This is a genomic window from Nocardia sp. NPDC058666 (genome assembly GCF_042714895.1).
In the GTDB taxonomy this organism is placed as follows: domain Bacteria; phylum Actinomycetota; class Actinomycetes; order Mycobacteriales; family Mycobacteriaceae; genus Nocardia.
The window spans coordinates 272,713-328,214 of record NZ_JBHXRY010000005.1 but is presented as its reverse complement, the minus strand read 5'-3'; the positions used below and the strand labels follow the sequence as shown (position 1 = coordinate 328,214).

General features: G+C 66.8%; 60 protein-coding genes (2 of these 60 only partly in view). 25 read left to right on the top strand and 35 right to left on the bottom strand.

The window, feature by feature from the left end; translation table 11 throughout:
• A protein-coding gene (locus tag ACFWVD_RS15415) for an RNA polymerase-binding protein RbpA (RefSeq protein WP_379243103.1) crosses the window boundary here: on the bottom strand, positions 1 to 236 show its 5' portion. Its footprint begins 100 nt before the window's first position; 236 of the gene's 336 nt are visible here — the first part of the coding sequence; its start codon is at positions 234 to 236; its stop codon lies beyond the left edge, outside the window.
• A gap of 276 nt (positions 237 to 512) precedes the next feature.
• On the opposite strand from ACFWVD_RS15415, the gene ACFWVD_RS15410 reads away from it, so the two are divergent.
• Complete coding sequence (locus ACFWVD_RS15410; RefSeq protein ID WP_379243101.1) at positions 513 to 839, top strand: hypothetical protein; 327 nt, start codon at positions 513 to 515, stop codon at positions 837 to 839.
• Positions 840 to 902: 63 nt separating this feature from the next.
• Here ACFWVD_RS15410 and ACFWVD_RS15405 read toward each other — a convergent pair whose 3' ends face one another.
• A complete protein-coding gene (locus ACFWVD_RS15405) occupies positions 903 to 1,913 on the bottom strand; it encodes a hypothetical protein (protein ID WP_379243099.1) in 1,011 nt (336 codons plus the stop codon).
• 147 nt (positions 1,914 to 2,060) lie between these two features.
• Entirely contained in the window at positions 2,061 to 3,488 is a 1,428-nt protein-coding gene (mqo, locus tag ACFWVD_RS15400) for a malate dehydrogenase (quinone) (RefSeq protein WP_379243097.1), read from the bottom strand.
• A gap of 90 nt (positions 3,489 to 3,578) precedes the next feature.
• On the opposite strand from mqo, the gene ACFWVD_RS15395 reads away from it, so the two are divergent.
• Positions 3,579 to 4,481, top strand: coding sequence for a LysR family transcriptional regulator (locus ACFWVD_RS15395; protein ID WP_379243095.1), 903 nt, complete (start codon positions 3,579 to 3,581; stop codon positions 4,479 to 4,481).
• 3 nt (positions 4,482 to 4,484) lie between these two features.
• Here ACFWVD_RS15395 and ACFWVD_RS15390 read toward each other — a convergent pair whose 3' ends face one another.
• Positions 4,485 to 5,234, bottom strand: a complete 750-nt coding sequence (locus tag ACFWVD_RS15390) for a M23 family metallopeptidase (RefSeq protein ID WP_379243093.1) — start codon at positions 5,232 to 5,234, stop codon at positions 4,485 to 4,487.
• Between the two features lie 183 nt (positions 5,235 to 5,417).
• Between ACFWVD_RS15390 and ACFWVD_RS15385 the strand changes: the two genes are divergently transcribed.
• Positions 5,418 to 5,756, top strand: coding sequence for an ArsR/SmtB family transcription factor (locus ACFWVD_RS15385; RefSeq protein ID WP_379243091.1), 339 nt, complete (start codon positions 5,418 to 5,420; stop codon positions 5,754 to 5,756).
• On the opposite strand, the gene ACFWVD_RS15380 is transcribed toward ACFWVD_RS15385, so the two are convergent.
• Positions 5,738 to 6,712, bottom strand: coding sequence for a glycosyltransferase family 9 protein (locus tag ACFWVD_RS15380; protein WP_379243089.1), 975 nt, complete (start codon positions 6,710 to 6,712; stop codon positions 5,738 to 5,740). The genes ACFWVD_RS15385 and ACFWVD_RS15380 overlap by 19 nt on opposite strands.
• 127 nt (positions 6,713 to 6,839) lie before the next feature.
• Between ACFWVD_RS15380 and ACFWVD_RS15375 the strand changes: the two genes are divergently transcribed.
• Both ACFWVD_RS15375 and ACFWVD_RS15370 read left to right on the top strand, forming a co-directional pair.
• Complete coding sequence (locus tag ACFWVD_RS15375; RefSeq protein WP_379243087.1) at positions 6,840 to 7,424, top strand: HdeD family acid-resistance protein; 585 nt, start codon at positions 6,840 to 6,842, stop codon at positions 7,422 to 7,424.
• Positions 7,425 to 7,505: 81 nt separating this feature from the next.
• On the top strand, positions 7,506 to 7,856 hold the full coding sequence (locus ACFWVD_RS15370) for a hypothetical protein (RefSeq protein WP_379243085.1): 351 nt from the start codon (positions 7,506 to 7,508) through the stop codon (positions 7,854 to 7,856).
• A gap of 13 nt (positions 7,857 to 7,869) precedes the next feature.
• Here ACFWVD_RS15370 and ACFWVD_RS15365 read toward each other — a convergent pair whose 3' ends face one another.
• Positions 7,870 to 8,670 (bottom strand): HugZ family protein, encoded by an 801-nt coding sequence (locus ACFWVD_RS15365; RefSeq protein ID WP_379243083.1) that lies wholly within the window; start codon positions 8,668 to 8,670, stop codon positions 7,870 to 7,872.
• Positions 8,667 to 9,923: a lipase family alpha/beta hydrolase gene (locus tag ACFWVD_RS15360; protein ID WP_379243081.1), complete on the bottom strand. Its 1,257-nt coding sequence runs from the start codon at positions 9,921 to 9,923 to the stop codon at positions 8,667 to 8,669. The genes ACFWVD_RS15365 and ACFWVD_RS15360 overlap by 4 nt, the downstream gene beginning before the upstream one ends.
• 126 nt (positions 9,924 to 10,049) lie before the next feature.
• Between ACFWVD_RS15360 and ACFWVD_RS15355 the strand changes: the two genes are divergently transcribed.
• Positions 10,050 to 10,337 (top strand): hypothetical protein, encoded by a 288-nt coding sequence (locus ACFWVD_RS15355; protein ID WP_379243079.1) that lies wholly within the window; start codon positions 10,050 to 10,052, stop codon positions 10,335 to 10,337.
• On the top strand, positions 10,334 to 11,734 hold the full coding sequence (locus ACFWVD_RS15350; RefSeq protein WP_379243077.1) for a hypothetical protein: 1,401 nt from the start codon (positions 10,334 to 10,336) through the stop codon (positions 11,732 to 11,734). Before ACFWVD_RS15355 ends, ACFWVD_RS15350 begins: the two co-directional genes overlap by 4 nt.
• 706 nt (positions 11,735 to 12,440) lie before the next feature.
• Here ACFWVD_RS15350 and ACFWVD_RS15345 read toward each other — a convergent pair.
• Positions 12,441 to 13,157 carry a metal-dependent hydrolase gene (locus tag ACFWVD_RS15345; RefSeq protein ID WP_379243075.1) on the bottom strand — a complete coding sequence of 239 codons (717 nt, stop codon included), beginning with the start codon at positions 13,155 to 13,157 and terminating at the stop codon, positions 12,441 to 12,443.
• Between the two features lie 56 nt (positions 13,158 to 13,213).
• Complete coding sequence (locus ACFWVD_RS15340) at positions 13,214 to 13,858, bottom strand: GNAT family N-acetyltransferase (RefSeq protein ID WP_379243073.1); 645 nt, start codon at positions 13,856 to 13,858, stop codon at positions 13,214 to 13,216.
• 50 nt (positions 13,859 to 13,908) lie between these two features.
• Here ACFWVD_RS15340 and ACFWVD_RS15335 point away from each other — a divergent pair, with 50 nt between their 5' ends.
• Both ACFWVD_RS15335 and ACFWVD_RS15330 read left to right on the top strand, forming a co-directional pair.
• Positions 13,909 to 14,349 carry a GNAT family N-acetyltransferase gene (locus ACFWVD_RS15335; RefSeq protein ID WP_379243072.1) on the top strand — a complete coding sequence of 147 codons (441 nt, stop codon included), beginning with the start codon at positions 13,909 to 13,911 and terminating at the stop codon, positions 14,347 to 14,349.
• Positions 14,350 to 14,437: 88 nt separating this feature from the next.
• On the top strand, positions 14,438 to 14,893 hold the full coding sequence (locus tag ACFWVD_RS15330) for an SRPBCC family protein (RefSeq protein ID WP_379243070.1): 456 nt from the start codon (positions 14,438 to 14,440) through the stop codon (positions 14,891 to 14,893).
• 57 nt (positions 14,894 to 14,950) lie between these two features.
• Here the strand turns inward: ACFWVD_RS15330 and katG are convergent, their stop codons facing one another.
• Entirely contained in the window at positions 14,951 to 17,176 is a 2,226-nt protein-coding gene (gene katG, locus ACFWVD_RS15325; protein ID WP_379243068.1) for a catalase/peroxidase HPI, read from the bottom strand.
• 11 nt (positions 17,177 to 17,187) lie between these two features.
• A complete protein-coding gene (locus ACFWVD_RS15320) occupies positions 17,188 to 17,622 on the bottom strand; it encodes a Fur family transcriptional regulator (RefSeq protein ID WP_379243066.1) in 435 nt (144 codons plus the stop codon).
• Between the two features lie 130 nt (positions 17,623 to 17,752).
• Here ACFWVD_RS15320 and ACFWVD_RS15315 point away from each other — a divergent pair, with 130 nt between their 5' ends.
• Together ACFWVD_RS15315 and ACFWVD_RS15310 are read left to right on the top strand one after the other, a co-directional pair.
• The gene (locus ACFWVD_RS15315; RefSeq protein ID WP_379243064.1) at positions 17,753 to 18,277 is read left to right on the top strand and encodes a hypothetical protein; all 525 of its coding nucleotides are present in this window, start codon (positions 17,753 to 17,755) and stop codon (positions 18,275 to 18,277) included.
• Between the two features lie 107 nt (positions 18,278 to 18,384).
• The gene (locus ACFWVD_RS15310) at positions 18,385 to 19,431 is read left to right on the top strand and encodes a fused (3R)-hydroxyacyl-ACP dehydratase subunits HadA/HadB (RefSeq protein WP_379243062.1); all 1,047 of its coding nucleotides are present in this window, start codon (positions 18,385 to 18,387) and stop codon (positions 19,429 to 19,431) included.
• Positions 19,432 to 19,480: 49 nt separating this feature from the next.
• On the opposite strand, the gene ACFWVD_RS15305 is transcribed toward ACFWVD_RS15310, so the two are convergent.
• From ACFWVD_RS15305 to ACFWVD_RS15250, 12 genes are all read right to left on the bottom strand, one after another.
• On the bottom strand, positions 19,481 to 20,116 hold the full coding sequence (locus ACFWVD_RS15305) for a LysE family translocator (protein ID WP_379243060.1): 636 nt from the start codon (positions 20,114 to 20,116) through the stop codon (positions 19,481 to 19,483).
• A gap of 141 nt (positions 20,117 to 20,257) precedes the next feature.
• The gene (locus ACFWVD_RS15300) at positions 20,258 to 20,860 is read right to left on the bottom strand and encodes an ATP/GTP-binding protein (RefSeq protein WP_379243058.1); all 603 of its coding nucleotides are present in this window, start codon (positions 20,858 to 20,860) and stop codon (positions 20,258 to 20,260) included.
• The gene (locus tag ACFWVD_RS15295) at positions 20,841 to 21,215 is read right to left on the bottom strand and encodes a DUF742 domain-containing protein (RefSeq protein WP_379243056.1); all 375 of its coding nucleotides are present in this window, start codon (positions 21,213 to 21,215) and stop codon (positions 20,841 to 20,843) included. The genes ACFWVD_RS15300 and ACFWVD_RS15295 overlap by 20 nt, the downstream gene beginning before the upstream one ends.
• A gap of 12 nt (positions 21,216 to 21,227) precedes the next feature.
• Entirely contained in the window at positions 21,228 to 21,632 is a 405-nt protein-coding gene (locus ACFWVD_RS15290) for a roadblock/LC7 domain-containing protein (protein WP_379243054.1), read from the bottom strand.
• A gap of 1 nt (position 21,633) precedes the next feature.
• On the bottom strand, positions 21,634 to 23,967 hold the full coding sequence (locus tag ACFWVD_RS15285; RefSeq protein WP_379243052.1) for a nitrate- and nitrite sensing domain-containing protein: 2,334 nt from the start codon (positions 23,965 to 23,967) through the stop codon (positions 21,634 to 21,636).
• A 218-nt stretch (positions 23,968 to 24,185) separates the two neighbouring features.
• Entirely contained in the window at positions 24,186 to 24,593 is a 408-nt protein-coding gene (locus tag ACFWVD_RS15280; RefSeq protein ID WP_379243050.1) for a DUF779 domain-containing protein, read from the bottom strand.
• Positions 24,593 to 26,080 carry an aldehyde dehydrogenase family protein gene (locus tag ACFWVD_RS15275; protein WP_379243048.1) on the bottom strand — a complete coding sequence of 496 codons (1,488 nt, stop codon included), beginning with the start codon at positions 26,078 to 26,080 and terminating at the stop codon, positions 24,593 to 24,595. Before ACFWVD_RS15275 ends, ACFWVD_RS15280 begins: the two co-directional genes overlap by 1 nt.
• Positions 26,081 to 26,167: 87 nt before the next feature.
• Positions 26,168 to 27,415: a transcriptional regulator gene (locus ACFWVD_RS15270; protein ID WP_379243046.1), complete on the bottom strand. Its 1,248-nt coding sequence runs from the start codon at positions 27,413 to 27,415 to the stop codon at positions 26,168 to 26,170.
• 168 nt (positions 27,416 to 27,583) lie between these two features.
• Positions 27,584 to 27,898, bottom strand: a complete 315-nt coding sequence (locus ACFWVD_RS15265) for a hypothetical protein (protein ID WP_379243044.1) — start codon at positions 27,896 to 27,898, stop codon at positions 27,584 to 27,586.
• Between the two features lie 62 nt (positions 27,899 to 27,960).
• Positions 27,961 to 29,100, bottom strand: a complete 1,140-nt coding sequence (locus ACFWVD_RS15260) for an alkaline phosphatase family protein (RefSeq protein WP_379243042.1) — start codon at positions 29,098 to 29,100, stop codon at positions 27,961 to 27,963.
• Positions 29,097 to 29,417, bottom strand: a complete 321-nt coding sequence (locus ACFWVD_RS15255; RefSeq protein WP_379243040.1) for a nuclear transport factor 2 family protein — start codon at positions 29,415 to 29,417, stop codon at positions 29,097 to 29,099. The genes ACFWVD_RS15260 and ACFWVD_RS15255 overlap by 4 nt, the downstream gene beginning before the upstream one ends.
• A gap of 94 nt (positions 29,418 to 29,511) precedes the next feature.
• The gene (locus ACFWVD_RS15250; protein WP_379243038.1) at positions 29,512 to 30,135 is read right to left on the bottom strand and encodes a TetR/AcrR family transcriptional regulator; all 624 of its coding nucleotides are present in this window, start codon (positions 30,133 to 30,135) and stop codon (positions 29,512 to 29,514) included.
• Between the two features lie 122 nt (positions 30,136 to 30,257).
• On the opposite strand from ACFWVD_RS15250, the gene ACFWVD_RS15245 reads away from it, so the two are divergent.
• A complete protein-coding gene (locus ACFWVD_RS15245; RefSeq protein WP_379243036.1) occupies positions 30,258 to 31,307 on the top strand; it encodes an SDR family oxidoreductase in 1,050 nt (349 codons plus the stop codon).
• Between the two features lie 5 nt (positions 31,308 to 31,312).
• On the opposite strand, the gene ACFWVD_RS15240 is transcribed toward ACFWVD_RS15245, so the two are convergent.
• The 5 genes from ACFWVD_RS15240 to ACFWVD_RS15220 form a co-directional block, all read right to left on the bottom strand.
• Complete coding sequence (locus ACFWVD_RS15240) at positions 31,313 to 32,839, bottom strand: polyamine aminopropyltransferase (protein WP_379243034.1); 1,527 nt, start codon at positions 32,837 to 32,839, stop codon at positions 31,313 to 31,315.
• Entirely contained in the window at positions 32,839 to 33,264 is a 426-nt protein-coding gene (locus tag ACFWVD_RS15235; RefSeq protein WP_379243032.1) for a DUF350 domain-containing protein, read from the bottom strand. The genes ACFWVD_RS15240 and ACFWVD_RS15235 overlap by 1 nt, the downstream gene beginning before the upstream one ends.
• Positions 33,265 to 33,305: 41 nt before the next feature.
• Positions 33,306 to 33,743: a DUF4247 domain-containing protein gene (locus tag ACFWVD_RS15230; RefSeq protein WP_379243030.1), complete on the bottom strand. Its 438-nt coding sequence runs from the start codon at positions 33,741 to 33,743 to the stop codon at positions 33,306 to 33,308.
• Positions 33,744 to 33,862: 119 nt separating this feature from the next.
• Positions 33,863 to 34,444 carry a class I SAM-dependent methyltransferase gene (locus ACFWVD_RS15225; protein WP_379243028.1) on the bottom strand — a complete coding sequence of 194 codons (582 nt, stop codon included), beginning with the start codon at positions 34,442 to 34,444 and terminating at the stop codon, positions 33,863 to 33,865.
• A gap of 67 nt (positions 34,445 to 34,511) precedes the next feature.
• Positions 34,512 to 35,120 (bottom strand): HAD family hydrolase, encoded by a 609-nt coding sequence (locus tag ACFWVD_RS15220; RefSeq protein ID WP_379243026.1) that lies wholly within the window; start codon positions 35,118 to 35,120, stop codon positions 34,512 to 34,514.
• 476 nt (positions 35,121 to 35,596) lie between these two features.
• Between ACFWVD_RS15220 and ACFWVD_RS15215 the strand changes: the two genes are divergently transcribed.
• The gene (locus tag ACFWVD_RS15215) at positions 35,597 to 36,181 is read left to right on the top strand and encodes a DUF3558 domain-containing protein (protein WP_379243024.1); all 585 of its coding nucleotides are present in this window, start codon (positions 35,597 to 35,599) and stop codon (positions 36,179 to 36,181) included.
• Positions 36,182 to 36,505: 324 nt separating this feature from the next.
• On the opposite strand, the gene ACFWVD_RS15210 is transcribed toward ACFWVD_RS15215, so the two are convergent.
• Positions 36,506 to 37,660 carry an LLM class flavin-dependent oxidoreductase gene (locus ACFWVD_RS15210; RefSeq protein WP_379243022.1) on the bottom strand — a complete coding sequence of 385 codons (1,155 nt, stop codon included), beginning with the start codon at positions 37,658 to 37,660 and terminating at the stop codon, positions 36,506 to 36,508.
• A gap of 181 nt (positions 37,661 to 37,841) precedes the next feature.
• Here ACFWVD_RS15210 and ACFWVD_RS15205 point away from each other — a divergent pair, with 181 nt between their 5' ends.
• The 9 genes from ACFWVD_RS15205 (at position 37,842) to ACFWVD_RS15165 (ending at position 49,205) form a co-directional block, all read left to right on the top strand.
• Positions 37,842 to 39,341 (top strand): flavin-containing monooxygenase, encoded by a 1,500-nt coding sequence (locus ACFWVD_RS15205; protein ID WP_379243020.1) that lies wholly within the window; start codon positions 37,842 to 37,844, stop codon positions 39,339 to 39,341.
• A gap of 147 nt (positions 39,342 to 39,488) precedes the next feature.
• A complete protein-coding gene (locus ACFWVD_RS15200) occupies positions 39,489 to 40,760 on the top strand; it encodes a hypothetical protein (RefSeq protein WP_379243018.1) in 1,272 nt (423 codons plus the stop codon).
• Entirely contained in the window at positions 40,757 to 41,719 is a 963-nt protein-coding gene (locus tag ACFWVD_RS15195; RefSeq protein ID WP_379243016.1) for a transporter substrate-binding domain-containing protein, read from the top strand. The genes ACFWVD_RS15200 and ACFWVD_RS15195 overlap by 4 nt, the downstream gene beginning before the upstream one ends.
• Positions 41,716 to 42,885, top strand: coding sequence for a hypothetical protein (locus ACFWVD_RS15190; RefSeq protein ID WP_379243014.1), 1,170 nt, complete (start codon positions 41,716 to 41,718; stop codon positions 42,883 to 42,885). The genes ACFWVD_RS15195 and ACFWVD_RS15190 overlap by 4 nt, the downstream gene beginning before the upstream one ends.
• A gap of 182 nt (positions 42,886 to 43,067) precedes the next feature.
• Complete coding sequence (locus ACFWVD_RS15185) at positions 43,068 to 45,368, top strand: tetratricopeptide repeat protein (RefSeq protein WP_379243012.1); 2,301 nt, start codon at positions 43,068 to 43,070, stop codon at positions 45,366 to 45,368.
• Positions 45,365 to 46,369 (top strand): PP2C family protein-serine/threonine phosphatase, encoded by a 1,005-nt coding sequence (locus tag ACFWVD_RS15180; RefSeq protein WP_379243011.1) that lies wholly within the window; start codon positions 45,365 to 45,367, stop codon positions 46,367 to 46,369. The genes ACFWVD_RS15185 and ACFWVD_RS15180 overlap by 4 nt, the downstream gene beginning before the upstream one ends.
• Complete coding sequence (locus tag ACFWVD_RS15175) at positions 46,366 to 47,652, top strand: VWA domain-containing protein (RefSeq protein WP_379243009.1); 1,287 nt, start codon at positions 46,366 to 46,368, stop codon at positions 47,650 to 47,652. Before ACFWVD_RS15180 ends, ACFWVD_RS15175 begins: the two co-directional genes overlap by 4 nt.
• Before the next feature lies 1 nt (position 47,653).
• A complete protein-coding gene (locus ACFWVD_RS15170; protein WP_379243007.1) occupies positions 47,654 to 48,340 on the top strand; it encodes an FHA domain-containing protein in 687 nt (228 codons plus the stop codon).
• 10 nt (positions 48,341 to 48,350) lie between these two features.
• Positions 48,351 to 49,205: an SDR family oxidoreductase gene (locus ACFWVD_RS15165; RefSeq protein ID WP_379243005.1), complete on the top strand. Its 855-nt coding sequence runs from the start codon at positions 48,351 to 48,353 to the stop codon at positions 49,203 to 49,205.
• A gap of 22 nt (positions 49,206 to 49,227) precedes the next feature.
• On the opposite strand, the gene ACFWVD_RS15160 is transcribed toward ACFWVD_RS15165, so the two are convergent.
• The 6 genes from ACFWVD_RS15160 to ACFWVD_RS15135 all read right to left on the bottom strand — a co-directional run bounded on the left by ACFWVD_RS15160 (position 49,228) and on the right by ACFWVD_RS15135 (position 53,080).
• Positions 49,228 to 49,620 carry a DUF6188 family protein gene (locus tag ACFWVD_RS15160; protein ID WP_379243003.1) on the bottom strand — a complete coding sequence of 131 codons (393 nt, stop codon included), beginning with the start codon at positions 49,618 to 49,620 and terminating at the stop codon, positions 49,228 to 49,230.
• 6 nt (positions 49,621 to 49,626) lie between these two features.
• The gene (locus ACFWVD_RS15155) at positions 49,627 to 49,857 is read right to left on the bottom strand and encodes a hypothetical protein (RefSeq protein ID WP_379243001.1); all 231 of its coding nucleotides are present in this window, start codon (positions 49,855 to 49,857) and stop codon (positions 49,627 to 49,629) included.
• A gap of 71 nt (positions 49,858 to 49,928) precedes the next feature.
• Complete coding sequence (locus ACFWVD_RS15150; protein WP_379242999.1) at positions 49,929 to 50,306, bottom strand: hypothetical protein; 378 nt, start codon at positions 50,304 to 50,306, stop codon at positions 49,929 to 49,931.
• A 225-nt stretch (positions 50,307 to 50,531) separates the two neighbouring features.
• A complete protein-coding gene (locus ACFWVD_RS15145) occupies positions 50,532 to 51,599 on the bottom strand; it encodes a WXG100 family type VII secretion target (RefSeq protein WP_379242997.1) in 1,068 nt (355 codons plus the stop codon).
• A 4-nt stretch (positions 51,600 to 51,603) separates the two neighbouring features.
• Positions 51,604 to 51,924, bottom strand: coding sequence for a hypothetical protein (locus ACFWVD_RS15140; RefSeq protein WP_379242995.1), 321 nt, complete (start codon positions 51,922 to 51,924; stop codon positions 51,604 to 51,606).
• Positions 51,925 to 52,135: 211 nt separating this feature from the next.
• Positions 52,136 to 53,080, bottom strand: coding sequence for a threonine/serine dehydratase (locus ACFWVD_RS15135; protein ID WP_379242994.1), 945 nt, complete (start codon positions 53,078 to 53,080; stop codon positions 52,136 to 52,138).
• A gap of 202 nt (positions 53,081 to 53,282) precedes the next feature.
• On the opposite strand from ACFWVD_RS15135, the gene ACFWVD_RS15130 reads away from it, so the two are divergent.
• The 3 genes from ACFWVD_RS15130 to ectB all read left to right on the top strand — a co-directional run.
• Positions 53,283 to 53,996, top strand: coding sequence for a response regulator transcription factor (locus ACFWVD_RS15130; protein ID WP_379242992.1), 714 nt, complete (start codon positions 53,283 to 53,285; stop codon positions 53,994 to 53,996).
• 68 nt (positions 53,997 to 54,064) lie between these two features.
• Positions 54,065 to 54,616: a diaminobutyrate acetyltransferase gene (gene ectA, locus ACFWVD_RS15125; RefSeq protein WP_379242990.1), complete on the top strand. Its 552-nt coding sequence runs from the start codon at positions 54,065 to 54,067 to the stop codon at positions 54,614 to 54,616.
• On the top strand, positions 54,616 to 55,502 hold the 5' portion of the coding sequence (ectB, locus tag ACFWVD_RS15120) for a diaminobutyrate--2-oxoglutarate transaminase (RefSeq protein WP_379243323.1). Its footprint extends 382 nt past the window's final position; only the first 887 of its 1,269 coding nucleotides appear in the window; the start codon lies at positions 54,616 to 54,618; its stop codon lies beyond the right edge, outside the window. Before ectA ends, ectB begins: the two co-directional genes overlap by 1 nt.

Below are 55,502 nucleotides of genomic sequence, written 5' to 3'. Positions count from 1 at the left end.
CGCGGCGGCTTGACCTTCTTCACCTCGACCGAGGTGCCCTCCATGAGCTGACCCTCCTGGCCGTTACGGCACGCCCAAGTGGGGGGGATCTCCGCGTCGTCGGCGAACGGGACGTCGAACTCCTCACCGTTATCGGTGCGGTAGCGGGCGATCCGGCGCGGGGCCAGGTCGTGGTCGCGATCGGTCTCGTAGCTCACCGCTCCGAGCCGACTGCCCCGGAGAACGCGATCTGCCATGTGTGCTCCTGTGTATATGGCGGCTGGTGCCGCGGTTTTCGGCGCTTGACTCCGCCTCTTCCCTCCCTACGGGTACTCCTTCGTCGCACCCTTCGGTCAGTCCATCGGCGGAGGCGCGCCGAAAACAGGACTGGGTACTACTCCAACGCGCGGGAGGGATGAACTGTTCCATTGTAGTCGTATGGTCGTGCCGACCGTGCCAGGCCCAGATCTGGATGCCCGCTCAGCGAGACCTGAACCGGCGAAATGTTTCGCGGGCCGATAGGGTTTCGCATCATGTCGCGCAGTCGCCTGCTGTCCTGCCTGTGGTGCGGGCGGGAGATCGTGGATTCGGAGTCGGGTCGGCGTCGCCGCTATTGCCGCCAATCGTGCCGTCAACGTGCCTATGAACACCGCAGCAGTCTCAAGGGGACCGGGATTCCCGAGGACGCCGTGGTGCTCACTGCGCAGGAGGCGGCCGATCTGGCTGATCGGTGGTTCGCGGCGCGGTGTGCTGCCGAGGATGTGGCTACGGCGGTGGGGGAGGGAGCCTCGGCGGCCGAGTTGGCGGAGTTGAGTGCGACGTTGGTGCAATTGGCTCGGGAAGCGGAACGGCTTCGCTGAACGCGCGAAACTCCGTGTGTCCCAGTGGAATTCGGTGGGGCACACGGAGTATTGCGGCCAGTTCTAGGTCATCAGTGACTCGCGGGCGCGCAAGTAGACAACTGTGACGCCGCCGACGACGAACAGGGCCAGCGCGGTTGCCGCGCCTGCGGTGGCGAGGTCGGGGTTGGTGAGGGCCTGGCCGCGCAGGGCTTGCCAGCACACCAGCGTGAGCAGGCCGAAGTAGCCCAGTGTCGCTACCACCAGCAGGGCGGTGCGGGTGGTTTCGGTGCGCAACCAGGGATAACGGGGTGCCAGGGCGATCAGCGCGACGGTGAGCAGTAGCAGCAACTGGATGCCGTGCAGGCCGACGAAATGCGGGATGCGCAGGTCACCGCCGACCGTGCTCCACCCGGTGATCGGCATCCCACCTGCGCTGTCACGCGCGGTGTCCCCGGCACGCACGGTGTGACCCGCCACCAACCCGACCACGGTGCCGTCGGCCTGGCGCACCAGCTGCGGCCCGGTGAACCCCATCAGATACCCGAGCATCATCGCGGCCACGGCCAACCACAGCCCCGCCTTCAACGCCACCCTGGTCGGCCGATCCGCCAGCTTCTGCCACGAAATGATCACCGCCAGAACCAGATTGGCCACGAACAACCCGGGCACCCCGGCGGCGAACACCTGCTGTCCGATCGCATTGACCGGATCGACGGAATCATTGAAATGGCTGAACGTCCCCCGCGCGGCCTGCACCGCGATGAACCCCACATCGGCCACACCGGTCACCGCGAACACGGTCCCCAACCACCAGGTAGCCCGCCGCCCCCGATGCGGCAACCGCAAAATCCACGCCAACGTCACCCCATACAACGCGAACGCGAACCCGAACTTCGCCGGCTTGAGCCACACCGACTCCCCGAGCAACACCCGATCGTCCACCACCATCCCCACCACCGACACCACCACCAGCGCCGCCATCAACGCGGAATTCACCATCAACGGCCCATGCCATGGCGCACGCTCGGAACGCGGTGCCACAACACGGAACCGAATGCGGGACAGGGTCTGAGTGAAGTCGATCGTCGCCATGAACCCAAAGTAGAAATCCGCTGTACCCCACCAAATCCCACTGAGGAACGGTTCAGCCCTCATACCCGAGTACTGCCCGAGGCCAACCCCTGGCCCGGTCGTGGCAGAACCCTGAGATCGCCAGCGCGAACTCAGGGTTCCAGGGTCCTAAGTCGAGGACACCGGGGTTTCGGGGAGCAGTTCGGTCAGCAGCGGTGACCACTCGTGGCGGCGGGCAGGGAAGCAGCGGTCGAGCAGATCGCGCATGATCGCGGGCGCGATCGACGCACCGGGGGAGGCGCCGAGCAGGCCGGCGCAGGTTCCGTCGGCGCCGGTCACCAGTTCGGTGCCGAATTCGAGCACGCCGCCGTGTTTCGGGTCGGGTTTGACCAGTTGGGCGCGTTGGCCTGCCTGGATCAGGGTCCAGTCGGCGGGGTCGGCGGTGGGGAAGAAGCGTTGGAGTTGGGCGAATTTCTGGCGGCGGGTGGCGAGCAGTTCGGTGATCAGAAACTTGACCAGGCCGAGGTTCTGTAGCCCGGCGGCGACCAACGGCACGATGTTGTGGGGGCGCAACGTGGTGAACAGGTCGGTGAGTTTTCCGTGGCGCAGGAGCCGGGTGCTGAAGGTGGCGTAGGGCCCGAACAGCAGGGCCGCGCTGCCGTCGACCTCGCGGCGGTCGAGGTGGGGGACCGACATCGGGGGTGCGCCCACTGCGGCTTGGCTGTAGACCTTGGCTTGATGCTCGGCGACGACCTCGGGATTGTCGGTGCGCAGGAACTGCGCGCCCAGCGGGAACACCCCGTACCCGCGCACTTCGGGCAGACCGGCACGCTGCAGCAGGCGCAAGGCGTATCCGCCCGCGCCGACGAACACGAACCTGGTGCGCACCTGGAACTTTCGTCCACTGTCGAGATCGCGACCGCGCACGGTCCACAGTCCGTCCTTGCCGCGCGCCAGCCCGGTGATCTCGCGACGCATCCGCACCGCATTGCCCGCCGCGCTCATCGTGGCCAGCAAAGACCTGGTCAGCGCGCCGAAGTCGATATCGGTGCCCGCACTGTGCCGGGTCGCCGCCATCGCGTCTCCGTCGGCCCGGCCGCGCACGAGCAGCGGCGCCCACTGCGCGATCACCGCGCGATCGGTGGTGAACTCCATGTCCGCGAACGCGGGCAGTTCCCGCAACGTCTCGTACCGCTGCCGCAGGTAGGCGATATCGCGTTCGCCGAACACGGCCGTGATATGCGGTGTCGGGGTGAGAAACGTGTCGGGCTCGAGCTCGCCGCGTCGCGCCAGCGCGGACCAGAACCGTCGCGACAGCGCGAACTGCTCCGCGATCCCCGCGGCCTTGGCACCGTCGGCAGGGTCGGGCATGTAGTTGAGCTCGCACATCCCGGAATGCCCGGTGCCTGCGTTGTTCCACGGATGGCTGCTCTCGGCCGCCGGTTCGCCCAGTCGCTCGAACAGTGCGATCGACCAATCCGGTGCAAGGGTGCTCAACAGTGCGCCGAGTGTGGCTGACATGATCCCGCCGCCGATCAGGACCGCGTCGAGAACGTCGTCGCCACTGCGGGTTTCGGGTCGTGTGGTGTCGTTCATGGTCGAACCTCCCGTGTGCTGTGTACGGCCATCGTCACGCGCCCACCAGCTATCCGTCCAACACGAAATCGCCGAAGATATGATCCGAATATGGATGAATACGGCGATGTCGGCGCGCAGGCCCTGGCCCCGCTGCTGGCCGCGTTCGACGCGGCCGCCGCCGAAGGCCATTTCACCAGGGCCGCCGCGCGACTGGGCGTGCCGCAATCGTCGCTGAGTCGCCGGATCAAAACCCTCGAACAGGAACTGGGTGTGGCCCTGTTCCAGCCGATCGGGCGCGGCGTGGCACTCACCCCGCAGGGACGTGAACTCTACGAACGCACGCGCGGGCTGGTCCGCGCCCTCGACGACGCGGTGCACCGGGTCCGCGCGGACGCCGACCCCGACACGGGCCTGGTCCGCTTCGGCTTCCCCTTGACACTGGGCCCCGTCAGCATTCCGTCGCTGCTGGCCCAATTCCACACCCGATCCCCCCGCATCCGCCTGCACCTGGTGCAAGCCCACGGCGAAGCACTGGCCGAACAGGTCCGCGACGGCCGCCTCGACCTCGCGGTGATGATCCCGCCCCCACCAGACCTGCCCACGGTCGACCTCGGCCGCCAACGCATAGACCTGCACGTGGCGAAAACCCACCCACTGGCGGCCCGCACCCGCATCGACCTGGCCGAACTGGCCGACGAAACCTTCATCGCGAATCCACCCAGCTACCAACTGCGCAGACTCCTTGACACCTGGTGCACCGCAGCGGGTTTCACCCCTCGCGTGGCTTTCGAGATCACCGAATTCGAAACGCTGCGCGCCCTGGTAGCCCTCGGTCAAGGCGTGGCACTGCTACCGGCCGCCGAAATCCCGAACCCGGACCTGGCGATCATCCCCATCGATGGCAAACGCGACCGCGAGGTCGGTCTGGTCTCGGGAGACCATGACTCGACGCTCGCGGTCGCGCGGCTTCGGGATTTTCTGATCGCGCGGCGGGCGGCGATCAGTGGGTAGGTATCAGTCCTGGGCGATGCCCGCGTCGACGCCACGCGCGGCAAGCCACGGGTGCGGGTCGATCGGGGCGCCGTACAGGGAGCCGTCGGGCACGTGCACCTCGTAGTGCAGGTGGGGGCCGGTGGAGTTGCCGCGGTTGCCGACGGTGGCGATGACGTCACCGGCGTTGACGTGCTGGCCGACCTGCACCAGGATGTCGTTCACGTGGCCGAACACGCCGATGGTGCCGTCGTCCTGCTGGACGCGGACCCACAGGCCGAAGCCCGTGGCCGGACCGGCTTCGATCACGGTGCCGTCGGTGACGGCGAAGATCGGGGCGCCGACCGGGTCACCGAAGTCGATGCCGTTGTGCGCGGTGCCCCAGCGGGCGCCGTAGTAGGAGGTCAGGCGGCCGGTGACCGGGCGAACGGTCTGCGGGCGCGGCGGTGCGGGCGGCGCGAGGGTCGGCAGCGCGGGCAGCTCGAGGGCTACCGCTTCGCGGTGCTCTTCCCACGGGATCGGGGCAGACGCGGGGGCCTGCGCGCTCTGGGCCTCGGCGGGGGTGTACGCGGTGAAGCGGTACTGGCCGGCATTGACAGCCTCAGTGGCATCCGCGGCGATAGTAGTAGTGGGGACATGGCTCTCAGGCTCACTGAAAGTGGCGACGGAGGTACCCACGAGTGCGGACAAAGCCACCGCACCCGCGACTACGCCTCCCCAACGACCTGCGAAGGCGTCGGAGACTCGAGCAGATAACGGGTTGGTCACGAACATGGTTATGAACGTAGCTAAACCGTAACCTTCGCGGCGAACTCTGTGGTTGCGATCACGAACCGCTATAACCGCAGTTGATCTATAACGATCCTCTAACGAAACTCTCCTTCATTGGACTCACCGGGTGAAATGCCGGTGTGCAAGATCGTTGCCGAAAACCCTCATCCCGGGGACACTGATTCAGTGGACGCTAACGGAGTTCGTGCGATCACCGCGTTATCGGACCCCACTCGGCGCGCGATCTTCGAATCGCTGCCGCAGGGCCCCCGCTCGGTGGCCGAACTGGCCACCGCCACCGGAATCACCAGCTCAGCGGCCTCCCAGCACCTACGCGTGCTGCGCGAAGCCCACCTGGTCCGCATGCGACGCGAGGGCAACAAGCACCTGTACTCCCTCGATCCGCGCGGTCTCAACGACGCTCGCGACTACCTGGAGAAGTTCTGGCCCAGCGCCCTGGCCGCGCACGCCGCCGCGCTGCGTGACGCGGCCGGTGTCGAACCTGCTCAGCCCACTCGGCGATAACGGGAACGCCCCGTGGCGGCCCATGCCTGCTTGTCCAGCTGCATGTCGACCGCGGAGATCACCTCGGGCACGCCGATTCGCAGCAACCCGGCATCGGGCGACAATCCCTCGGGGTCGCCCGTGTGCCCCGCCCACAGCACCGCGTGCCTGCCGATCAGGTGCGCGGGCGGTCCGCCCCGACGCGGCGGGGTCGGCCCGAACAGCAGCACCGTGCGGGTGCCGAACGCCGTGGCCAGATGTCCGATACCGGTATCGCCGCTGATCACCAGCGTCGCCTCGGCCACCGTGGCCGCCAGATCGGTGAGGTTCTGCCTGCCCGCCAGCACCCGATCGTCGGGCAGACCCGCCTGCGCGGCCACCTCCCTGGCGATATCGCGTTCGAAGGGGTCGCCGGTGAGCACGACATCGCGGCCCAGCACCAGCAGGTGGCGCACCACCGCGGCGAACCGCTCGGGCGGCCACCGACGTGCGGGCGCGCCCGCACCGATATGGACCACCACGCAATCGCGGCGACTGATCGAGGCCACCGGCGGCACCAAACCGAGGTTGCGGCGATCGGCGTCGATGCCTTCCCCCTCGAGCAGCCGACACCACCGATCCACCGCGTGCGCTTCGGGATCCCAGCGGGGACCGGCGAGCTTGGGCAGGGCGGGCGTGCGATGGCCGATGATCCGCGCGGCCCCGGTATCGGCCAGTGCCCGTGCGCTGGCGCCGTCGGGGCCGTGCAGGTTCACCGCCAATTCGGGTGCGGGACCGTCCCAGATCAAGGCGGCCGGGTCGGCGGTGGCGACCAGTTCGTCGACCGAGGAGATCAGGTCCACGATCTGCTCCAGCCGATGCGGGGCGGCCAGGACGATCCGGCTGCGCGGTTCGGCCCGGCGCAGGGCACGCAGAGCTGGGACCGCGGCGAGAAGATCACCGAGGCCCCGAGCTTGCAGCACGAGTACAACCGACACATTCTTCATCTACCCGGGACGGTTGCGGACCAAACGTTCGCCTGGGCAACGAGGCAGTGGTGCACGACACGATCACAACCCCAGCTACTTTCCGGAAAACCGGTGCGCGCGGGCATAACATCTCGTCATGACGACAAACACCGTGTTGGGGAGCCCGTTGACGGCTCTGGCCAAGAAGACCTGGCAAACAATTCTGGTCACCGGTTTGCTCGCGGTGGTGCTCGGCATCATCGTGCTCGTGTGGCCCGGTCCGTCTCTGCTCGTGGCGGGCGTTCTTTTCGGTATCTACATGGTTGTCAGCGGCATCTTCCAATTGGTGGCCGCCTTTACTCATCTGCCCAGCACCAGCTTTCGCGTGCTGTCGTTCATCAGTGGCGTGCTGTCGCTGATCATCGGCGTGTTCTGCTTCCGCGACGACCTGGCCTCGATCGTGCTGCTGGGTCTGTGGATCGGTATCAGCTGGCTGTTCCGTGGCATCGCGGTGCTGTTCGCGGCGATCTCCGACAGCGGTGTGCCCGGACGTGGTTGGCAGATCTTCTACGGCATCGTCAGCGCGCTGGCCGGTGTGGTGCTGATCGTGTGGCCGATCTCGTCCATCGCGACCCTGGTCTGGGTGGTGGGCATCTTCTTGATCGTCATCGGCGTCATGGAGATCATCACCGCGTTCGGTGTCCGCAAGGACTCGCACCTGCTGGACCAGCAGGCACACTGACCCCGACAACGGAGAAGTTCGTCTGAATCGGCCGGTGCCTTCGGGTGCCGGCCGTTCTCGTCTGAACTACGCTTCGCAGCTATGGAATTCGTATACAACCTGGTGGTTGTCGCACACTTGCTCGGCATGGCCGCGGTCGTCGGTGGCTTTGTCGCTTCGCGCCCGGTGGTCTCGGAGCTGATGGTCTGGGGTGCTCGCGCGCAGCTGATCACCGGCATCGCCCTGGCCGGGATGGCATCGGCCATCGACTCCCTCGGTAAAGACCCCGACACCACGAAACTGGCGGTGAAGTTGATCATCGCCGTCGCGGTAGCCGCCTTCGCGGAAATCGGTCGCGCGGATGCCAAGCGCGGCAAGCAGATCAACTGGATGACCGACGCCGCGGGCGGCCTGGCCATCGTGAACGTGTTGGTCGCCGCCCTCTGGAACTGACAAAAGACCTGTGTCAGGCGGTCGCGCGAGCCCGCTTGGCCAATTCGACTGTGGCCGAACGCAGTTCGCTGATATCTGACAGTGGTGCGGCGTAGCCGACGCGGGTGCGGGCTACGCCGCGGGGGGATTCCACACGCAGGTCCAGGCCGTAACGGTCGGCTCGTTCGCAGGTGGCGGCGATGGCATCGGGGAAGCCGCCCAGCTGCTGAGCCATCGCCAGGAGGGCTTCGGCGTGGTCGGCGTTGAGGTGAGCGATGCCGGGGGCGGACTGGGGCACGATCGGGTCCGGTTGCGCGGCAAGGTAATCCGCTGCCGAGGCCGAGTCCATTCGACCGTAGCCACCGACCCAGCGGACCCGTTCGATCCGCAACACCCACAGCGTGAAGTCGCTGTAATCGATGTAGTACTTCGCGGCGGGGATCGCGGACAGGTGGGCCGCGCGCGCGGCGTCGGCTTCGTCGCCGGTCGGCCGTTCCACGAAACCGGCCAGGGTGATCCGGGTGCCGGCCAGGGGATCGGCGGGGATGTCGGGGGTGACGATGGCGATGCTGGCGCGCGGGTCGGCGGCCAGGTTGCGGCCGTGTTCGGCCAGGCGCGACACGCTCAGCACCGGTGCGCCGTCGAGTAATCCGTAGGTGATGAACGACGCCCACGGCGCACCGTCGCCGGTGAGGCTGGCCAGTGTGCCGGTGTTGGTGCCCGCCGCGATCGTTCTGGCTTCCTCGGCCGGCGAGGGACGCGCCTCGTTGGCCAGGGGAGCGGTCGGCAGCGGAATGGCAGGTGCGTCGCCCGGATCGCCATGGTCGAGAGTCATGGCCCCAGCGTATCGACCTGGCGCGGTCGGCGGGGCGTGCTCGACAACCAGCTGTGCAGAGCGTCGTAGACGGCGTCGTGATTGAGCAGGCTGAAATGGTTCGCGGCGGGGATGTGTAGGCCGTTCACGGCGTCGAAATCCAGGCGTCGGGTGCGTCCGCGACCGGAACCGCTGCCCGACAGGACCATGCCGTCGCCGATGATCACGCCCAGCGGGTGGCGCGGGCTGTGCGTGATGGTCGTGGTGACGAAGTAGTGATCGACGTCGGGCAGCAGCGGCACTTCCTTGATCGCGCGGGCGCGCAGGTCGTCGACGTCGAGGTCGCGCCAGTCGTCGTCGACCAGCGAACCCTGGCGCAGATCACGGATGCCCGCGCTGCGTCGGCGCAACAGCTTGCTCAGCGGCCGGGTCTCGGGGAACCGATCCAGCGCGGCCGAGGCGTAGTGCACGAACTGTTCCAGCGGCGCGCCAAGATGCGGGGAGCCAAGGCACACCACCTGCCGCACCGACCGCACCCACGCTTGGCCCGATTCCTCGGCCTGATGGCAGGCGCTGCGCATGACCAGCCCGCCCATCGAGTGCCCGATCAGGCAGATCTCGTGCACGGGCATCGGCCAGCTGTCGACCAGGCGGGTCAGCAGGGCGTTGAGTTGGGCGGCGTTCTCGGAGATGTGCAGGCCGGTGTTGAAGCGGACGAACACCGGCGTGTAGCCCAGATCGGCCTCGAGGCGTTCGCCGTAGGTGGGGCGCCCGCCCAGGCGCCAGGCGTGTTCGCTTTCCACGAGCCCGTGCAGCAGCACGACCAGTTTGGTGGTCGGCACCGGCACGTGCGCGGCGAACTGTTCGGGCGGGACCGGCACGCCGTCGACGCGAAAAGTCATGGGGGAGGACAGGATCGGGGCCTCGTCCTCGAGAGTGTCGCCGATCAAACCCTGGATCGCGGCCAGCACACCGGCACCCCAGACCGTGCGCGACGGCGCGGTGACACCGGTCAGCTGAACCGCGCCCGCCACCTCGCCGACGATGAATCCGGTGCCACCCACCGCGGCGTACACCCCGTCGGTGATGGCGTCGTGCACGAGCTTCACCGGCGTCGCGGCCGGGCCGACACCCAGTCGCACCGCGGCGAAAACCCGGTCGGAGATGGCGCGATGCATGGCGGCGATCCCGTCGACCGCCCCCACGAACTCGTCACCGGCCAGCCGGGTGAGTGCCTGCACTTCGGCCTGAGATTGGGGGAGCTGCTCCGTCACGAGATCGAGAGTACAACTGTTCACTCAATGATGGCGGGAATGGGATCGGATCGAGGACCAGCCACTGTCGCGACATTCCACTACAGTGCTGGGTGACGAACCGAATCAAGGTGGGGGTCACAGACTGTGGGCGGTTTCGAAGTCGAGATTCGTCAGCTGCGCGAAGCGGCCGGCGCGGCAGGATCAGCGGCGACACAGGCCAGGGCGGTGCACCCGGGCACCGGCTTGGACGCGATCGCGACAGCGTTGCCGGGCGGGGACGCGGCGAAGAAGGCGCCCACGCTGTCGACGACCTTCGATGATCGCGCGAAGGACTGGGCCGACGAGATCGGCCGGTGGAACACCTCGATCACCTCGGCCGCGAAGTTGTACTCCGAAAACGAGGCCGCCGCGAAAGAGGCATTCCGCAGATGAGTATCGGCTACCACGACGTTCGCGCCTGGAACGCTACGGCGCTGGACACCGCGGCCACCAACCTGCACGGTCGCCGCGACAAACTCATCGGGTTACAGGACGAGCTCGACGACGCCAGGAAACTGCCCACCTGGCACGGTCCCGCGAGCGTGCGCGCCCGCGATTCGCTGGGCGATACGCGGAACAAGGCCGAGATCCTGACCGCGGAACTGTCGGCGGTCGAACGTGCCATGCAGAACGCGTCCGACGACGTGACCGCGCTGACGACCAGGGTCGCCAACAACGACGCCCTGGCCGACACCTACCAGTTCGGCATCGCCGACAACGGCGCGATCGTGGACAACAAACCCGCCGACCCGCCGCCGAAGTCGCGGTTCGAAGCCGAAGACCGCGCCGAGACCCGACGGCACCGCGAAACCATCCGGGTGCAGCTCGAGCGCGAAACCAAGGCGATCCTGGTCACCGCGACCAACATCGACACCGCGCTGGCCCGGGTGATGCAGCTCGCGCAGGACCGCAAGATCAGCGACCATGGCGCGACCACTCTTGACGGCGCGCGCAAGGGCGGAGAGATCGACGCCGAGGTGATCGAGATGGAGCAGGCGCTGCGCGACGCCGGGCTGCTGACCGGGCCGCCGGCGTCGGGCTACTACCGGCAGTGGCTGGAAAACGCTGTGCGCCGGGGTGTTTCGATCGACACGATCAAACAGATCATCACCGAACACCACATCACGCCCGAGGACTTCAAGGTCCTCGACGGCTTGGAAGAGATCCGCGAGGACGAGGACGGCGACGGGATCTTCAAGTCGTACTTCCTGTTGCCGACCGGCATCAGCGGAGACGACGCCGCCAAAGCGGTGCGCATGACCTACCTCCTCAACGCGGGCACCGACTACGGCACCGAAGGCGAAACCACCGACTTCGCGCCGACCCCGTACGGATCCGCGGAACTGCGGCGCATCGCCGAGCGGCAAAAGGAGAACTCCTGGAGCTACGACGACGACGTGGGCTTCGTGCACGGCAACGGCGGACGGCTCGTGACCACTCCGAACGGCATGATGATGGGCCTGGGCGGCAACGTTGTTCAGGACGTGTACAGCCAGAACGGGGGCACGGCCTGGGGTGACACGTTCATGCTGAACATCGATGACCCGAAGGATCCGGCGCAGCAGCTTCGCGAGGTGGCGTCGTCGGGTCACGCCTGGTACGCGGGCGATGCCGGGCCGTCCCGGGGGAGCCTGGACCTGGATCGGCTCCTGCATCACGAGGAGCGGCACTCCCAGCAATGGGCCGAGGAAGGGTATGCGGGGTTCCTCGCCTCCTATGTGTGGGAGCAGGCAACCGGCGGCAACGAGACCGAGGAAGAAGCGGGACTTTCCGATGGTGGCTATCACTAGGGTTGTCTGCGCTGCCTTGCTCGTGGCGATGACCGCAGCGTGTGACAACACAGCGCAATTCGCGCCGTCGCTGCCGCCGGCGGCCGGATTTCGCGTCGATGACGGTGTTTTGAAGGTGTGGACGGGGACTCCGTGTGCGGGGGTCACGGGGCTGCGGTTGACCTTCGACTCCGGTACGGGGGACAGCGCCGAGCAGGTGTGGAGTGCGCCGCGGCCGGGGGTGGTGGTGGAGCACATGGATCTGTTGCGGACGTCCGGGGGGTCTTCGTCGGATTCGGTTGGGCCACTGCAGGTTCAGAAAGCGTTGCCCGCCGGTTATGACTGGACGTCGGCGGGGTCGTTGTCCTTCGCCGTGGACGGTCCGACATCCAACGGTGCTCGGGTCGACGTCGCGGCTGTGCTGCGGGAGTCGGGGGAGCACCCGGCCGGAAGTTATCTGTTCGGGCAGCGGGGGTGGATGGATGCGTCGGAAGTTCAACGGGAGAACCGGAATTCGTTTCTGACGGTCTGTACGCCAGACCCGAACTGAGGTCGGCACGCTCTGAAATTCGCTACATAGTCTCAGCCCATTACGCTACTGCGATATGCGCATTAAACTATGTGTGCGGCTGGGTGCTGAACAAAGAGCAACCGGCTACGCCGGCCTGGCTGGGGAAGTGGTCCCGACAACCCTCGAGGCGGCGGGACCGACCCGCCGCCTCGACACTCACGGTCGATGCACGATCGCGTACCAGAGCGCACCCATCGCACCCAGCACGAAAAGCGGTGAGATAACCCAGGTTTCGACCCGATTCCCGGTCCGCTCGATCAACGGCACCCGCGTGCGCAACGGAAACGGCCACAGCAACCGGCAACCCCGATCGGTGAGACAGTCCCCGAGCAGATGCGCCAAACACCCCAGCCCGACGCACACCGGCAACCACACCGGCCGATCGACAATCCAATGATCGACAGCGAACGTGCCCGCCGAAGCCAACACGATCACGGTCCCGTACGTGCGCACACTCTTGCCCGGCGGACACAGATGCAACGACCGCACCGCCAGCGCCAACAGAAAGAACACCAGACTCAACGTGAACGGCCGGCCCCAATAATGCTCGCCCGCCCACGTGGCAGCCACCGCCGCGACCACGAACAACAACGAGTGCGTCCCGTGCCGATGCCCACCCGACACCCACGAGATCAACCGGCACAGGTGATGCGAAACCGGCCCCAGCACATGCGAAATCGTCCCACTGGGATGATCCGCGTCCGGCAACAACGCCGCCCCCGCGGTGAGAAAAGTCCCGATGATGAGCTCGGCGATCCCGAATTGCGTTGTCTCGCTGTCGACCAAGGGAAAAGCGGCCACCGTCAGCGGCAACGCCGCAGCGGTCCCCGCCCACGCCAGCGCCCCACTCGTCGCATGTGAATGTCCTAGCACCGCCGCAACGTTAGAGGAACTCACTACCCGAACGCATATGCCGTGGACAGCGCTGCTCAGCGACGCATGACCCAGGCGGGGATCGGGTCTTCCGTCTCACCGACCAGCGACCAGCCGGCCCGCTGATACATCCCGACATTGCGTGCGGTCGCGGTCTCGAGATAGGCAGGCAAGCCGGCCTTCTCGGCTTCGCCCAGCCCGGCCGCAATCGCCTTGCGCCCCCACCTATGACCGGCATACGACGGATGCGTGGCGACATTGCCCAGATACCAGTGGGGTGTGCTCGGAAACAGCGGATGCACCGCCCCGTCGAACTTCGCGATCCGACCGAGCACCTCGTCCGGCAGATCCGGCTTCGACGCGCCGGCGTCCACATCTGGACTGTCCCACATCGACACAGAAAGCCCACCCTCGACGATCCAGATGCGCCCCTGCGTAATCCGGCGGTCGAACAGGTACCCGGCATACATCTCAGATTGCTCGCGCAAACACGACGCATCGAAGAAGTACCGATAGGCCGGATCGTTCGCAAAGGCGGCCACCACCGTGTCGACGACGCGGGCCCGGTCGGCAGGCGTAGCCAGCGTGACCTCTGGTCCAGTCATGAATCCTCCGTCAGCCGTTGGATACTCGATCCTACTGACGTCGGGATTGCAGGCCTTCGCGACGTCGAGAGCTAGTAGTCCGGCGACCAACAGCAACTCTGGCCGCTAACCTTTCGGCCATGCAGGATTGGGAGGTGCGCCCTGCCGTGCTCGCGGATGTGGAGTTGATCGCGGAGTTGCGTGCGGTGACGATGCGGTCGGATCTGGAGCGACTGGGCCGCTACGACGAGCGGCGGGTGCGGCAGCGGCTGCGGGATAGGTTCATCGCAGAGCACACCTCGGTGATCGAGGTGGGTGGTGTCTTTGCCGGCTGCGTCGCGCTCAGGCCGGCCGACGAGGGGCACTGGCTCGAGCACTTCTACCTGGATCCAGGTCGGCAGGGCGCAGGAATCGGTTCGGCTGTGCTGAGCCGGATACTCGCACGCTGCGACCGAGAGCGGATCGTCGTCCGAGTGAACGTTCTGCGTGGCAGCCCGGCCCAGCGGCTCTACCTCCGAAATGGGTTCAGTGTCGACAGCGAGACGCCCATCGACATCTTCATGCTTCGTGCCCCGAAACGGCAGGACCAGCACCGCCTGAACGGATAGGACGTGACCGGGTTGGATCGGAACACAATTGGATACGAGCTCGAGCGGAACTGTTGTCGGGCATGGTGGGGGCTGGTTCTATCGGTCGGTGACCGAAACTACTGATCAGGCGCGCGTTGTTCGTGCCTCACGTGATGTTGCCGCGAGTCCCGGCGCGATTTTCGAGCTGATCGCTGATCCCGCGCAGCAGCCGCGGTGGGATGGCAATGACAATCTCGCGCAGGCGGAGGTGGGGCAGCGGGTTCGTGGGGTGGGGGACGTGTTCACCACGACGCTGACCACCGGTGCTGAGCGTGACAATCACATTGTCGAGTTCGAGGAGGGGCGGCGGATCGCGTGGAATCCGTCCGAGCGTGACAAGACTCCGCCCGGGCATCTGTGGCGGTGGGAGCTCGAGCCGATCGACGACACTCACACGCGGGTGACCCACACCTATGACTGGACCGAACTGCACGACGAGTTGCGTCAGGTGCGGGCCGAGGCCACCACCGCTGACAAGTTGCAGGCGTCGGTGGACCGGTTGGCCGCGCTGGCCGAATCCTGATCACAGCGAAATGCCCTGCGAATCACCAGGATTCGCAGGGCATTTCGGTGTGGTGGATCAGACCAGGTCGAACCGGTCCAGGTTGCTGACCTTGGTCCACGCGGCGACGAAGTCGTGGACGAACTTCTCCTTGGCGTCGTCGGTGGCGTAGACCTCGGCGACGGCTCGCAGTTGCGAGTTGGAGCCGAAGACCAGGTCGACGCGGCTGCCGGTCCAGGTGACGGCGCTGGAGGCGCGGTCACGGCCTTCGTAGACGTTCTCGTCGGCGGCGGACGGGGTCCATTCGATGCCCATGTCGAGCAGGTTGACGAAGAAGTCGTTCGTCAACGCGCCGGGGGTTTCGGTGAACACGCCCAGCGGCGAGGACTGGTAGTTCGCGCCGAGCACTCGCAGGCCACCGATGAGCACGGTCATTTCCGGGGCGCTCAGCGTGAGCAGGTTGGCCTTGTCGATGAGCAGGAATTCCGCGGGGATCTGCGCGTCCTTGGACACGTAGTTGCGGAAACCGTCGGCCGGGGTCTCGAGCGCGTCGAACGACTCGATGTCGGTCTGCGCCTGGGTGGCATCGGTGCGACCGGGCGAGAACGGCACCGTGACCGGGAAACCGGCGGCCTGCGCGGCCTGTTCGACACCGACCGCACCGCCGAGCACGACCAGGTCGGCGAACGACACCTGCGCGCCGCCACCCGCGTTGAACGACTCCTGGATGCCCTCGTAGACCCGCACCACCTGCGCGAGCTCGTCGGGCTGGTTCACCGCCCACCCGGCCTGCGGCTGCAGCCGGATGCGACCACCGTTGGCGCCGCCGCGCTTGTCACTGCCACGGAACGACGAGGCCGCCGCCCATGCCGTGGTGACCAGCTGGGCGATGGACAGCCCCGACGACTGGATCTGACCCTTGAGCGCCGCGATCTCGGCGTCGCCGATGAGCGGGCCGTTCTGGGCGGGCACCGGGTCCTGCCACAGCAGTTCCTCCGACGGCACCAGCGGGCCGAGGTACCGCACGATCGGCCCCATGTCGCGGTGGGTGAGCTTGTACCAGGCGCGCGCGAACGCGTCGGCGAACTCGGCCGGGTTGTCCAGCCAGCGGCGGGTGATCGGCCCGTAGATCGGGTCGAACCGCAGCGACAGGTCGGTGGTGAGCATGATCGGCGCGCGCTTCTTACCCGGAATGAACGGGTCGGGCACGGTGTCGGCGCCCGCGCCGTCCTTGGGAATCCACTGGTGCGCACCGGCCGGGCTCTTGGTCAGCTCCCACTCGTACCCGTAGAGGGTTTCGAGGAAGTTGTTGTCCCAGGTGATGGGCGTGCTGTTCCAAATGCCTTCCAGCCCACTGGTGATCGCGTCCTCACCGACACCGGTGCCGAACTCGCTCTTCCAGCCCAGCCCCTGCAGTTCCAGCGGCGCGGCTTCGGGTTCGACGCCGACCAGGTCGGCGGGGCCCGCACCGTGGGTCTTGCCGAAGGTGTGCCCGCCCGCGATCAGCGCGGCGGTTTCCTCGTCGTTCATCGCCATCCGGGCGAAGGTCTCGCGGATGTCGACGGCGGCGGCGATGGGGTCCGGATTGCCGTTGGGCCCTTCGGGATTGACGTAGATCAGACCCATTTGCACTGCGGCGAGCGGTCGTTCGAGGTTGCGGTCACCGGTGTAGCGTTCGTCGCCCAGCCAGGTGTTCTCCGGTCCCCAGAACACGTCCTCTTCGGGCTCCCACGCGTCTACGCGGCCGCCACCGAAACCGAAGGTTTCGAAGCCCATCGACTCGAGCGCGACGTTGCCGGTGAACACGATCAGGTCGGCCCAGGACAGCTTGCGGCCGTACTTCTTCTTCACCGGCCACAGCAGACGACGCGCCTTGTCCAGGCTGGCGTTGTCGGGCCAGCTGTTGAGCGGGGCGAACCGCTGCATGCCCGCGCCCGCGCCGCCGCGACCGTCACCGACCCGGTAGGTGCCGGCAGAGTGCCAGGCCATCCGGATGAAGAAGGGACCGTAGTGGCCGAAGTCGGCGGGCCACCAGGGCTGCGAGGTCGTCATGACCTGTTCGATATCGGCCTTCACCTGCGCCAGATCGAGGGTGGCGAACTCCGCGGCGTAGTCGAAATCGGTGCCCATCGGGTTGGCCACAGCCGGATTCTTCTGCAGCAGAGTCAGATTGAGCTGGTTGGGCCACCAGTCACGGTTGCTGCCACGGGCGTCGGTGGACGCGTAGGGCCGGTGCATGACCGGGCAACCACTGTCTCCGGGTTCCGTGTTGGCTTCCGCGATAGGTGGGTGTTCCTGGGGCACGGTGGATCCTTTCAGGAGGGTGATGATGATGTCGTGCATTCGGGGCACCGGCCCCAGTAGATGACCTCGGCTTCGTCGACGACGAAACCGAAGGCATCGGGGGCAGTCAGACAGGGCGCGTCGCCGACACTGCATTCGACATCGACGATCACCCCACAGGATCGGCACACCAGGTGATGATGGTTGTCGCGCACACGGGTCTCGTAGCGCGCGACGGTGCCCATCGGCTGGATCCGCCGGAGCAGTCCGGCGCTGGTCAGGGCCCGCAACACGTCGTAGACGGCCTGTTGGCTCACGGCGCCGAGGCTGGCTCTGACCTGGCCCAGGATGGTATCGGTGTCGGCGTGCGGATGCTGGTGCACGGCAGTCAGGACCGCCAGGCGTGGCGCGGTGACGCGCAGCGAGGCTGTGCGCAACATCCGTTCGAAGTCCGATGTGGTGGACACATTCCAGAGTATGACTCATTCCAGATGGGCGGGGGAGAGGTTTGCGCGATGAGTTGTGCTGACATTTCGGGCATTTCGCGCAATACTGACGCGGAGGCTGGGCTCGGGGAGTCCGGTCCATGAGCGTGGGGTGTCAACGTTGAAAAGTCAGTGGTATGCCGTGTCCGCGATCGCGGCGGCCCTTGTTGTCGGTGGTTGCGAGTCGGGTCAGTCGACCGGCGCCGCGTCGACCAGTTCGTCGACCGCGAGCACGCCCCAGAGTCTGGTCATCCCGGAGGTGCCGTCGCTGCTGGATCGTCGCGGCGAGAACGGCGAGGTGGTGCAGCAGAACGGGCTCAACGGTGCGGGCACGTTGAAGATCGAGAACGGCAACAGCAGCGATGTCGCGGTCGTGGTCACCAACGGCGACCCGAAGAACCCGCAGGCCACGATCTACGTGCAGGGCAATTCCAACGCCACGCTCAGCGGAATCGACGGCACGTACTACGTCTACATGAAGTCGGGCAAGGACTGGGATCAGGCCACGCTGGGGTTCACCCGCAACCGTGATTTCTCGAAGTTCGACGACTCGTTCGACGGTGATTCGGACTGGACGATCACGCTGCAGCCCTCGGTGGGTGGCAACGCGAGCACCAGCGACGTACCCTCCTTCTAGCCGCGTCGGGCGGGCATGGAACTGTGAACTGTGCCAACAAATACCCGGCCCGACTGCGCGTCGACTAGCCTCCCGGGTGTCCATCCCCCGAACGAAGGTGATTCATAGTGACTTCCGTAGTCGATGCCCGCGCTGTCGATGCCCCGGATACCGCGTCGAAGGTAGGGCATTACTACCGGGTCGACGGCGTGTACGAGGTCGGTCGCGAGAAGATTCGCGAGTACGCGCGTGCGGTGCAGGACTTCCATCCCGCCCACTGGGAGGACGAGGCGGCCGCAGCGCTGGGCTACCCGGGTGTGGTCGCGCCGCTGACGTTCGTGTCGATCCCGGCGATGGCGGCCAACAAGCTGCTGTTCGAGTCGGTGGTCGTGGGCTATGACATGTTCGTGCAGACCGAGCAGGTCTTCGAACAGCACAAGCCGATCGTGGCGGGCGACCGTCTGGTGGTCGATGTCGAGCTGACCTCGGTGCGCACGGTCGCGGGCAAGGACCTGATCACCGTCACCAACACGTTCGTCGACGAACTGGGCGAGACCGTGCACACCATGCACACCACGGTCGTGGGCATCACCGGTGAGGACGGCGCCGATCCCGAGATCACCGCCGCGGTGGAGAACATCATGCTGCACGGCGTGAAGGTGTTCAGTCAGGACCGCAGCGCGCAGGTGGAGACCACGCTGCGCCCCGAGGGCGAGGTGCGTTTGTCGGTCGAGGGTGCTGCGCGCGTCCCGAGCACCACGATGTCGTTCGACGAGCTGACCGTGGGCGACGAGCTGCCCCTGCGCGACGCCCGGATCTCCCGCGGTGACCTGGTCAACTACGCGGGGGTGTCCGGCGACAACAACCCGATCCACTGGGACGAGAAGATCGCGGGCCTGGCCGGTCTGCCCGACATCATCGCCCACGGCATGCTGACCATGGGTCTGGGCGCGGGCTTCGTGTCCAGCTGGTCGGGCGACCCGGGCGCGGTCACCCGCTACGGCGTGCGCCTGTCGAACTACGCGATCGTGGCCAGGGAAGGCGGCGAGGTCGAGTACGCGGGCCGCGTGAAGTCCCTCGATCCGGCCACCCGCACCGCCGTGATCGCCATCGTGGCCAAGTCCGGCGGCCGCAAGATCTTCGGCCTGGCCACCGCGAACCTGCGCTTCCGCTGAGTTCTCGCTGTCGCGGTGGACCCGGTCGCCGGGTTCGCCGCGACAGCTGTCAGTGGGTGCCCGCGAACGCCACGCTGGTGCCGAGGCCGATGATCATCGCGCCACCGGTGCTGCCCACGGCTTCCAGGCGGCGAGGGGAGCGGGCGAACCAGCCGCGCGCGGTGGCCGCCAGTACTGCCCATACGCTGTCCGACAGCATTTGAATGGCGAGGAAGATCGCGCCGAGGACCAGCAACTGGGTGGTCAGCGGACCCGCGGCCGGCTCGGCGAACTGCGGCAGCACCGCCCCGAAGAACACCACAGTTTTCGGGTTGGTCGCCCCGACGACGAAACCCTGACCGAGTAGTCGGCGACCCGACACCGCGGGCGCGGAAGCGTTCATCGCCGTCGCGAGTTTCTTGCGGTCACGAATCGCGGTGACACCCAGGTAGATCAAATACGCGGCACCGATCACTTTCACCACAGTGAACAGCACCGTCGACGCCATCAGGACCGCACCCAACCCCACCGCGACCACCACCAACGGCACCGTCGACCCGGCCACCGCGCCGGCGACCGTGAGAATCCCCGACCGCCGCCCCAACGTCAGCGCCCGCCCGATCGCGAACAGCACGTTCGGACCGGGGATCACGATGATGATGAACGCCGCGACGGCGAACGCGACCGCGTTGGACAGTGGCACCATCGACGGAACTTAACAGTTTCAGCCAGGGCGGTCGAGTGGATATCGCGGTGGCTACCAAAGGCATTGGTACGTCACATGTTTCAGCCGCGCAGTGCCGGGAGGGGGTCAGGCCGAGCCCCGCGCCGGGCTCGGCCCAGCCGCTCAGGTGGTGACGGGGGTGCGGGCGGCGCGGTCGATCAGGTACTCGACCAGGTGGGTCAGCACCGCCTTGGCCGAGGGTCGGTCGCGGGCGTCGCATAGGATGACCGGGGTGTTGGGGTCCAGGTCCAGTGCGTCGCGGACCTCGTCGACGGTGTAGCGCGGGGCGCCGTCGAAGCAGTTCACCGCGATCAGGAACGGCAGGCCGCGCCGTTCGAAGAAGTCCACTGCCGCAAAGGAATTGCTCAACCGGCGGGTGTCGGCGAGCACGATCGCACCCAGCGCGCCACGGCACAGCTCGTCCCACAGGAACCAGAAGCGGTCCTGTCCGGGCGTGCCGAACAGGTACAGCACCAGGTCCCGGTCGATGGTGATGCGGCCGAAGTCCAGTGCGACCGTGGTCGTGTGCTTCTGCTCCACCCCCGACAGGTCGTCGACGCCGGTGCTGACCTCGGTGATCAGCTCCTCGGTGCGCAGCGGCGCGATCTCGCTGATCGAGGCCACCATGGTGGTCTTGCCGACGCCGAAGCCACCGGCGATGAGAATCTTCACCGAGGCGGCCAGGTGCTGGTCGCCTGCGGTCGGGTCAAAGTTTTCGGATGCCATCCAGAACCGCTCGCAATATGTTGAGGTCACCGGCACCGGCCTGCGCCGTTACTGGAGCCCGGAAGATGAGGTGGCCCTCGGCGATGAGATCACCGACGAGGATCTTGGTCACCGCCAGAGGCAGTTTCAGCACGGCCGAGACCTCGGCCACCGACTGGGGACGCTTGCACAGCTGCGCGATCGTCCGGTACTCGGGTTCTGGCTTGCGCAGGGTGGGGGCGGGATGTACTGCCACCACCACCGTGAGCATGTCCAGGTCGTGCGCCGCACCCATGGTGCGACCGCGGGTCACCGCGTACGGCCGGACCAGGGGTCCGGCCGCGTCGTCGAACCACGGATCGCCGAGTCGAGTCATTGTCGAAACTTTCTATAGCTGCGCATGCCCGTGCCGCGGTTCCGCCGACAGATAATTGCCGACCCGCGTCACGGTGAGATTCATTTCGTAGGCGACCATGCCGAGATTCGCCGACTCGGTGGCTTGCAGTGCCAGACAAGCGTTTTCGCCCGCCGAGGTCACGAACAGCACCGCGCGATCGAGCTCGATCACGGCCTGGCGCACGCCACCACCGTCGAACCGGGCGCCCGCGCTGCGCGCGAGACCGTACAGGGTCGACGACATCGCGGCGAAGTGTTCGGCGTCTTCACGCTTCATCTGCGTGGAGCGACCCAGCAGCAGTCCGTCGGTGGACAGCACGACCGCGTAGCGGACCCCTGCCAGCCGGTCGACGAGATCGTCGAGTAGCCAGTTGAGATCACCGGGGGAAGAGTTCACCTCAGCCTTCCTGTTCGTCCTGTTTCGAGGTGGCCGCTTGGTTGCGACCCTGACGGGTGCCGTTCTCGATCGCGGACATGATGTCGCGCGCCTGTTCGGCGGTGCGGGGGCGTTCTGGTGCGCGCGGCGCCGGTTCGACGGCGGGCTCGGCCAGTTCGGGCGCCAGGTTGGACTGCCTGCTGCGCCGCGGCAGGGCGGGCCGGTCGTCGGAGTCGGGCTCGGTGTCGAAGCGCGGGGCCTGCACCGCGGGGATCTGCGGGGCGGGCGCCATCGGTCGCGGGGTCGGCGGGTCGGCGACCAACGTCGCCACGGGCGAGGGCGCGGATTCCAGGGCGGGCAGCGGTTCGGACGCCACGGGCAGACCGCGACGCAGCGGACCGGTCATCGCGGGCGGCACACTGGCCATCTCGGCCTCCCCGGCCAGCAGCTGCTGGGGGATGAGCACGATGGCGCGGATGCCGCCGTAATCGGATTCGCTCAGCCGCACCGAGACCCCGTGGGCCAGCGCCAGTCGCGCGACCACGAACAGACCCAGACGTGAGTCCGACGACAGCGTGCCGACGCCGAAGTCCGGCGGATCGGCCAGCATGGCGTTGTAGCGGACCAGTTCCTCGGAGCTCATGCCCATGCCCTGGTCGGTGATCTCCACGACCACACCCTTGCCCACGACGTTGCCGCCCGCTTCCACGCGCGACTGCGGCGGGGAGAACGCGGTGGCGTTGTCGACGAGTTCGGCGAGCAGATGCACGAGGTCGGCCACCACGGCGCCCACGACAGTGACCTCGGGCAGCTTGGTGACGCGCACCCGCGCGTAATCCAGGGTCTCGCCGATGGCGCTGCGCACCACGTCCATCACCGGCACCGGGTTGCGCCACTGACGGCCGGGGCGTCCGCCGCCGAGAATGATCAGGTTCTCGGCGTTGCGGCGTTCGCGGGTTGCCAGGTGGTCCAGTCGGAACAGCGTCTCGAGCAGGGCCGGATCCTCTTGTCGCCGTTCGGCTTCGTCGAGGATCTCGAGCTGCCGGTGCACCACGATCTGGCTGCGGTGCGCGATATTGAGGAACACCGCGCGCACGCCCTCGCGGGTGCGGGCTTCGTCGACGGCGGCACCGATCGCGGCGGCGGCGGCGTGCTCGAACGCGTCGGCGACCTGGCCGATCTCGTCGCTACCGAAGTCCAGCTTGGGCGAGGTGGCCGCGGCGTCGACCTCGCCACCCTCGCGCAGGGTGCGCATGGTGGCGGGCAGCTGCTCGTCGGCCAGCTGCAGCGTCTGGGTGCGCAGTCGACGCAGGCGGCGGATGATCCGGTTGGCCAGGATCACCGCGACCAGGAACACCAGCACACTGAGCGCGACCACGCCACCACCGGCCAGCAGCGAGGTGGTCTGCGCGTTGTTGGCGGAGTCCGCGGCCAGCGTCTGCACGATCTTGTTGTGTCCCACATACAGATCCAGCAGCGCGCTGTTGACGAAGCCGGTGGCGTGCTGCCATTCCGCGGGCGAGGCGGGCAGCGGGGTCAGGGTGCCCGGCTTGGCGCCGATCGCGGCGGGGTCGGAGTAGCGCACGATCAGCGCGGAGTTCATCGCGATGACCTGCTGCCACTCGGGGCTGGCCATCAGCGCGGTGATCTGTTCGCGTTCGCCCGGCTCGAGCTGCGGTGTCAGCGCGACCAGACCGGTCTGGAAGTGACCGCTCTGGCGCATGAACTCATCCAGCGGAATCGCGAGCGCGCCGTCGGCGGCCATCAGGGCGGTGCCCAACGTGTTGGCGCGCGACATCGATTCGATGACCGCGAGCAGTCGGTCGCCGTAGGTGGCCTTGACCGCGAGTTCCGCCGACGGCGCCTGCAGCGAGGCGACATTGGACCCGGCGGAGAACTTGTCGATGACAGTGTTGAAGAAGAAGTAGGCGTCGGGCGTGGGCAGCATCCGCGCGTCCACGGCGGCGCGGATCTGGGTCTGCGCCTGCAGGAACTGGTCGTAGGCGGCTTGGCTGTCGCCGATATCGACGCCGTTGACCGAGCGAAGCTTCTGCACCGCGACGTTCATCTTGGTGAACGAGTCGTCGGCGCGAGCGCGCGCGCCGGGCAGCGCGGGCGCGGCGGTCTCGTCACCGGCCAGCAGCGCCAGTGTCAGCGACCGTTCGGACTGGAAGGCTTCCAATTGCTCCTGGACCGGACTGACCATCGACTGCAGTTGGTTGGCCCACGCTTCGGCCTCGTTACTCTGCTTGACCAGGTATCCGGCCGCGCCGACGCCGACCACCACCAGAGTCAAACTGGGTATGAGGGCAATCGCCAGAATCCGGGTTCGCACACCGAGTCTCGCTAAGAACATCGCCACAACGTAACGGAATCGTTGCACATCTGTCGTGTGGGTCTCGTTGAGTGGGACGCGATTTGGCATGTGCGGAAACGCATTTGCTATATGGGTCGACTACGGAAGAACGGCGAGCTCACCCCGCCGGCTGAGTCGCGATGACCCAGTCGGCGGGGGCTCGCCGTGACCTGGCAGCGACGGGAAATGTTCCGCCAGGTCAGGTTTCGGTGGCGCCGCTACAGCGTGCGGTCGGCGCCGGTGCGTGGCGGCGGTGCCGCGGCCAGTGCCGCGTGCTCGGCCTCGGTGAGCTCGCGGGCGCGCAACACGAACCGCACCCCCTCGCCCGCCTCGAGTGAATCGCCCACGGCCTGACCGTGTGTCACGTCGACGGTGAGGTGGGTGTCTTTCCAGCATTCGAATTGTGCTGGGCTGATCCAGAATTCGGTGTGCCAGGCCAACCGGCCGAGCAGGATGTCGGCCTTCTCGATCGGAAACTGCTTGGTGGACAAGCACACCGGCGCGCTGTCGTCTTCGCAGCATTCCCCGGCCTGCCGGAACAGCACGGGTCCGTTGTCTTCGATGAGTCGGCGCAGCAGGTTCTGTGCGCGGTCGGTGATCTCCACACGGTGGATTCGGTTCTGCATCAGAACATCCCGAGTTTTGTCGTGGAATAGCTGACCAGCACGTTCTTGGTCTGCTGATAGTTCCCCAGTGTCATGGCGTGGTTCTCCCGGCCACCCTGGGCGGGGTAGGCGTGGTAGCAGTTGGTCCAGATCCGGTCGGCGGTGATCCCGCGGGCCAGTGCGCGGGCGGTATTCATGTCGCGGGTCCACACGCCGGCGCCGAGGCTGTAGGCGGTGTCGTTGGCGATGCGGATCGCCTGGTCGACGGTGTCGAAGGGGGTCACCGCCACGACCGGTCCGAAGATCTCCTCCTGGAAGATCCGCATCGTGTTGTCTCCGGAGAAGATAGTGGGTTCGATGAAATACCCACCCGGCAGTCCGTCGACCTTGCGTGCTTCCCCTCCAGTGAGCACGCGGGCGCCTTCGGCTCTGCCGACGTCGAAATAGGACAGGACCTTCTCGAACTGGTCGTTGCCCGCCTGCGCGCCGATCATCGTGGCGGTGTCCAAGGGGTGGCCGGACACGATGGCCTCGGTGCGGGCGATGGCGCGGGCGAGGAACTCGTCGTAGATCGAGGAGTGGATCAGCGCCCGCGACGGGCACGTGCACACCTCGCCCTGGTTCAGCGCGAACATCACGAACCCCTCGACGGCTTTGTCGAGGAAGTCGTCGTCGGCGGCCAGCACGTCGGCAGCGAAGATATTCGGGCTCTTACCGCCCAGTTCCAGCACGACCGGCACGATGCTCTCGCTGGCGTACTGCATGATCAGCCGCCCGGTGGTGGTCTGCCCGGTGAAGCCGATCTTGGCGATGCGAGGGCTGCGCGCCAGCGGCCTGCCCGCTTCCACGCCGAACCCGTTGACCACGTTGAGCACCCCGTCGGGCAGCAGGTCCGCGATGAGCTCCACCACCAGCAGCAGCGACGCCGGGGTCTGCTCGGCCGGTTTGATGACCACACAGTTGCCCGCCGCCAGCGCCGGCGCGAGTTTCCTGGCGGCCATCAGGATCGGGAAGTTCCACGGAATGATCTGCGCGACCACTCCGAGCGGTTCGTGGAAGTGGTAGGCGACGGTGTCGTTGTCCAGCTGTGACAGCGAACCCTCTTGCGCGCGAAGCACTCCCGCGAAATGCCGGAAGTGGTCGACGGCCAGGGGCAGGTCGATGGTCAGGGTTTCGCGGATCGGTTTGCCGTTGTCCCAGGTTTCGGCCACGGCCAGGGGTTCCAGGCTGTTCTCGATCCGGTCGGCGATCGTGAGCAGGATGTCGCTGCGTTCGGTGACCGAGGTCGCGGCCCAGCGTGGGGCGGCGCGGTGCGCGGCCTCGACGGCCATGTCGATGTCGGCGGCGGTGGATCGGGCCACCGCGCAGAAGGTCTCGCCGTCGACGGGGGAGGTGTTGTCGAAATACCGGCCTTCGACAGGGGGTGCCCAGTCACCCCCGATGAAGTTGTCGTATCGGGGGGCATAGCTGACTATGCCGGTGTCCGATCCGGGCTTGCCGTAGATCATGCGCCTCGCTCCTTGCGACCTGTGCGTCGTGCTGCACACTATGGTCGGACAAGGTTGGTACGAGGTTGGTGAGCGTGTTAGCGCAGGTCAGCCCTGTCGCGCGGTGAAAAGTCGGGCGGTCACCACGGCGCGACGCACATCGTCGCGGGGCAGCAGTCGCAGTGCGTGTTCGTGCACGGCGACATCGCCCGCGCACCGCTGACCGAATGCCACAGCGTGCTCGGCCCGGTCGCTGTTGAGCACCGCGTTGCGAATGCCGACATCCAGGTGCGCGCGCCACTGTTCGACGCCGGGCAACTCCGACCCCGGCAGCAGCGGCCCGCGATACAGCCACAGCGCCGACGTGAGGTCGCCGCCTTCGATGGCGGCCAGCAGGTCCACGGCGTCGCAGGAGACCGGCCCGGTGAGCATGTACCGCCGGTTGGCGATCTCGCCGCGCGTGGCCCGACGCAGGTGCGACACATCGGCTTTGAGGGTGTTCAGCGACACCGCCCGTTCGCCGTAGACCGCGGCGTGCAGTTGTTCGGGGGTGTACCCGTCGGGTTCCAGGGCGAGCAGGGCCAGGATCTCGAGTTGCCGTGGCGGCAGCGGAACCGGTCGCCCGTCACGCAAAAGCCTTGCTGCGCCCAAACATTCGAGCCGAACACCGGGCGCGGGGGTGGGCGCTTCGGCACGCAGCATGGTTTCCACTGCGGTCACCAGTGCGCGCACCGACGTCATCACCATCGGATGCGAGCGTTCCCAGGTCGAGGACAGGTCCAGCACGCCGACCTGCCGCCCGTCGGGGCCGTGGATCGGCGCGGAGTAGCAGACCCACCCGTGCAGTGCGGCGACCAGGTGTTCGGCGGAGAACACCGTGACGGCCTTGTCGTCGTGCAGTGCCAGGGACAGTCCGTTGGTGCCCATGTGGCTTTCGTCCCAGACCCCGCCGGGCGCGAAGTTCACGGCCTCGCCTTGACGGCGCAGCGCACGGTCGCCGGCGGTCCACAAGATGGTGCCCGATTCGTCACTGACGACAGCGAGATAGCCCGATTCCTCGGCCATGCCACGTAATTGGCCCGCGAGTTCGGTGACGGGTCGGCGCAGCGGGGATTCCGACCAGCGGTCGCTGATGTCGTTGAATCCGGGCGCGACCTCGACCGACGGGTCCACGGTGTGCAGGGACCGCTGCCAGGATTTAGCGACGTCGGTGCGCACGGCACCGGTATCGCGCGGCAGTGTCATGGGGCGCGAGGGTGCGGCCAGGCGGTGCCACTGTTTCTCGATCTGGACCCGATAGTCGGACAGATTGTCGGGTCTTGCTCCGCCGGCGATCGGGTTGTCGTGTGGCCCCACGTTCACTCCCTGCTCGTCGGCGGCGCACCGGTGCTGCCGCTGAGAACCGGTGTGGCGCTTCCTGTCTATCAGGTGCGCGCCCGTGCCGCCGAACGTTTGCGACCATGGCTGCGAGGCCGCCGGTGTTTTCCCTGTCTTGCGGCCTTGACGCCGATTACTTGCCGCCGCTTACTTATTCAGGAAGATCCCGGCGATATCGGCGTTCTTGATCGGGGTGTCGACGTTGCGCTGCGTCGCGCACAGCAGGTCCACCTCCACGATCTTGGAATCGATCACGTTCTCCGACGGTTGCTTGCCGGACCGCTGTTCGACCGCCTTGGCGATGGTGATCCGCTTGGTGGCCGGTTCCTGGTTGACGTAGTCGCGGCAGCTGGTGTCCGCGCCCTGGTTGAGCACCTTCTCGACCTCGGTGCACCCGCCGATCAGCATCGCCAGCACCGCCACGCCCACCGCTGCGGCGCCGGTTCGGGTGTTGGCGTGCATGGTTCCTCCTGAAGTCGTTCGCTGCGCGGGATGCGCGTGGACGACAGCTTATGTGGTGTTGCTCAGGTGCGGTGGATCCGCAGCGGAACGTGCAGCTCGGCGGGGGTGAGGGAGCCGTGATGGCCGGTCATCAGCGATTGCATCGGTTCGGCGCCCGAGCGCACGACCCCGCCGTCGCCCGCCGCGATCACCACGAGATCGCCGATGCGGGCGGCGGCGTCAGGGGTGACGTGCGGCCCGAACCAGCCTGCGGTGACGGCTTCTTCGCGGGTGCGGACCAGGAACTGGTCGCCGAGCACGCCGCGCCAGGTGTCGGCGACCGAGGCGGGTTCCTCGGTGTAGACGTGGCGGGCGCGGGGTTCGCCGCCCAGTGCGGTCACGTTCTCGGACAGGTGTGGGTGGGTGTCGAAGTCGACGCGGTCGACGAGTTCGACCATGCCGTGATCGGCGGTCACGATCAGCGCCGACCGGGCGGGCAGGCGTGCGGCGATCTCGGCGGCGATCCGGTCGACATTGGCCAGCTCGAACTGCCAAGCCCGGCCGTTGGGTCCACGGACGTGACCGGTGGTGTCGAGCTCCGAATGATAGGTGTACACAAGGGTTTTGGGCGCTTCGTTGAGAGCCTGCAGAACGCCGTCGATGAGATCGCCCACTGAATAGGCGGCCCGGAATCCTCCGCCACGCCACCCGGCCTGCGTCAATCCCGAACCGTCCTGATAGGTCGGCGCGACCTGCACCGCACCGATACCCGCATCGGTGGCACGCTGAAAGATGGTGCGGTGCGGCTGAATTCGGTCGGGCGGGAACGCGGTGAGCGCGTCGACCTTCGGGCCCTCGCCGATGAGCCGCCACCGCAGGGAGTTGAACAGCCGGTCTTCGTCGGGCACTCGCATGGAGTATCCGACGATGCCGTGCTCACCCGGCGGAACGCCCGTGCCGAGAGTGGTCAAACTTGTTGCCGTGGTGCTGGGAAAACCCGCATCCAGAACCCTGTCGGGCAGGCCCGTCAGGAACGGTGCCGCAGCCGATTCCGCTGCCAGACCCTGCGCGCCGAGCCCGTCCACGAGCAACACGCACACCCGGTCCACATCGAGATTCAATCCCAGCCGGTCCTCGCCGGGACCGCCCAGGCACGCCAGCACCGAGGGAAGCAGGTCGGCCAGCGACGCTGTGCCGTAACGCGGGGTCAGAAGTTCGCTCACGCCTGCCCTGTTTCGAATCGGCTGATCAGCCCGTCGCGCAGCACGAACTTCCAGGTGGTGCGCATCGAACCCCAGCGGCTGTTGGTGTAGTCGGCGGTGAGCTCGAGCCCGTCCTCGGAATCGACGGTGTCCACCACGAGATGCCCGTTGGCAGTGAAGATCTCGGCCTCGGTCCAGTGCGCGACATTGCGTTCCACCCCGTCGTCGGACATGGTGGCGTCCTCGGTGAGCAGACCGTAGAACTGGTCGGTGTCCTGCGCGTTGAGCGCTTCGACGAACGCCTCGACCACGGGGTCGAGTTTCGCGGTGCCAGACAATCGGGCCTCCTGCTCGAAACGGCTACGCAACGACAAGGTCTGAACTCACTGTAGGTCAGCGCGCAGTCCGGATCGTCGGAATATCGGCGGCGCGTCAGGCGGGGTGTGGATCGGGGGTGATCAGCGCGGTGAACGCGCGCATGATCGCGTCCACGAGCTCGGGCGCGTGGGTGCCCATCTGTTCGCTGCGCTTCTCGAGATGGCCGTCCAACCACAGCGACGCCAGCCCGTGTGCCAACCCCCACCAGGCCACGGCCAGGGTTTCGGCGCGGTCCGCGGGCAGGTCGCCCGCCGCGACACATTCGGCGACCGTATCGGCCAGCACGTCGAAGGCGGCGTCCCCGGCCGCGTGCGCGTCAGGATGCTTCTCCGGCTGCGACAGCTCGGGCCGGAACATCAGTCGGAATCGCGCCGGGTGATCGCGGGAGAACCGCACGTAGGCGTGGCCCAGGTCGGTCAGCGCGTCCATCGGGGTCGCGGCGCCCGCCCTGGTCGCGACCAGGGCGGCGGCCAGTTGCTGGAATCCGTCGACCGACAGCGCCGACAGCAGGGCCGCGCGGTCGGCGAAATGGTGATAGGGCGCGCCGCTGCTGACCCCGGCCTCCCTGGCCACGCGCCGCAAGCTCACCGCCGCCAGCCCTTCGCTCTCGATCAGGCGCAGGCAGGCGTCCATCAGCGTGGCGCGCAGATCGCCATGGTGGTAACTGGTGCGCTTCACCCACCGAGCGTATGCGAGAACCGCGTCCGAATCAGCACTGGACAGCAGATCTATGCGGTGCTTAGATTAAATGAGCACCGCTCAGATGGGCGGGCTCCACCGCCAGGAATTGGGTGAACACCATGACCACTCGGGTACTCGTCACCGGCGCAACAGGTTTCGTCGCCGGCCACTGCATCGCCGAACTGCTCGACCACGGATACGCCGTGCGCGCCACCGTCCGAGACATCGACGCCCACACCAAACGCGCCCACCTCACCGAACTCGCCCGCCGCACCGGGGGAGACCTCGAATTCGTCGCCGCCACCCTCGACAGCGACGCGGGCTGGGCCGAAGCGGTGGCCGGGTGCGACACCGTCCTGCACGTCGCGTCACCGTTTCCCTCCACACCTCCCGACAACGACAACGACCTGATCGAACCCGCGGTCCAGGGCACGCTGCGAGTCCTGCGCGCCGCCGCGAACGCCGGTGTGCGCCGCGTCGTGCTCACCTCCTCGGTAGCCGCAGTCGCGTACGGTCACGATGTTGACGAGGTGCGCACCGAGGACGACTGGTCGGTGGTCGACCGCATCCCCGCCTATCAGAAGAGCAAAACCCTCGCCGAGCGCGCCGCCTGGGATTTCATCGAATCCTCGCCCACCGCAACCGAACTCGTGGTGCTGAACCCCGGCATGATCCTGGGCCCGCTGCTGGAAGCCCGAACCAGCACCTCCCACGAACCGATCCGCCGCCTACTCGCCCGCGACGTCCCCGGCTCGGTGAAAACAGGCTGGACCCCCGTCGACGTCCGCGACCTAGCCGTCGCCCACCGCCTCGCGATGGAAGTCCCTGCGGCAGCAGGCAATCGATACATCTGCGCCACCGACCCCCTCTGGATGGGCGACCTGGCTCGCCTACTCGCCCGCGACTACGCAACCCAGGGTTTCCGAGTCCCCACCCGCGTGCTCCCCAACGCGATGATCCGCCTCGCCGCCCTCTTCGACAAGGGCATCCGCCTCACCGTCCCGGTCCTGGGCCGCACCGAACACGTCAGCGCCGACAAGGCCCACCGCGAACTGGGCTGGACCATGCGCCCCATCGAAGACACCATCCGCGACACCGCCGACAGCCTGATCGCCTTCGGCATCGTCACCGCACCGGGCGGTTCCGCGAAATCACCGGCTGCGGTGTGAACCGGTCAACGCCATTCTTGGCGTTGCAAATCCAGGATCACCGGGTGCATCAACGTCGAGACCGCAGGTTCGGTGGGGCGGCGGTCCGGCGGGAACACGGTGGCCGCGGCGAGTGTCGGTTCGTCGAGGGACCGCAGGGTATGCGGACTGCGCAGGGCGGGAATCGGTTTCGTGGGGGCGGCGAGGATGAAGCCCCAGTCGCCGAAGCTGGGGACGTCCACGTGGAACGGGGTGGTGTGCAAGCCGGCCGAGCGCAGGGTGGCGTCGATCGTCCAGAAGGAACGTGGGGCGAAGAACGGGGAGCCCGATTGCACGACCATGCGGGCGCCGGGGGCCAGCACGTTGGCGGTCATCGCGTAGAACTCCTGCGAGTACAGCTTGGCCACCGAGGTCTGGTCGGGGTCGGGCAGGTCCACGATCACCGCGTCGAAAAGCCCTGGGGCACTGCGTAACCAGGTGAAAGCGTCGGCGTTGACCACGGTGACGCGGGGGTCGTCGAAGGAGTTGCCGTTGAGGTCGGCGAGGCGGTCGTCGGAGCGCGCGAGGTCGATGATCGCCGGGTCGAGTTCCACCAGCGTCACCTGCCCGACATCGGGGTAGCGCAGGATCTCGCGCAAGGCCAACCCGTCGCCACCGCCCAGCACCAACACCGAACGCCGCGATCCGGCCAGCACCGGGTGCACCAGCGCTTCGTGGTAGCGGTACTCGTCCACCGACGAAAACTGCAGGCCCCCATTGAGATACAGCCGCGTGTCGGTGGTCCCGAACGGGGAGAACGACTCGGTGAGCACGATCTGCTGGTAGGGCGTACGCGTCTGCCACACGATCGGATGCGCGAACAGGGCCTGCTGTGCGGTGGCCTCGAACCGGTCGGCGTAGAGGTAACTGCCGGTGAGTCCGCACGCGACCGCGAGCGTGGCGGCGATCAGCGTGTGCCGGGCACCGCGGGTCATCTTGTCGCGAAAGAAGAAGAACGCCAACGCAAGTCCCGCGACCGCGTTCACCACCCCCACCACCAGGCTGCCCCGGATCTGCCCGAACACCGGCAGCAGCAGAAACGGAAACGCCAACCCACCCAGCAGCGCACCCACATAGTCCGCGGCGAACAGATCCGCCACGGCACTGCTGGCCTCCTGCTTGCGAATGTCCTGCAGCAACTCCATCAGCAGCGGAATCTCCGCGCCGACAAGCATCCCGATCACCGCCGCCGCCAGCACCAACGTGCCCGTATAGATATTGAGCCACGCGAAACTGGCATACAGCACCGCCACCGACAACCCACCGACCACGGCCAACGCCAACTCCACCGCCACGAACGCAGCAGCGGCATGCGGCCGCAACGGTTTCGCCAACAGCGCCCCGACACCCATCGAACACACCATCACGCTCAACGTGATCGACGCCTGCGCCGCGGTGTCACCGATCAGATAGCTGCCCAGCGTGACCAGCGACAGCTCATACACCAAACCGCAAGCCGCACAGATGAATACGGTCAGCAGCAGCGCCGCCCTGGCCAGGCGGTGCCGTGGCATCAGGTCAGGCCCGCGGCCACCACCAGCGCGACCGCGACATGCGCCGACGCCGTGACCCACACCGCCGGATGCGTCTCCTGATCCGCGACAACGGCTTTGAAATCACCCGGAGTCAGCGCGTCGAGCAGCACGAACGCCACCGCCATCGCGACCAGCCCGATGATGCCGTAGACCGCGGAAGCCAGCAACGCCTGCGCGAGCTTGCCGTCGGAGGTCCAGATGGCCGCGGCCACGATGATCCCGACCCCGAACAGGTTCGAGGCCAACAGGATCGCGGCATTGCGATTGCGTTCGATCCAGATCTGGGCGCGCAAATCGCCCGGGGTGAGCAGGTCGACGACGCCGAAACCGACGGCCATCAACACGATTCCCACCGCGGAATAGGCGAGCGCGGCGCCCGCGTCCGCCGCCAGGTCGGCGAGCATGAGTGTCCTCCTGTGCTGTGTGGGCGAGATGCCCGAATGAACTACTTGCCGCCGCTGTCGCTACCGCCACCGCGGTAGTCGCCCGCCGCGGTGCCGCTGGTCCAGCCGTAAGTACTGGTGTGCGCGTGATGGCGGCGAGTGCCGTTGGCGAAACTGTCGACCAGCACCAGCGTGCCCGCCGCGTGCGGGGCCACCGACACCAGATCGTCGTCGAAACGCAGATAGTGGTTGTCACCGGTGCTGCGCTTGTCCCGCGGATCGGTGGCTTTGGCGATCGTGGCAGCCACCGCGGCGGGCGCACCGGTAGCCAGGAACGCCAGCCCGTTGTTGGCCTGGTCGTGTTGCTGTGCGCGCCGGTACTTCTCGGCCACGAACTCCCGAGGGTCCTTGTCCCGAGTGACCACGACAACGGCAACCACTGCCACGATGACGGCAACCACGGTCACCAGCCCCGCAATGATCCATCTGGTGCGAGTCATCGCAACAACCCCCCGATCCCGGTGCGCCACACAACTGTTCGCAATACGTTGATGACAACCCTCCCCGTCGAAAACCTGCCGGACTCTATCATCGAGAAGGGCGGTTGCGCGAAATTCCTTCAGTGAGGTCGCTGCCAGCGCAACGTGTATCGCCACATCAAACGACGCCGGATCTCCGCACCGGGCAGGTGAACCGCTGCCGCCGAACGGATCTCGGCCATGGTTTCCCGTGGTTCGCGCAAGGCGACGTCGGGCCCGCCGAGCGAGCGGTGCCGCCACCGATCCATGCCCCAGATCGCGGGCAGCAGCGGCAGATAGTGGAAGTCGGTGCGCGGGTGCATCTTCCACAGGCCCACCACGGCCAGGGTTCCGCCGGGGGCGACCAGGTGGCGCAGTGCGGTGATGCCTTCCCGGATCGGGACGTGGTGCAGGGTGGCGACGGCGGTGACCACGTCGAAGGTCTGGTCGAGGTCACGGAAGTCGGCGCGCTCGAGGTGGACGTTCGGTGCGTCGGGCGCATCGGCGATGACCTGGTCGTCGATGTCGACCCCCAGAACCGCATCGCATCGGGTGGCTAACTTGCGCGCGAGCAAGCCGTCACCGCAGCCGATATCCAATGCGGTGCGGGCACTGTCGGGTACCTGATCGAGTACCCACGGGTGGTAGTGCGTGTTGTGGTTCCAGTAGGGGTCGGTCGGCATGACCGGTCAACGCGCCGGCTTCCGGATCAGTTCCGGAACCAGGCTGTCTCACAAGCTGTTTCGCGAACTAGCGGTCCGCGTGCTCGGCCAACCAGCCCGCGAACTGAGTGAGATCGTCGAGCACTACATCGGCCCCCGCCGCCCACAACCCCTCCGCGTCATAGGGCCCCGTCGTCACCCCGACAGCCACCACGCCCGCCGCCTTGGCACCCCGCATGTCACCCGCATGATCGCCGACGAAAACCTGCGCCGACTCCTCCCGCAACACCTCGGCCTTCCCCGCCGCCCACAGATCCCCGGCAACCCGATCGACCTGCCACCCGAGATGCTCGACATGCAGTCGCGCATGAGGCTCGAACTTCCCGGTAACAACCAACGTCCGCCCACCACCCGCCCGCACCGCAGCCAACGCATCATCGGCCCCCGGCAACGCACCGATCCGGTCGATGACACCCGGATACAACTCCCGATACCGCGCAACCAGATACGGAATCAAATCATCGGGCGCCCCCGCCTCCCCGAGCAACGTGGCCAACGGCGGCCCGAGATGCTCCGCGAAACGCGCCCCCTCCATCGGCAGATCGAATTCCCGAGCCAACGCATCGATCGCCAACGCCACACCCGGACGCGAGTCGATCAGCGTCATATCCAGATCGAACCCGACAGTAAAAGTCACGTCGGCGAGCCTAACGCCGACCGCCCCGCAGACCTGCTACGCCGCGCTTACCGTCCCTGAACTGCACTGATTCACGTGGAACCCCCGCTGCACTCGCTGCCGAAAACGGTTGGGGGAGTGCGGTTACGCGAGGCACGCTGTGCGTCATAGCATTTCGGGCCAACTGGTCGGTAACCCAGCAAATCTGCAGGTCGCATCATGGTCGAGAGTTGACGAAAGGCGTTGTGCTGCCCTGTAGCACGCGCCCTGGCGCGGAACGCAAACATGCAGGCGCTGCAACCACGATCGGCCGCAGGCGGAATGCTTGCGCCAGGTTCGCATCAACGTGTCTGGCCTCCCCGACGAGGATTCGGCCTGCCGAGAACAGTCGTGGTCTGCCCGGTTGTCCACCCCACTCGGGGTTGATAGCCTTCGCCCGACATCAACTTGGCGGACCGGCTGCGGCAGCACACGGTCGAGCGGATCGGCGGGGGACGATGGCGGGGGTACTGAGTAAGCGGTGGCGTGGATTCGTCGTCGTTGTGGGGGCTGCGCTCATCATCAGCGGCTGCGGGCCGGATTCTCCGCCCGAACAGCCCACCAATACGTCTCCGACCTTCGCGGCTGGCGTGCCGACCGGCTTCGACCCGTGCACTCAGATCCCTGCCGAGGTGTTCGAGTCGGAGAACCTGCGCCCGGACCGCAACCCTGTGTCCAACCTCGACGCGCCGAACGGGGTGAAGTGGCGTGGATGTGGGTGGGGAAACAAGAAGGGGCGCGGGTACGGGACCAAGGTCAGAACAACGAACCTCACGCTCGAGATGATCCGGGCCCGGAACTTCACCGATGCCGAAGAGTTCGTAGTTGGTGGACGGCAGGCGATCGTGTCGCGGCAGCAGGACGCCAACACCAGTGTCCCCGACGGCGTCTGCACCACGAACGTCGAGATGCAGGGCGGCAGTCTGGACATTTTTATCCACAACCCGCCTGCAACGTCTCCGGATACCGGGCATATTCCGGCCTGCACGATTGCCCGATCGCTAGCGCAGAAGATCGCACCGAGCATCCCCGCAGGGGCTTGAACAACAACTGAAATCGATCCGGGGAGGGAACCCTGATGACCGGCTCTACACCGCTGGCCACGCTGATCACCGAAGCCAAGAGTGGCAATCTGACGCCGATCGAACTACGTCTGTCAGCCAACCGTATGCCCTCTCCCTGTGGCCAATGAGCATTCGGACATGCCCCACAATCTCGTCAGAGACTACGACGGATGCCTCGTTGACCAGAACTGCGAGTTGGCACGGGTCCGCTGGCTGCCGACGGTTAGCGACATTCGGCGGCGAGTTCACCATCGGACCGTGCTCCCTCACTCGCCGCCGAATCGTGCGTCGCAGCCTGAGAATTCAGCTGCTGGCTGCCACCGTGAACGGCGCAACCGTAGGCGTCGAAGCGGGCCGCGAAGGATGTGTCCACACCCCCTTGCGTTCCAGAATCGGCAGCACACCCTCCCCGAACCAATACGCCTCCTCGAGATGCGGATACCCGGACAGGACGAAGTGGTCGATCCCGATGGCCGCGTATTCGAGCAGGCGGTCGGCGACCTCGGCGTGTGAACCGACCAGTGCCGTGCCCGCGCCACCACGGACCAGACCGACACCTGCCCACAGGTTGGGGGCGATTTCGAGTCCGTCGGTGCGGCCGTTGTGGAGTTGGGCCATGCGGCGTTGGCCTTCGGAGTCGCTGCGGGCCAGGTTGGCTTGGACGCGTTCGATTTCGCCGGGGGCGATGCCGGCGAGGAGGCGGTCGGCTTCGGCCCAGGCTTCAGCGGCGGTGTCGCGGGTGATCACGTGGATGCGCAGGCCGAAGTCGACGGTGCGGCCCTCGATCGCGGCCAGGCTTCGGATCCAGTCGAGCTTTTTGGCGACGGCGTCGACGGGTTCGCCCCAGGTGAGGTAGGTGTCGGAATAGCGGGCGGCGATCGGGCCCGCGGGGGCTGACGAACCGCCGAAGAAGACCGGCGGGATCGGGTCGGGGCGGGCGCTGAGGATGGCGTCTTTCACGCGCAGGTGTTCGCCGGTGAAGCTGAACGGTTCGGTGGATTCCCAGAGGCTGCGAACGATGTGCAGGAACTCACCCGTACGCGCATAGCGCTGCGTCTTGTCGAGGAAGTCGCCATAAGCCTCCTGTTCGCGCTGCTCACCACCGGTGACCACATTGAGCAGCAGGCGGCCGCCCGAATGACGCTGGAACGTGGCGGCCATCTGCGCGGCCAGCGTGGGGCTGGTCAGGCCGGGCCGCAGCGCGACCAGGAACTTCAACGTCTCGCTGGTCTGCACGAGCATCGCCGTGGTCAACCACGCGTCCTCGCACCACGCACCGGTGGGCGTGAGCACCCCGTCGAAACCGTTGTCCTCGGCGGCGGCGGTGAGTTGGTTGAGGTAGCGCAGCGTGGCCGGACGATCACCGGACATGAAGCTCCCGTGCCCGCCCGCCATCAGCCCGCGTGAGTCGCCGTAGGTGGGAAGGAACCAGTGGAACGACAGTCCGTGCGAAGTCATGCCACGATGCTGACCTGCCCAACCGTGAACGTCACGGATTCCGCTCACCGTGCGCGCAACCCCCGACACGCCATGACTCAGCCGGACCGAACTAGACGTAACCATGCGAAACACGTAACCTCGAAGACAGGCTCGGGCGACGGTGCTCGGGTCGACGGACCCTACGAAACGAGTTTCCTCAATGACGCGGCATGTCGACGTACTGATCATCGGCGCTGGCCTGTCCGGAATCGGCACGGCCTGTCACCTTCTCCGCGAGCAGACCGGACGCACTTACGCGATCCTGGAGCGCCGCGAGAACATCGGTGGCACCTGGGACCTGTTCAAGTACCCCGGCATCCGCTCCGACTCGGACATGCTCACCTTCGGCTTCGGCTTCCGTCCGTGGATCGGCACCAAGGTCCTGGCCGACGGCGCCAGCATCCGCCAGTACGTCGAGGACACCGCCAAGGAATACGGCGTCACCGACCACATCACCTTCGGCCGCAAGGTCGTGTCCGCGGACTTCGATCGCGCGAACGCCCTGTGGACCGTCACTGCCGTGTCCGAGGCCACCGGTGAGACCGAGGTCTGGACCGCCAACTTCCTGGTCGGCGCCAGCGGCTACTACAACTACGACAAGGGCTACCAGCCCGAATTCCCCGGTCAGGACGACTTCAAGGGCCAGATCGTGCACCCGCAGCACTGGCCGGAGGACCTGGACTACACCGGCAAGAAGGTCGTGGTCATCGGTTCCGGTGCCACCGCGATCACGCTGATCCCGTCGATGGCCGACACCGCCGCGCACGTCACCATGCTGCAGCGTTCGCCCACCTGGATCCAGGCGCTGCCGTCCGACGACCCGGTCGCGATCGGTTTCAAGAAGTCGCGCGTGCCCGACCAGATCGCGTACAAGATCGGCCGCGCCCGCAATATCGCCCTGCAGCGCGCCAGCTACCAGCTCTCGCGCTCCAACCCCGAGCTGGCCAAGAAGCTGTTCCTGGCCCAGATCCGGTTGCAGCTGGGCAAGAAGGTGGACCTGCGCCACTTCACCCCCAGCTACAACCCGTGGGATCAGCGCCTGTGCGTGGTGCCCAACGGTGATCTGTTCAAGGTGCTCAAGAGCGGCAAGGCCGACATCGTCACCGACAAGATCGCGAAGTTCACCGAGAAGGGCATTCTGACCGAGTCGGGTCAGGAACTCGAGGCCGACATCATCGTCACCGCCACCGGCCTGAACGTGCAGATGGTGGGCGGGGTCGCGGTCAGCGTCGACGGCAAGCAGATGAAGTTCAACGAGACGGTCGCCTACAAGAGCGTGCTGTACTCCGACATCCCGAACTTCCTGATGATCATCGGCTACACCAACGCGTCCTGGACGCTGAAGGCCGACCTCGCCGCCGCGTACCTGTGCCGGGTGCTCAACATCATGCGCGACCGCGGCTACACCACCTTCGAGGTGCACGCCAACCCCGAGGACATCGCCGAGGATTCGCTGATGGGCGGCGCCCTGTCGTCGGGTTATGTGCAGCGTGGCAACAGCGAAATGCCGCGTCAGGGCACGCGCGGCGCGTGGAAGATGGTCAACAACTACTACCGCGACCGCACGCTGATGCACAAGGCACCCATCGAAGATGGTGTGCTGCGGTTCAGCAAGACGGGCACCGCCGTCAAGCCCGGCGAGAAGTCCGTCAGCGCATAGTCGTTCGAATCAGGCCCGTCACACCCCCGGTGTGGCGGGCCTTTTCGCTGCCTGTGATCAGCCGATTTCCTTACCCCAGGCGAACTTTCAGCATCTGCCGTACCATCGCGATCGAAGACACCGCCCGGGGAGATGAAGGAGGACGGTGTGGGATATCGCGTACCGGCGACGTTCCGTGACGCGGGGACGTGGTTGCGGAGATTCGCCGCGACAACACCAGGCGCGATCGGGGTAGTGCTCGTGGTGACCACGGTGGCCTGCGTCGTCGCCGGATCGACTGTGGGACAACAACTCGACGCGAAGATCGCGCGCACCGACCACGTGCTGGAACGGACCGAGCCGCTGGCCTTCGCCGCGCAGAGCCTGTATGTGTCGTTGTCGGCGGCGGATGCGGGCGCGGCGACCGCGTTCCTGTCCGGCGGCATCGAATCACCGCAGGTACGAGACACTTACGAGCAGGCACTCGCCGAAGCCGCTGCCGCACTCGCCGAAGCGACCGTGGGTGCCACCGACGCGCAAACGCGGACGATCGTGGCCCGTATCGCCGCGGACCTGCCGACTTACACCGGCCTGGTCGAGACCGCGCGCGCGAACAACCGTCAAGGTTTCCCGGTCGGGTCGGCGTATCTGAGTCAAGCCTCGAACCTGATGCAGACCCAATTGCTGCCCAACGCAGAACAATTGAGCAAAGCCCGCTTCACTGCCGTGCGCGAAGAACAGCAGCGCGTCGGCGCACTGCCGTGGACGAGCATCGTGCTCATCCTGCTGGTCCTGATCGCGTGTTCGGTGGGATCGGTGGTACTGCTACGGCGGACGAACCGCCTGGTGAACACCGGAATGGCGTTCGCGGGAGCCGCCGCCCTGTTGGCCCTGCTGTGGACCGTCGGCGGCACCCTGACCGCCGCGCAACTGCTCGACACCGGCAGTTCCGGTGCCGGGGCCCGAGTGGAAAACCTGGCAGGCGCGCGCATCCTGGCCCAGCAGGCCCGCACCGACGAAACCCTGGCTCTGATCACCCGTGGCGACATCACCACCAAGGAACAGGCCTACCAAACCCACCTCGGCCTGTTGCGCGAACGTCTCGTGGCGGCAGGCGTGGGCGACTCCGAAGCCGAACGCGCACTGACCAATTGGAACGCCGGCCACAACGCCCAACGCACCGCCTACGACAAGGCCGACTATCCCGGCGCGGTCGCCCAGTCGATCGGAACCGACCCCGAGAGCAGCGCCACCAGCTTCGCCCGCCTCGATCAGGAACTGCGCGACGCCCTCGCCCAAGCGCGCGACGACCTGCGGGACGGCGTCGCCGCCGCCGGGAACTCGCTGCTGCTGAGCCCGTACGGCACGCTTGCCCTGCTGTTCGCTGCGGTCGCGGCGATCATCAGCGGGCTCTGGCCACGAGTGCAGGAGTTCTTGTGAGACGTCTACTGTTGATCGCACTCATGCCGCTGGTACTCGTCGCGGGATGCGCGGACGCGCCCGAACCGTCGACGATCCCGGCCACCGCCATTTCCCCGCCACTGCCCGGATCGGCGCCGGTCACCCAAGTCCCAGTTGTGCAGGGCCCCACCGATTGTGACGCCGAAGCGACCGTGGCACCCGGTGTTCAGCCCCGGCCCGGCGCCATGCCCCCGGGCTCCTCGATGGCCGCGATCGTGGCCAACGGGCGGGTGCGCATCGGCGTCGATCAACACAACTACATGTTCGGTTTCCGCAATCCGACCACCGGTCGCCTCGAAGGTTTCGACATCGACCTCGCGCGCGAGATCGCCCGCGACCTGTTCGGCGACCCCGACCGTATCGAGCTGGTCCCGATCACCGCCGCCGACCGGATTTCGTGGCTGAAGGACAAGAAGGTCGACATCGTCGTGCACGCGTTCTCCATCACCTGCGGGCGGCGCAACGACATCGACTTCTCCAGCACGTACTTCCGCACCGGACAACGAATCGCGGTGCCGCGCAACAGCGGAATGCGCGCGGCCGAGGACCTGGCGGGCAAGCGCGTGTGCGTGGCGCACGGTGCGACGTCGGCCGCGCGGCTACTCGCCTTGGTGCCGCCGCCGTCGGTGCTCGGCGTGAACACCTGGACCGATTGCCTGGTCGCGCTACAGCAGGGAACCGTAGACGCGATCAGCAGCGACGAGTCGATCGTGGCGGGCTTGGTCGCGCAAGACCGCAACCTCGAGGTGGTCGGCCCGCCGCTGGGCTCGGAGGCCTACGGGGTGGGCGTGCCCAAAGGCCGCGAGGATCTGGTGCGTTTCGTCAACGGCGTGCTGGACCGCACCCGCACCGACGGCACCTGGCAGCGACTGTATGCCCAACACCTGGCCCCGCTCGGCCCGTCACCCGGCCCGCCCGCGGCCCGTTACGTCCGATGACCTGGCCACTGCTCGGCCTTCCCGAGATCGACCGCGAATTAGCCGCGCGCACAGCGGAATTGGCGAAGGTGACCACGACCCTTCTCGAACTCGACCGTCACCCCGGCCTGGCGCTGGTCCGCCGCTACCCGCCGACAGGGGAGACCGCGCGGCGCTGGGCGCCGGTGGAGAAGGCGCTGGGCGAACTCTGGGAGGACCTGGGGCGGGTGCGCGCCATTGTCGGCGAAGCCGAGGCGGTGCGCGCCGGGCGCAAAGTCGACGATCGCGTCCGTGGGCAGCTCACGGAGTTGCTGCGCGGTCGACCGCACGAAGTGTCGCGGATCCCGATTCCGTTGGCGCAGCGTGGACTTACCGGCCCTGGCGAGACCATCGTGACGGTGGGCATCGCCGATTGCCTGGACCGGATGCGTGCGGCGTTCGCCTTCGTCGCCGCGTTCGCCGACGAGGTCGAGGCTGTTGACCGGCAGGTGCTGGGCGCGCTCGCTCCGCTGCAACAGCGCGTCGAACAGGCCCCCGGTGCCTTGGACGCGGCATCGGATCCTTTGACGACGCTGCTGCGACGCGCGGGCACCGACCCACTGGGCTTCGGACCGGGCGAGATCGCCACGTCACTGGCCGCCCTGACGGCGCTGATCGACACCGAATCCGCCCGCCACAGCGCACATCTCGCCGTCGCGGCCGACCTGCCCGCCGCCGTGGCGCAGCTGCGGACCGACCTCGCCGTGCTTCAAGAACTGCAACACCACGCCGACGACGCCGCCACCCAGGCCCAGCGCAAAGTCACCACCGGGCAGCTCCCCGACGGCGGCGAACCGGCCGACAGGCTGCGCGACGAACTCGACAACCTCGACCACACACCGGACCGCCCGACCGTGGAACACCTCCTGGCACTGCGCGTGCGCACTGAGCAAGCCGTCGAAAAGGCAACGCAGCGCAGGGAATTGGCGCGCGGCCTGCTCGATCGCCGCGCCGAACTGCGCGGCCGACTCACCTCCTACCGCGCCAAGGCGTCCCGGCTCGGCGTGAGCGAGGACCGTGACGTGCTCGCCGCCGACCGGATCGCCACCGGCCTGCTCGCCCGGCTGCCGTGTGATCTTGCCGCGGTCACCAGAGCCGTCGCGGACTATCGTTCGATTATCGGGGAGAAAGCGGGGCGGACAGCATGACATGTAGTGAAGCGGGGTGCGGCGGCACGATCGAGGACGGTTACTGCGCTGTGTGCGGTACCGCGCCCGTCGCGACCGCAACGCCGGCGGCACAGGTCAGGTCGGTCGGCGCACGGTCGGGGCGCACGACCGCGCAACCACGTAGTGGGAACCGCGCGGTGACGCCGGTCAACTCTCTGCCTGTGTCGGGAGACAACGGTAGTCAACCGTCGGATCCGGGCGCCTGCGGCGAACCCGACTGTGCCGGAACCATTCTCGACGGCTACTGCGACACTTGCGGCATCGCCCCGGCCACGCTGACCGGTCCGCTGCACAGTTCTTCCGCCTCCACGGTCAGCGCGACCGGTCCGCAGCACAGCCCGTCCGCGTCCACAGTCAGCGCCAGCGGCCGCGCATCGGGTCGTTCGGTCCGAAGTCGTTCGGGCTCAGCACGTTCCGCGGCCCGCGGCAGACTCGGCGCAGGCCTGGTCGAGGTCCCGCCGGTCCCACGCGTCGACCCCGCCACGGCGGTGCTGGACGACCCCCAGGTCCCCGAATCCGACCGGTTCTGTGGCAAATGCGAGAAGCCGGTAGGCCGCGGACAAGCCGGTGCCCCCGGCCGCACCTCCGGGTTCTGCCCGCACTGCGGCACCCGCTACTCTTTCGTACCCCGCCTAAGGGCAGGCGATCTCGTCGGCGGCCAGTACCAAGTCGCGGGCGCGCTAGCCCACGGCGGCCTGGGCTGGATCTACCTGGCGACCGACAGCGCTGTCAACAAACGCTGGGTGGTCCTCAAAGGCCTCATCGACACCGGCGACGCCGACGCACTGGCCGCCGCCCAAGCCGAACGCCGCTTCCTGGCCGAGGTCGACCACCCCAACATCGTCAAGATCCACAACTTCACCGAACACATCGACGCCGACGGTGAAGCGGCCGGCTACATCGTCATGGCCTACGTCGGTGGCACCTCACTGAAGCAGATCCTGCGCGCCTACCGCACCGAACACCAGCGCTACCTACCGCCCGCGCAGGCAATCGCGTATGTGCTGGAAATGCTTCCCGCCCTTGGTTATCTGCACGCGCGCGGCTGGGCGTACTGCGATTTCAAGCCCGACAACGTGATGCAGACCGAGGAACGCCTCGAGCTCATCGACCTGGGCGCCGTCATCGCGATGGACGACCGCACCAGCCCCATCTACGGCACCCTGGGCTACCAGGCCCCCGAGATCGCCGAAACCGGGCCCACCGTGGCCACCGAGATCTACACCGCGGGCCGCACACTGGCCGTGCTGATGATGCGCGTGCCCTCGGTGAACGGCCGCCTCGGCCCGCTCCCCGGCCCCGACACCGAACCGCTACTGGCCGAACACGATTCGCTGCACCGATTCCTACAACGGGCCACCGACCCCGACCCACTGGCCCGCTTCGCCTCGATGAGCGAGATGGCCGACCAGCTCACCGGTGTGCTGCGCGAGGTGCTCGCCACCGGCGACGGCCGGCCACGCCCCGGCATGTCGACCCAGTTCGGCCCCGCCCGCGCGGTATTCGGAATCGACAGTGCCACACCCGAACCCGCCGCGATCATTGCGGGACTGCCCGCCCCCCTGGTCGACCCCGGCGACAGCGGCGCGGCCCTGCTGGCCACCACCGACGCCGCCACCCCCGCCGAACTCGAACAGGCCCTGACCGCAGGACTACGCGCGGTGGTCACCGCGGCGGGGGAGTCGATCGAGATCCCGCTGCGCCTGGTCCGCGCCGAACTCGAAGCAGGCGACGCGGCAGCCGCGCTGACCCGCCTGGCCGCCCTGGACGCCGACCTCGAATTCGACTGGCGCCCTGTCTGGTACCGCGCCCAAGCCGCCCTGTTGACCGGCGACTTCGCTACCGCGGCACTGGATTTCGAATCCGTCTACGCGGCACTGCCCGGCGAACCAGCCCCCAAACTCGCCATGGCCGCCGCTCTCGAACTCGAAACCGCGCGCACCGACAACCCTGACGCCGCGGCCCTGGCCCTGTACGAACTGGTCTGGCGCACCGACCACACCTACCTGTCCGCCGCCTTCGGTGCCGCCCGCCTGCGCCACACCACCGGTGACCGCACCGGCGCGGTCGCAGTACTGGACCAGGTCGACCGCACCTCCTCGATGTTCACGCAGGCGCGCGTCTCGGCCGTGGAAACCCTACTGACGCACCGAGACCCGGCCGATCTCGACGAACAACTGCTGCGCACCACCGGCGAACGCGTCCAGCAACTACGCCTGGACTCGCGCAAACGCACCGCGCAGGTGCGCATGTATGTGCTGGAGGCGGCCTTGAACTGGATCCGGTCGGGACACGCACCGACCACACCAGGCAAGCTATTGGACGTGGAATTCACCGAGCAGGGCGTGCGGACGGGGATGGAACAATGCTTGCGGACACTGGCGCGCGAAGCGCAGGACATGTGGACCCGGTTCGACCTGGTGGACCAGGCGAACTCGGTGCGCCCCAGGACCACGCTGTGAGCGCGCCGGGTTGCGCGGACTGCGCGGGATCTGCGCAGGCGGGCTTCCGCTTCTGCGAAGGCTGCGGTCGCGAGCTCGGGGTGCGCAAAGTCGCACTGCCCGTGCATGATCCGGTCGCGGTGCCGCAGTGTTCCACCTGCGGGGAACGTCGATACGAGGGTGGCGTCTGCGTCAAATGCGGTAGCCCCAAGCCCGTCCCGGACCGGTTCGAGGAAGACCTGGGCTCGGTGTATGTGCTCACCGATCGCGGAATCAGCCACTCCCGCAACGAAGACGCGGTCGCCGCGGCCGTGCGCGAAGGCGACGGCATCCGGGTGATCGTGGTCAGCGACGGCGTGTCCACCTCCCAGGACCCCCAGGCCGCCTCCGGCAACGCCGCCCGCGCCGGTGTCGACGCCGCCCTGGCCGCGTTGGCGCAGGGCCGCTGCGACTCCGACGCGGTGATGGCAGGCCTGGCCGCCGCCACCGCCGCGGTGCGCGGCATGTCACGCACCCCCGAATACGCCCCGTCGTGCACCTACGTGTCCGCGATCGTGCGGACCACCCCGGTGGGCACCGACATCACCGTCGCCAATGTCGGTGACAGCCGGGCCTTTTGGCTCGCCGCCGCCGATCCCACCGCCTCACGCCGACTCAGCGTCGACGACTCGTGGGCCCAAGCCCTGGTCGACGCCGGCGCCCTCGACGAAACCGCGGCCATGAACGACCCGCGCGCCCACACCCTGATGCGCTGGCTCGGTGCCGACGGCGGCGAAGCACCGTGGTCCGAACGCTGCCTGCAGCGCATGACCGCCACCGAAGCCGGCACCCTGCTGCTGTGCAGCGACGGCATGTGGAACTACCTGCCCGAGGCGATCGCCCTGGCCGGTTTCACCGTCGAAACTTCCCCGCAGGCCGCCGCGCGTGCCCTGGCCGATTTCGCTCTCAACAGCGGAGGCAGCGACAACATCACCGTCGCGCTGGCTCCGGTGCTAGCCCTGCCTCACCCTGGAGAGTCATGAGTTCTGCTGAAACCGCCGGTATTTCGATCGCTGTCGACCAGAACGAGTTCCTCGCCGAAGGCGCGTCGGTGGTCGACGCGGTGCTGACCGTGACCACCGGCCCCGAACTGGCCGCCGCCGCGACCCCGCCGCCGCGCCTGGAGATCCTGATCATCGACTGCTCCGGCTCGATGGGCAACAAACGCAAATTCGAGAACGCGCGCACCGCCACCCGCACCGCCCTGGACGAAATCCCCGACGGCACCGCCTTCGCCATCATCGAGGGCACCGAATCCGCGCGCCTGGTCTACCCCACCGGCAGCACCTCCGCGCCCGCCGATTCCGCGCACCGCGCCGCGGCCAAACGCGCACTGGATAAGCTGCGCCCCGACGGCGGCACCGCGATGGGTTCGTGGCTGGCGCTGGCCCGCACCGTGGCCGCCGCGCACCCCGGCGCGCAGGCGCACGCGATCCTGCTCACCGACGGCAAGAACGAACACGAGACCCCGCAGGCCCTGGCCACCGAACTCGACCGCGCCGAAGGACTTTTCGTGTGCGACTGCCGCGGGGTCGGCGACGACTGGGTGGCACAGGAGCTGCGCACGATCGCGTCGAAACTGTCCGGCGACGCCGATATCGTCGCCGATCCGAAAGACCTGGCCGCGGACTTCGCGGCGATGATGCGCTCGTCGGCGGCGCGGGTGATCCCGGAACTGACCCTGAAGGTGTGGACGCCGGCCGGGGCGCGGGTGCGCATGGTCAAACAGGTCGCGCCGGTGTTGGAAGACCTGACCGGGCGACGGACCGACGTCGGCGCGCAGCTGGGGGAGTACCCGCTGTCGTCGTGGGCGGCCGAGGAACGCGAATACCACCTGCAGATCGAACTGGAACCCGCCGCGCCCGGACGCGAGAAACTGGCCGCGCGATTGAGCGTGGTCGCCGGTGACGACGTGCTCGGCCAGGGTCTGGTGCGCGCGATCTGGACCACCGATTCGACTCTGTCGACCCGGATCAACACCCGCGTGGCCCACTACACCGGCCAGGTCGAACTGGCGCAGGCCGTGCAGGAAGGTCTGGAAGCCCGACGCAACGGCGACGTCACCACCGCCACCGCCAAACTGCGGCGCGCGGTCGAACTGGCCACCGCTTCGGGCCACGAGCAGACCGCGAAACTGCTGCGCAACGTCGTGGAAGTCGAGCCCGACGGCACGGTGAAACTGCGCGGCCAGGTCGCCCCCGCCGACGACCTCGCACTGGACATCCACTCGACCAAAACCGTTCGAGTGCGGCCAGAGGGCGACTGACATGGCGATGTGCGCGGACGGACACCAGTCGCAGTCCACCGACTACTGCGATGTGTGCGGGTCGGCGCTGGGCGCGATTCCCGACCCGGTGCAGCTGCGACTGTGCCCGAACTGTGCGACGCCGAGCAGCGGACGGTTCTGTGAAGGGTGTGGGTACGACTGGGAGCTTCCGCCGCCCGCCCCACGACCAGCCGACCCTTCACAACCTGGGCTCGATCCCCCAGTGCAAGCGCCCGGTGAGGTCCAGGACGGCGAACGCGCGCCGGTGTGGGTCGCCCGAGTCTTCGCCGACCGCGAGTTCTACACGCGCGTGCAAGCCCGCAAAGGCCCCGATGTCGAACGCGTCGCCTTCCCCGATTTCTACCCCGAACGCCGAATCATCTTGCGGGGCAACCGGTTCCTGATCGGAAAACGGTCGGTCTCGCAGGGAATCACGCCCGAGATCGACCTCGGCATCGCCCCCGCGGATATCGGAGTGTCGCGCGCACATGCGATGATCCAGGTCGATCAGGGCGGTGCGCTCACCATCACCGACCTCGGTTCCACGAACGGAACCAGCCTCGACGGCGCCGAAACCCCGATCGACCCGCAACACGCGGTCGCCTTGCGCGAAGGCAGTCGAATCCACGTCGGCGGCTGGACCACCATCGCGATCGCCACCGTAGACGCATCTGTTCACCAAACGTAGGGTCGGGGCCATGACGAAGTTCGACGGGAAGACCTGCCTGATCACCGGCGCCGCCAGCGGCCTGGGCCGTGCCACCGCTTTCGCGGCCGCCGCCAAAGGGGCGTCGCTCGTTCTGACCGACATCACCGCGGACGCACTGGCCACCACCGCCGAGGAACTGCGCGCCGCGGGCGCCACCGTGCACCTGGCCCACGCCGCCGACGTCAGCGACCACTCCGCGGTCGTCGGCCTGGCCGCGCACACCTTCGACGCCGTGAGCCACGTCGACATCGTCATGAACGTGGCAGGCATCGCCACCTGGGGCACCGTGGACAAACTCACCCACCAGCAGTGGCGCCGCACCATCGACATCAACCTGATGGGCCCCATCCACATCATCGAGGAATTCATCACCCCGATGATCACCGCAGGCCGCGGCGGCCACCTGGTCAACGTCTCCTCCGCCGCAGGCATCTTCGGCCTGCCCTGGCACGCCCCCTACAGCGCCACCAAATTCGGCCTACGCGGCATCTCCGAAGTCCTGCGCTTCGACCTACGCCGCCACAAGATCGGCGTCAGCCTGGTAGTCCCCGGCGCCATGGCCACCCCCATGGCCGACACCATCGACATCGCCGGCGTAGACCGCGACAACGCCGCCCTCGACAAGGCAATCGGCCTGTTCATGCGCCACGCAGTCACCCCCGACCAAGCCGCCACCTCGGTCATCAAAGGCGTAGAACGCAACCGCTTCTGGGTCTACACCTCCCGAGACATCCACCTAGCCCACTGGGGCCAACGCTACGTCCCCTACGGCTACACCCTCGCCATGCGCGGCCTCAACTCCGCCATGACCAACTACGCCGTCAAGAACGAACTGGTCCGCTAGACCAGCCCACTCGAATTGGTGTTCAACCACCGTCGCGCGCGGACCAGAGGGCAAGCTCCCCGCCGGGCAAGCAGATAACGCGATATCCGCTCAGCCCGACTATGCCCCACGCTTCATAACGTTCGTCGACGGGAACCTCGAGCACAGCACCAGAACTCAATTCGATTGACAAGCCATCGATTTCGCTGACATCGGCCCGCGTAACCGTCGAACCGACAGTGGCCTGCAACTCCTTGCTGATGCCACCGTAGTTGTTGGACGGCGCGCTCATGACCTTCCCGTCGCCGGTAGAGAAAGCGATCTCTCCCTCTATCTGCAGTTCGAACTCAATCGGCGAACCGATTCGGATCGTCGCCGTAAAACCCAACTCGACCTCTGAGATGGGTTGGCCAACAATTTCCAATTGCAGTTCCATGCGCCCCTACGTGAAGATGCCACCGACGGCGAGCCCGAGCAAGAATCCGGGAATCGAGCAGACGAATCCGGCGAACGCGGCCAATGATCCCACGCCTAGCCGTCGAAGGCTGGTGCTGAAAGGGAAACCCGCGGCGCTGAGTGCGATGAGCAGCAACCCGGTGACGGGCGGTCCAGCGATAAACCAGGTCGCGTCTCTGGGTACCAACTCGGCGTACGGCAGAGAGATTGACAGCATCGCGAGGACCGCTGCGGCAAAACCCTCAGGGCCGAACCAGTCTGCGCGAAAGTACTTGTCTGGAATCCCGCTCATATGCTCGCCACCCACGACAGCGTCAGGAGTATGCCGGGAACCGCTGTGCCGACCGCGGCGCCCAACGTCCGTGCGGTCCTACGCACGATGAGGCAACCGGCAACCACGACCACGACCGCAGTGAGAATTCCGTATACCAGATGCTGTGATACGTCGAGCGACGGATACGCGGCGTCGGCCAAGCGAGCCAGAAATCCGAACAGGGTCACGATCATCACCGATGCCGCGGGCACCGCAATGGTCGCCGCCTGCCAGAACGCGGAGTCTGCGACCAGTCCGCGGCCCGTGTTGTCGGTGTCGCCCACTACCGCACCACCACGGTCGTTGGCACGTTGCTCGGATCGCCGAGCGGTGTCGGCGTGTTCCGCTCCCAATTCGGATCATCGAAATCAGCCTTGAAGGGCTCGAACATGGCCTTACCTCCGCCGACCTCATGATATGAGGGCAGGTTCCCGACCGGCCCCCACTGGCTACCAGAATTGGCCGGGTCTATCAGTACAGGACGGGAGGTGCCCGTCGAGTTGTCCTGATAGATCTCGATAGACGGGTAGTTGGTTATCTCGCCACCGGCAACGACCCTGGGCGTCCCCGGGTTTCCGCTACTCGGGGAAATGACCAAATCGCCGTTTACAGTGTGGCCGGTCAGGCCTGCTCCAGGTGGTGCGAAATGGATTTCCCGCATCATATTGGATCATCACCGCCCCGTTGGGGAGTTGCTGGGCCTGAACTTCCGGTACGCCGACTCGCACTTCGCCATTGCTGTCGACCGACGGGTTTTGTCGAGTGATTATCAGTCCATTTTCGTAGTCGACGTACGTGGTGACGCGCGCGTGTTCGGGATCGAAGTTGGGATCTTCGTCGCGGTTGTCGCCCTTGTCGTAGTTGAGTCCACCCATATCCGCGTTGAATACCTCGGCCGCCGGAATGAATGCAGCGGCACGGACAACTCCCTGGCCAGGAACCGGCTCGATTCGGGCAACCTTGATACTCGGCGGCACGCCCTGGTATTTCGGATCGTAACTGCTCGGATTGAGCGCCTCAGCCGTCTTCCAGTCCGTAGGGCTCGTAGGGGCGCGACCGAACATCTGTTGGAACGCCGCCGCTGATGTCCGGATGCGATCCGGATCCGTGCGTGAATCCTGTTTCTTGGTGTCTTCAATTGCTTTCGTTGCGTCGTTCAGCGCTGACTGCGGAGCCATGACCTCGAGTTCGGCGTTCGCTTCTGCGACTTTCGCACCCCACTGTGCATCAGCGGTGTTCAGAGTGGAGACCAACCCCGCCAGTCGCGAAAGTTGCACTCCTGCTTCAGAATTCCAATCCTTGACGCCGCTGATAGACCAATCGTCGGCGACGGCGACGGGTGGCACGACGTAATGGTGGAATATGGTCCTGATCTCGGCGAGCGGGTGCGCCATACTGCGGGCCGCCCCTCCACATGCGGCGCTGAGGTCGTCGTAGGCCGTCGCGATGGCGCGCATTTGAGTCCGCTCCCGTTCGGCCTTGGTCTCCGCTGCCTGCATGGCAGCGCCCTGCCACGCGAGTTCGGTGATCGTGGTGTACATGGTGTTCGACACGGTGATGAGCGCGTCGGCGATACCGGTGGCACGGTCGGACAGCGACTGCAGTCCAGAGACGTCCCAACTCAACACTTCGGCAGGTGTACTCATCCGTTCATCGCCCCGCGTGCGGGTCGCCGGAGTTGATATCGCCTATTGCTGCGATCCGTGCGGCAGCGTCCAGATCGGTATCGCGGAAGGTCTCCGCCGAAATCGCCAGCACACTGGAGAACTGGTTGAAACGCGCCTTCACGACGTCCTTGGCGCGCTTGCTCGCCGGATCCGACTGATTCAACGCACCCCCGATCACGGACCCGCGCAACTTTCCCACATTCGGCGCCGCGCCGAGATAGGGTGCCCGGTCGACTTCAGCAGGAACCATAGCTACCGCGCCCGCCGCACTTCGAAGGCTATCCGGATTGACTTCGAACGCCATTATTCCCCCCCTGATCAGCCAATTTTCAGCGAGCATACAGGTCGGCTCTGCGCGGTACCGCATGTGCTCGTCAGTAGCGCTCGCTTTGCTGAGGATCGAATCTGACGTTGTTCGGGCGGTTGACCTAGGCCTGGATCTGCTCGGAAGCATTGGCCGAGCAGGGCCGCTTCGCTGCTGATCAGCCGGTCACAAGGCTGCGTGCCTTGGTCCGTTAGACCAGATCACTCGGGTCGGTGTTGGCCCCGCACAAGATCACGCACACCCGTTCGCCCGGTTCGGGCTGGTAGGCCGGGCCGGATCCGGTGTCGAGTAGGGCGGCGAGGGCTGTGGCTGCGCCGTTTTCGACGGCGATGCGGTGTTCGTCCCAGAGTTGTCGGCGGGCTGCGTGGATCGCGTCGTCGGGTACCAGAATCGAACGCACACTGGGGTTTTGGGCTGCTTCCACAGCCATCGTTGACACGTTCGGTGCGCCGAGGGAATCGGAGGCGATCGAGTCGACGGTGACGTCTACCGGGTGGCCGGCTTCGAGTGCGGCGTTCAAGGATCGGCAGCCCTGCGGTTCGACCGCGATCGTGCGGATTCCGTAATGCTGTGCGGCGATTGCTGTTCCGGTGAACAACCCACCTCCGCCGACGGCGACGAGCACCGTGTCCAGATCGGGTACTTGGGCATGGATCTCACGCATCAACGTCCCGGCGCCCGCGGCGATGAGCGGATGGTCGTAAGCGTGGGCGGCCAGTGCCCCGCTGGTCTCGGCGAACTCTCGGCACGCGGCCAGGGCCTGCTTGTACTCAGGACCGATCAGTCGTACCTGCGCACCGTAGTCACGAAGTCGACGGATTTTGACCGGGGGAGCGGTCTCGGGCAGAAACACTGTCGCGGGCACCCCGGCCTCACGCGCCGCCCACGCACACGCCAACCCGGCATTGCCCCCTGAGGCGATCGTCACACCCGCGTCGGGCAACGTTCCCGCAGCGGCGTGCGCGCGCACGAAATTCTGGGCTCCGCGGGCCTTGAAAGAGCCGGTGAACTGCAGAAATTCCAGTGCGAACCACAGCGGGTCCGCCCCTGGTCCAGCCGGTGCGACGGTGATCGGGCGAACCAGTCCGTCGATGCGGGCGGCGGCGGCTTCGATGTCGTCGAAAGTCGGGGTCACGCCTTCGACTATGCCATCGCGGCGGCCGCGCTGAACCCCCTGTTGACCGGGCGGATTGTTACGACGGGTTTACGCCGCGAAGAGACTGGGTACATAACAAATCGGTAACAAGCTCGAAGGCGGGATGGCGTGTCGGTCTGGGGACACGAATTCCCCAGGTGTACCGGCTGCCGCTCCGGCGTGTCAGCAAAGGATGTGCACAATGAGCGCGAACCTCATGATCGTGGACGATGACGTCCAGATGCGTGGCGATCTGCGCCGCGCGATGGAGGACGAAGGGTATGCCGTCGCCGAGGCAGGCGTGCCCGCGGACGCCCTCGATCGGCTGCGAAACGACGGGCCACCCGATCTGATGATCGTCGACCTGATGCGCGGCGAGGCAGATGGCTTCGACTGCATCAGGGAGATCCGTCGCGACCATGACGTGCCGATCATCGTGATCAGCACCCGGTACGACACCCACGATGTGGTCGCGGCCCTGGAGGCGGGGGCCGACGACTTCGTGAGCAAACCGTTCGAAATCAAGGAGATCACCGCCAGGATGCGTGCGCTCCGCCGTCGCGCCCGCATCACCGCCGACCGCGACAGCACGCCCGAGGTCGTGCTCGACGCCGATCCGCAGGCCCCGTTGATCTTGGCCGCCGATGCCGGAGCGGTGCGTCGCGGCACCGAGGAGATTCATCTCACGGTCACCGAATTCCGGTTGCTGTGTGAGCTCGCGGAAACGCCGGGCCGGGTGCTCAGCCGCTCTGTCCTGCTCGAAAGAGTCTGGGACCAGGGCTTTTTCGGTGACGAACGCATCGTCGACGTCCATGTGCGCCGACTGCGCACCAAGATCGAACGCGACCCGTCCGACCCGCGCATCGTGGTTACCGTGCGCGGCTTGGGGTATCGCCTCGATATGCAAACGCAGTAAACGATTCGTCATACAACCGCAAAGAGTTCGACACATAGACCGCAAAGTCGTTTGGAAACAGTAGAGATATGACAACGTCCACCATGTCCATCGAGCCGGCCGCCAGCGCGGCGGCCCCTGGTTCGGAACCGAGATTGCGTCATCCACGGCTGGGAGACGGAGCGCAGCTGTGGCGGATCGCGCGCGATTCGCAGGTACTCGACGTCAATTCCAGTTACGCCTATCTGCTGTGGTGTCGCGATTTCGCCGCGACCTCGCTGGTCGCCGAAGCCGACGGCCAGCCGGTCGGTTTCGTCATCGGCTACATGCGCCCCGAAGCCCCGGACACGCTGTTCGTCTGGCAGATCGCCGTGGACGCGCAGTTCCGTGGCCGCGGCCTGGCGGCGGGAATCCTGCACGCACTGCTGGATTCGGTCGCCGAAGCAGGCATCACCACGCTGGAAACCACGATCTCACCCGACAACACCGCCTCGCAGGCGTTGTTCGCCGCGGTGGCAAGGGAACGCGGTGCGGACTTGCGCACCGAGGACCTGTTCGACGAAAACGATTTCCCCGATTCACACGAGGCCGAGCAGCTGTATGTCATCTCACCCGCTCAGCGCCAGGAGGAACGACGATGATCACGACCACCGACACCAGCATTTTCGAGGCCATGGAATCGAATGTGCGCGGATACTGCCGTGACTGGCCGGCCATCTTCAGCACCGCCGAAGGCGCATGGTTGCGCGACGAACAAGGCCGCGAATACCTCGACTTCTTCGCCGGTGCAGGCGCATTGAACTACGGGCACAACAACCCGATTCTGAAGAAGGCACTGCTGGAATACATCGGCAGCAACGGCATCACCCACGGTTTGGATATGTCGACCGTGGCCAAACGCGAATTGCTCGAGACTTTCCGCGACACGATTCTGTCGCCGCGTGGGCTGGACTACAAGGTGCAGTTCCCCGGGCCGACGGGCGCGAATGCCGTTGAAGCCGCGTTGAAACTGGCGCGCAAGGTGACCGGTCGCAAGACGGTCTTGAGCTTCACCAACGCTTTCCACGGGATGACCCTGGGCGCGCTGGCCGTTACCGGCAACGCCGCCAAGCGTGCGGGTGCCGGTGTGCCGCTGGAGCATTCGACCCCCATGCCGTATGACGGCTACTTCGACAACACCATCGAGGACTTCGGCTGGATGCAGCGCGTCCTCGACGACAGCTCCTCGGGTTTCGATCGCCCCGCCGCGGTGATCGTGGAGACCGTGCAGGGTGAAGGTGGCGTCAACCTGGCCCGCGCCGAATGGCTGCGGCACCTGGCCGGACTGTGCGCCGCGCGCGACATCCTGCTCATCGTCGACGACGTGCAGATGGGTTGCGGGCGTACCGGTCCGTTCTTCTCGTTCGAGATCGCGGGCATCACGCCCGACATCGTCACCCTGTCGAAGTCGATCAGCGGTTACGGCCTGCCGATGGCGTTGGTGCTGCTCAAGCCCGAACACGACGTGTGGTCGCCGGGCGAGCACAA

Excerpts from the sequence above, each read along its gene's own strand:
- ACFWVD_RS15370 (WP_379243085.1), top strand. The coding sequence starts at position 7,506 with ATGGAATTCGTATACAACCTGGTGGTTGTCGCACACTTGCTCGGCATG.
- ACFWVD_RS15225 (WP_379243028.1), bottom strand. The coding sequence starts at position 34,444 with ATGCCGACCGACCCCTACTGGAACCACAACACGCACTACCACCCGTGG.
- ACFWVD_RS15235 (WP_379243032.1), bottom strand. The coding sequence starts at position 33,264 with ATGCTCGCCGACCTGGCGGCGGACGCGGGCGCCGCGCTCGCCTATTCC.
- ACFWVD_RS15395 (WP_379243095.1), top strand. The coding sequence starts at position 3,579 with ATGGATGAATACGGCGATGTCGGCGCGCAGGCCCTGGCCCCGCTGCTG.
- ACFWVD_RS15190 (WP_379243014.1), top strand. The coding sequence starts at position 41,716 with ATGACCTGGCCACTGCTCGGCCTTCCCGAGATCGACCGCGAATTAGCC.
- ectA (WP_379242990.1), top strand. The coding sequence starts at position 54,065 with ATGACAACGTCCACCATGTCCATCGAGCCGGCCGCCAGCGCGGCGGCC.
- ACFWVD_RS15230 (WP_379243030.1), bottom strand. The coding sequence starts at position 33,743 with ATGACTCGCACCAGATGGATCATTGCGGGGCTGGTGACCGTGGTTGCC.
- ACFWVD_RS15145 (WP_379242997.1), bottom strand. The coding sequence starts at position 51,599 with ATGAGTACACCTGCCGAAGTGTTGAGTTGGGACGTCTCTGGACTGCAG.
- ACFWVD_RS15300 (WP_379243058.1), bottom strand. The coding sequence starts at position 20,860 with ATGGCATCCGAAAACTTTGACCCGACCGCAGGCGACCAGCACCTGGCC.
- ACFWVD_RS15165 (WP_379243005.1), top strand. The coding sequence starts at position 48,351 with ATGACGAAGTTCGACGGGAAGACCTGCCTGATCACCGGCGCCGCCAGC.
- ACFWVD_RS15170 (WP_379243007.1), top strand. The coding sequence starts at position 47,654 with ATGGCGATGTGCGCGGACGGACACCAGTCGCAGTCCACCGACTACTGC.
- ACFWVD_RS15275 (WP_379243048.1), bottom strand. The coding sequence starts at position 26,080 with ATGATCTACGGCAAGCCCGGATCGGACACCGGCATAGTCAGCTATGCC.
- ACFWVD_RS15375 (WP_379243087.1), top strand. The coding sequence starts at position 6,840 with ATGACGACAAACACCGTGTTGGGGAGCCCGTTGACGGCTCTGGCCAAG.
- mqo (WP_379243097.1), bottom strand. The coding sequence starts at position 3,488 with ATGAACGACACCACACGACCCGAAACCCGCAGTGGCGACGACGTTCTC.
- ACFWVD_RS15155 (WP_379243001.1), bottom strand. The coding sequence starts at position 49,857 with ATGCTGTCAATCTCTCTGCCGTACGCCGAGTTGGTACCCAGAGACGCG.
- ACFWVD_RS15365 (WP_379243083.1), bottom strand. The coding sequence starts at position 8,670 with ATGACTCTCGACCATGGCGATCCGGGCGACGCACCTGCCATTCCGCTG.
- ACFWVD_RS15410 (WP_379243101.1), top strand. The coding sequence starts at position 513 with ATGTCGCGCAGTCGCCTGCTGTCCTGCCTGTGGTGCGGGCGGGAGATC.
- ACFWVD_RS15390 (WP_379243093.1), bottom strand. The coding sequence starts at position 5,234 with ATGTTCGTGACCAACCCGTTATCTGCTCGAGTCTCCGACGCCTTCGCA.
- ACFWVD_RS15265 (WP_379243044.1), bottom strand. The coding sequence starts at position 27,898 with ATGCACGCCAACACCCGAACCGGCGCCGCAGCGGTGGGCGTGGCGGTG.
- ACFWVD_RS15175 (WP_379243009.1), top strand. The coding sequence starts at position 46,366 with ATGAGTTCTGCTGAAACCGCCGGTATTTCGATCGCTGTCGACCAGAAC.
- ACFWVD_RS15405 (WP_379243099.1), bottom strand. The coding sequence starts at position 1,913 with ATGGCGACGATCGACTTCACTCAGACCCTGTCCCGCATTCGGTTCCGT.
- ACFWVD_RS15210 (WP_379243022.1), bottom strand. The coding sequence starts at position 37,660 with ATGACTTCGCACGGACTGTCGTTCCACTGGTTCCTTCCCACCTACGGC.
- ACFWVD_RS15240 (WP_379243034.1), bottom strand. The coding sequence starts at position 32,839 with ATGCCACGGCACCGCCTGGCCAGGGCGGCGCTGCTGCTGACCGTATTC.
- ACFWVD_RS15285 (WP_379243052.1), bottom strand. The coding sequence starts at position 23,967 with ATGTTCTTAGCGAGACTCGGTGTGCGAACCCGGATTCTGGCGATTGCC.
- ACFWVD_RS15350 (WP_379243077.1), top strand. The coding sequence starts at position 10,334 with ATGAGTATCGGCTACCACGACGTTCGCGCCTGGAACGCTACGGCGCTG.
- ACFWVD_RS15280 (WP_379243050.1), bottom strand. The coding sequence starts at position 24,593 with ATGCAGAACCGAATCCACCGTGTGGAGATCACCGACCGCGCACAGAAC.
- ACFWVD_RS15205 (WP_379243020.1), top strand. The coding sequence starts at position 37,842 with ATGACGCGGCATGTCGACGTACTGATCATCGGCGCTGGCCTGTCCGGA.
- ACFWVD_RS15160 (WP_379243003.1), bottom strand. The coding sequence starts at position 49,620 with ATGGAACTGCAATTGGAAATTGTTGGCCAACCCATCTCAGAGGTCGAG.
- ACFWVD_RS15140 (WP_379242995.1), bottom strand. The coding sequence starts at position 51,924 with ATGGCGTTCGAAGTCAATCCGGATAGCCTTCGAAGTGCGGCGGGCGCG.
- ACFWVD_RS15245 (WP_379243036.1), top strand. The coding sequence starts at position 30,258 with ATGACCACTCGGGTACTCGTCACCGGCGCAACAGGTTTCGTCGCCGGC.
- ACFWVD_RS15305 (WP_379243060.1), bottom strand. The coding sequence starts at position 20,116 with ATGGTGCCACTGTCCAACGCGGTCGCGTTCGCCGTCGCGGCGTTCATC.
- ACFWVD_RS15295 (WP_379243056.1), bottom strand. The coding sequence starts at position 21,215 with ATGACTCGACTCGGCGATCCGTGGTTCGACGACGCGGCCGGACCCCTG.
- ACFWVD_RS15215 (WP_379243024.1), top strand. The coding sequence starts at position 35,597 with ATGGCGGGGGTACTGAGTAAGCGGTGGCGTGGATTCGTCGTCGTTGTG.
- ACFWVD_RS15130 (WP_379242992.1), top strand. The coding sequence starts at position 53,283 with ATGAGCGCGAACCTCATGATCGTGGACGATGACGTCCAGATGCGTGGC.